The 44377-nt window shown below is 42.2% G+C and carries 41 protein-coding genes and 1 pseudogene; 14 read left to right on the top strand and 28 right to left on the bottom strand.

What is annotated here, in order from left to right:
- Positions 1-47: 47 nt before the first annotated feature.
- Together ltrA (BQ4305_RS13005) and BQ4305_RS21505 are read right to left on the bottom strand one after the other, a co-directional pair.
- Entirely contained in the window at positions 48-1307 is a 1260-nt protein-coding gene (ltrA, locus tag BQ4305_RS13005; RefSeq protein ID WP_110926134.1) for a group II intron reverse transcriptase/maturase, read from the bottom strand.
- 158 nt (positions 1308-1465) lie between these two features.
- Positions 1466-1636, bottom strand: coding sequence for a hypothetical protein (locus tag BQ4305_RS21505; protein WP_199880500.1), 171 nt, complete (start codon positions 1634-1636; stop codon positions 1466-1468).
- 435 nt (positions 1637-2071) lie between these two features.
- Between BQ4305_RS21505 and guaC the strand changes: the two genes are divergently transcribed.
- Together guaC and BQ4305_RS12990 are read left to right on the top strand one after the other, a co-directional pair.
- Positions 2072-3055, top strand: coding sequence for a GMP reductase (gene guaC, locus BQ4305_RS12995; protein ID WP_110928191.1), 984 nt, complete (start codon positions 2072-2074; stop codon positions 3053-3055).
- An 89-nt stretch (positions 3056-3144) separates the two neighbouring features.
- Positions 3145-3825: a DNA alkylation repair protein gene (locus tag BQ4305_RS12990; RefSeq protein ID WP_110928795.1), complete on the top strand. Its 681-nt coding sequence runs from the start codon at positions 3145-3147 to the stop codon at positions 3823-3825.
- A 69-nt stretch (positions 3826-3894) separates the two neighbouring features.
- On the opposite strand, the gene BQ4305_RS12985 is transcribed toward BQ4305_RS12990, so the two are convergent.
- On the bottom strand, positions 3895-4242 hold the full coding sequence (locus tag BQ4305_RS12985; protein ID WP_110928190.1) for an XRE family transcriptional regulator: 348 nt from the start codon (positions 4240-4242) through the stop codon (positions 3895-3897).
- Between the two features lie 314 nt (positions 4243-4556).
- On the opposite strand from BQ4305_RS12985, the gene BQ4305_RS12980 reads away from it, so the two are divergent.
- Both BQ4305_RS12980 and galU read left to right on the top strand, forming a co-directional pair.
- Entirely contained in the window at positions 4557-6095 is a 1539-nt protein-coding gene (locus BQ4305_RS12980) for a glycosyltransferase family 2 protein (protein ID WP_234396956.1), read from the top strand.
- A 23-nt stretch (positions 6096-6118) separates the two neighbouring features.
- Positions 6119-7003: a UTP--glucose-1-phosphate uridylyltransferase GalU gene (galU, locus tag BQ4305_RS12975; RefSeq protein WP_110928189.1), complete on the top strand. Its 885-nt coding sequence runs from the start codon at positions 6119-6121 to the stop codon at positions 7001-7003.
- 100 nt (positions 7004-7103) lie between these two features.
- Here galU and BQ4305_RS21900 read toward each other — a convergent pair whose 3' ends face one another.
- Positions 7104-7427 carry a TetR-like C-terminal domain-containing protein gene (locus BQ4305_RS21900; RefSeq protein ID WP_234396955.1) on the bottom strand — a complete coding sequence of 108 codons (324 nt, stop codon included), beginning with the start codon at positions 7425-7427 and terminating at the stop codon, positions 7104-7106.
- A 150-nt stretch (positions 7428-7577) separates the two neighbouring features.
- On the opposite strand from BQ4305_RS21900, the pseudogene BQ4305_RS22015 reads away from it, so the two are divergent.
- Positions 7578-7775: pseudogene (locus BQ4305_RS22015) on the top strand (SDR family oxidoreductase); the annotation flags it as partial.
- 154 nt (positions 7776-7929) lie between these two features.
- Positions 7930-8469 carry an ECF transporter S component gene (locus BQ4305_RS12960; RefSeq protein WP_110928187.1) on the top strand — a complete coding sequence of 180 codons (540 nt, stop codon included), beginning with the start codon at positions 7930-7932 and terminating at the stop codon, positions 8467-8469.
- Positions 8470-8553: 84 nt separating this feature from the next.
- Here the strand turns inward: BQ4305_RS12960 and BQ4305_RS12955 are convergent, their stop codons facing one another.
- Positions 8554-9057, bottom strand: a complete 504-nt coding sequence (locus tag BQ4305_RS12955; RefSeq protein WP_110928186.1) for a GrpB family protein — start codon at positions 9055-9057, stop codon at positions 8554-8556.
- A gap of 263 nt (positions 9058-9320) precedes the next feature.
- Between BQ4305_RS12955 and BQ4305_RS12950 the strand changes: the two genes are divergently transcribed.
- The 3 genes from BQ4305_RS12950 to BQ4305_RS12940 are packed head-to-tail and all read left to right on the top strand — an operon-like array spanning position 9321 to position 12793.
- The gene (locus BQ4305_RS12950; protein WP_110928185.1) at positions 9321-11066 is read left to right on the top strand and encodes an ABC transporter ATP-binding protein; all 1746 of its coding nucleotides are present in this window, start codon (positions 9321-9323) and stop codon (positions 11064-11066) included.
- Positions 11067-11087: 21 nt separating this feature from the next.
- Entirely contained in the window at positions 11088-11762 is a 675-nt protein-coding gene (locus BQ4305_RS12945; RefSeq protein ID WP_110928184.1) for a response regulator transcription factor, read from the top strand.
- Positions 11759-12793 carry a sensor histidine kinase gene (locus BQ4305_RS12940; protein ID WP_199880680.1) on the top strand — a complete coding sequence of 345 codons (1035 nt, stop codon included), beginning with the start codon at positions 11759-11761 and terminating at the stop codon, positions 12791-12793. The genes BQ4305_RS12945 and BQ4305_RS12940 overlap by 4 nt, the downstream gene beginning before the upstream one ends.
- A 73-nt stretch (positions 12794-12866) precedes the next feature.
- Here the strand turns inward: BQ4305_RS12940 and BQ4305_RS12935 are convergent, their stop codons facing one another.
- Both BQ4305_RS12935 and BQ4305_RS12930 read right to left on the bottom strand, forming a co-directional pair.
- A complete protein-coding gene (locus BQ4305_RS12935; RefSeq protein WP_110928182.1) occupies positions 12867-14309 on the bottom strand; it encodes an NCS1 family transporter in 1443 nt (480 codons plus the stop codon).
- A 426-nt stretch (positions 14310-14735) separates the two neighbouring features.
- The gene (locus tag BQ4305_RS12930) at positions 14736-14924 is read right to left on the bottom strand and encodes a hypothetical protein (RefSeq protein WP_110928181.1); all 189 of its coding nucleotides are present in this window, start codon (positions 14922-14924) and stop codon (positions 14736-14738) included.
- Between the two features lie 246 nt (positions 14925-15170).
- On the opposite strand from BQ4305_RS12930, the gene BQ4305_RS12925 reads away from it, so the two are divergent.
- Together BQ4305_RS12925 and BQ4305_RS12920 are read left to right on the top strand one after the other, a co-directional pair.
- The gene (locus BQ4305_RS12925) at positions 15171-16220 is read left to right on the top strand and encodes an NAD(P)/FAD-dependent oxidoreductase (protein ID WP_110928180.1); all 1050 of its coding nucleotides are present in this window, start codon (positions 15171-15173) and stop codon (positions 16218-16220) included.
- Between the two features lie 185 nt (positions 16221-16405).
- Positions 16406-17080 (top strand): NAD(P)H-dependent oxidoreductase, encoded by a 675-nt coding sequence (locus tag BQ4305_RS12920; RefSeq protein ID WP_110928179.1) that lies wholly within the window; start codon positions 16406-16408, stop codon positions 17078-17080.
- Between the two features lie 76 nt (positions 17081-17156).
- On the opposite strand, the gene ltrA (BQ4305_RS12915) is transcribed toward BQ4305_RS12920, so the two are convergent.
- The 3 genes from ltrA (BQ4305_RS12915) to BQ4305_RS12905 all read right to left on the bottom strand — a co-directional run bounded on the left by ltrA (BQ4305_RS12915) (position 17157) and on the right by BQ4305_RS12905 (position 19930).
- The gene (gene ltrA / locus BQ4305_RS12915) at positions 17157-18416 is read right to left on the bottom strand and encodes a group II intron reverse transcriptase/maturase (protein WP_110926047.1); all 1260 of its coding nucleotides are present in this window, start codon (positions 18414-18416) and stop codon (positions 17157-17159) included.
- Between the two features lie 158 nt (positions 18417-18574).
- Positions 18575-18745, bottom strand: coding sequence for a hypothetical protein (locus BQ4305_RS21500; protein WP_199880500.1), 171 nt, complete (start codon positions 18743-18745; stop codon positions 18575-18577).
- 273 nt (positions 18746-19018) lie between these two features.
- Positions 19019-19930, bottom strand: coding sequence for a LysR family transcriptional regulator (locus tag BQ4305_RS12905; protein WP_110928178.1), 912 nt, complete (start codon positions 19928-19930; stop codon positions 19019-19021).
- Between the two features lie 226 nt (positions 19931-20156).
- Here BQ4305_RS12905 and BQ4305_RS12900 point away from each other — a divergent pair, with 226 nt between their 5' ends.
- From BQ4305_RS12900 to BQ4305_RS12890, 3 genes are all read left to right on the top strand, one after another.
- Complete coding sequence (locus tag BQ4305_RS12900) at positions 20157-21272, top strand: 5-methyltetrahydropteroyltriglutamate--homocysteine S-methyltransferase (RefSeq protein ID WP_110928177.1); 1116 nt, start codon at positions 20157-20159, stop codon at positions 21270-21272.
- A gap of 33 nt (positions 21273-21305) precedes the next feature.
- Positions 21306-22640, top strand: coding sequence for an MFS transporter (locus BQ4305_RS12895; RefSeq protein ID WP_110928176.1), 1335 nt, complete (start codon positions 21306-21308; stop codon positions 22638-22640).
- A gap of 625 nt (positions 22641-23265) precedes the next feature.
- Positions 23266-24624: an IS1182 family transposase gene (locus tag BQ4305_RS12890; RefSeq protein ID WP_110927520.1), complete on the top strand. Its 1359-nt coding sequence runs from the start codon at positions 23266-23268 to the stop codon at positions 24622-24624.
- Positions 24625-24813: 189 nt separating this feature from the next.
- Here the strand turns inward: BQ4305_RS12890 and BQ4305_RS12885 are convergent, their stop codons facing one another.
- The 18 genes from BQ4305_RS12885 to BQ4305_RS12800 form a co-directional block, all read right to left on the bottom strand.
- Positions 24814-26052, bottom strand: coding sequence for an MFS transporter (locus BQ4305_RS12885; protein WP_110928175.1), 1239 nt, complete (start codon positions 26050-26052; stop codon positions 24814-24816).
- 801 nt (positions 26053-26853) lie between these two features.
- On the bottom strand, positions 26854-28491 hold the full coding sequence (locus BQ4305_RS12880; protein WP_110928174.1) for a gamma-glutamyltransferase family protein: 1638 nt from the start codon (positions 28489-28491) through the stop codon (positions 26854-26856).
- A 33-nt stretch (positions 28492-28524) separates the two neighbouring features.
- Positions 28525-29535 carry an ABC transporter ATP-binding protein gene (locus BQ4305_RS12875; protein ID WP_110928173.1) on the bottom strand — a complete coding sequence of 337 codons (1011 nt, stop codon included), beginning with the start codon at positions 29533-29535 and terminating at the stop codon, positions 28525-28527.
- Entirely contained in the window at positions 29504-30511 is a 1008-nt protein-coding gene (locus tag BQ4305_RS12870; RefSeq protein ID WP_110928172.1) for an ABC transporter ATP-binding protein, read from the bottom strand. The genes BQ4305_RS12875 and BQ4305_RS12870 overlap by 32 nt, the downstream gene beginning before the upstream one ends.
- A 27-nt stretch (positions 30512-30538) precedes the next feature.
- Entirely contained in the window at positions 30539-31369 is an 831-nt protein-coding gene (locus tag BQ4305_RS12865) for an ABC transporter permease (protein ID WP_110928171.1), read from the bottom strand.
- Positions 31366-32322: an ABC transporter permease gene (locus BQ4305_RS12860; RefSeq protein WP_110928170.1), complete on the bottom strand. Its 957-nt coding sequence runs from the start codon at positions 32320-32322 to the stop codon at positions 31366-31368. Before BQ4305_RS12860 ends, BQ4305_RS12865 begins: the two co-directional genes overlap by 4 nt.
- Positions 32323-32418: 96 nt before the next feature.
- Positions 32419-33951, bottom strand: a complete 1533-nt coding sequence (locus BQ4305_RS12855) for an ABC transporter substrate-binding protein (RefSeq protein WP_110928169.1) — start codon at positions 33949-33951, stop codon at positions 32419-32421.
- Between the two features lie 337 nt (positions 33952-34288).
- A complete protein-coding gene (rbsB, locus tag BQ4305_RS12850; RefSeq protein ID WP_110928168.1) occupies positions 34289-35209 on the bottom strand; it encodes a ribose ABC transporter substrate-binding protein RbsB in 921 nt (306 codons plus the stop codon).
- Between the two features lie 17 nt (positions 35210-35226).
- Entirely contained in the window at positions 35227-36156 is a 930-nt protein-coding gene (gene rbsC / locus BQ4305_RS12845) for a ribose ABC transporter permease RbsC (RefSeq protein WP_110928792.1), read from the bottom strand.
- Positions 36157-36199: 43 nt separating this feature from the next.
- On the bottom strand, positions 36200-37681 hold the full coding sequence (locus BQ4305_RS12840) for a sugar ABC transporter ATP-binding protein (protein ID WP_110928167.1): 1482 nt from the start codon (positions 37679-37681) through the stop codon (positions 36200-36202).
- 19 nt (positions 37682-37700) lie between these two features.
- Positions 37701-38096 (bottom strand): D-ribose pyranase, encoded by a 396-nt coding sequence (gene rbsD, locus BQ4305_RS12835; RefSeq protein ID WP_110928166.1) that lies wholly within the window; start codon positions 38094-38096, stop codon positions 37701-37703.
- Position 38097: 1 nt separating this feature from the next.
- On the bottom strand, positions 38098-38976 hold the full coding sequence (gene rbsK / locus BQ4305_RS12830) for a ribokinase (RefSeq protein ID WP_110928165.1): 879 nt from the start codon (positions 38974-38976) through the stop codon (positions 38098-38100).
- Positions 38969-39955, bottom strand: coding sequence for a LacI family DNA-binding transcriptional regulator (locus BQ4305_RS12825; protein WP_110928164.1), 987 nt, complete (start codon positions 39953-39955; stop codon positions 38969-38971). Before BQ4305_RS12825 ends, rbsK begins: the two co-directional genes overlap by 8 nt.
- A 292-nt stretch (positions 39956-40247) precedes the next feature.
- Positions 40248-40508, bottom strand: a complete 261-nt coding sequence (locus BQ4305_RS12820; protein WP_110928163.1) for a hypothetical protein — start codon at positions 40506-40508, stop codon at positions 40248-40250.
- Positions 40509-40815: 307 nt separating this feature from the next.
- Entirely contained in the window at positions 40816-41412 is a 597-nt protein-coding gene (locus BQ4305_RS12815) for a hypothetical protein (RefSeq protein ID WP_110928162.1), read from the bottom strand.
- Between the two features lie 361 nt (positions 41413-41773).
- Entirely contained in the window at positions 41774-42226 is a 453-nt protein-coding gene (locus BQ4305_RS12810; protein WP_110928791.1) for a helix-turn-helix domain-containing protein, read from the bottom strand.
- Between the two features lie 335 nt (positions 42227-42561).
- Positions 42562-43575, bottom strand: a complete 1014-nt coding sequence (locus BQ4305_RS12805) for an LLM class flavin-dependent oxidoreductase (RefSeq protein WP_110928161.1) — start codon at positions 43573-43575, stop codon at positions 42562-42564.
- Positions 43576-43887: 312 nt separating this feature from the next.
- Entirely contained in the window at positions 43888-44328 is a 441-nt protein-coding gene (locus BQ4305_RS12800) for a MarR family winged helix-turn-helix transcriptional regulator (protein WP_110928160.1), read from the bottom strand.
- Positions 44329-44377 lie beyond the last annotated feature (49 nt).

Genomic DNA, 44377 nt, shown 5'->3' with positions numbered 1-44377 from the left:
CGACCTCTCACACCACCGTACGTACCGTTCGGTATACGGCGGTTCCATTAAGTTTGACGCAGAAATTCATATCGATTATATAAACTTTTCAACCCTCGGTGACTCCAATACAAGTTATTGAGGGTTTTGTGTAAGATTGGACTACAGGCTATTCTCCAATATTTCTTTCTGGAGTTTCCCCATTCATATGCCTTTTGGTCAGGGACACCTAGACCTTTGAGTTTTCTTACTCTTGTCCTCGGTTTCTTCCATTGTTTCCATTCAAGCATACGGAGTCTCCGTCTAATCCACTCATCAAATTCTTTAAATTTACTTGGTGTATCAGCCAATGCAAAATATCCACACCATCCCGTTAGATATTGATTTAGTTTCTCGATTCTAACTTCCATAGGAATTTGTTTAGAACGGGAGGTTAACTCCCGTATTTTAGCCTTAAACCTTTTAATACTTTCATTGGCTATTCGAACCTTCGGTTTCTTATTGACCGTAAAGCTAAAGCCAAGAAACTTTCGTTTCCACGGGCGATCAACTGCTGACTTTTCTCTATTTACTTTGAGCTTTAATTTCTGCTCAATAAAGCATGTAATTGAGTTCATCACTCGTTCTCCAGCTTTCTTCGATTTCATGTAAATATTACAATCATCGGCGTAGCGGACAAACTTGTGACCTCTCCTTTCTAACTCTTTATCAAGTTTATCCAAAAGGATATTCGAAAGAAGGGGGCTCAGTGGACCTCCTTGTGGTGTTCCTTCTTCTGCATCATAGACTACACCATTCATCATAATTCCTGCTTGGAGATATTTCCGTATAAGTTTCAAGACCAGCCGGTCTTGGATTCTACTTGCTAATATCCCCATTAACTTATCATGATTGACTCTATCAAAGAATTTCTCCAAGTCCATGTCAATCACCCATCTATAACCTTCACTTATATATTCCCTTGCTTTACGAACCGCATCATGACCTCTTCTATTTGGTCTAAACCCATAACTATGTTCTGAGAAGGTTGGGTCAAGAAGTGGGGTTAGAACTTGGGCGATAGCCTGTTGAATGAACCGGTCTGTCACGGTAGGTATTCCTAGTAATCTTACTCCACCGTTCGGTTTCGGGATTTCGACTCGACGGACTGGGTTAGGTTGATAGGTACCTTCCCTTAATGAATCACAAAGAGTTTCCCAGTTCTCATAGAGATGTCTTCGTAGGGATTTTACGGACATTCCATCTATGCCGTGACTCCCTTTGTTCTTCTCCACACGTTTAAGTGCTTCTATTAAGTTTTCCCGTGACAGAATCAGATCCATTAACATGTGATATTTCCTTTCGACGTGAACGTAGAAATCTAATTATGTTATTCCTGCTCCACCCTCATGAAGTCCCCTGTGGAATTCACCACTTCCTCCTTCAAGTAAGTCCTTTCGGATTGTCTGCTTCTATACAGGAATTATATGCCTAGTTCTCGTTCTTCCTAATAGTTCAGTCCTTCCCATTCCATCTCGAGTTGGAATGGTACTATGACCTCGGCTGACTTCTGATTGTTCAGCTGTCCATCGCTGGATAGGTTACCAAGGGAACTTGGCGTTCCAATCAGACCTCCCCGGGTAAGAGTACAGTCTTTCCCTCCATCTATCTGCTTCATTTACTCTGTACCACCTTCGGCAGTAAGGACTTCGTTTTGTTGTGCAAACTCATCCAATGGTACCTAGCCTTATATGAAGTTCGTGTTCCTCAGACCGGAGGTTTGCCGCTCGCTTCCTTCAGATTCTGCGTCACCACAGACACCCTTGCGTTAAGCTAACCATTACTACTGCCTTCATGGTTCGGGACTCTCACCCTATAGACTGCACCCATGCCGGGCGCACACAGAAACAGGCATACGCTGAAAATTAGCGGTATGCCTGTTTTTCTTTTCATTTTTTTCCTCTTCCATTCCATTTCCCCCTTCTCCTTTCAACCGCTTACAATATAAATTACTAAATACTTTGACATCCATCTAAAAATAAGGTAAATTACCAATGGGTCGAACGTTTTTAAATAAATTATATTAAAATATTCGCTTTTAGGGGTGTAATACATGGAAAATGTGTTTGATTACGAAGATATTCAATTAATTCCGGCTAAATGTATAGTAGATAGCCGTTCAGAGTGTGATACAACTGTAGCTTTGGGAAAACATACATTCAGGCTTCCTGTCGTCCCAGCCAATATGCAAACCATTATCGATGAGAATATTGCTGCTTACTTAGCGGAAAATGGGTATTTCTACATCATGCATCGTTTTCAGCCCGAAAAGCGCCAGGCATTTATAAGAGATATGCACAAGCGCGGACTGATTGCATCCATCAGCGTAGGAGTTAAAGAAGAGGAATACAGCTTCATCCAGCAATTGGCAGATGAAAATCTCGTTCCTGAATATATCACCATTGATATTGCCCATGGACATTCCAATTCTGTCATCGAAATGATCAAACATATCAAAAGTCTCTTGCCAGACTGTTTTGTCATTGCTGGAAACGTCGGAACTCCCGAAGCAGTAAGAGACCTGGAACGAGCCGGTGCAGATGCAACAAAAGTTGGGATTGGTCCCGGGAAAGTATGCATTACAAAAATCAAAACTGGATTTGGAACAGGCGGATGGCAGCTAGCTGCATTGCGCTGGTGTGCAAAGGCTGCAAGCAAGCCAATTATCGCAGACGGCGGAATCCGCACGCATGGCGATATTGCAAAGTCAGTGAGATTCGGCGCTTCCATGGTCATGATTGGCTCCCTGTTTGCCGGGCATGAAGAATCTCCGGGAGAAACGATTGAGAAAGACGGGAAACTATATAAAGAGTATTTTGGCTCCGCTTCTGAATTTCAAAAAGGCGAAAGAAAGAATGTGGAAGGCAAAAAGATGTTTGTTGAACACAAAGGTTCCCTTCAGGATACATTAATTGAAATGGAACAGGACCTTCAGTCTTCCATCTCTTATGCAGGCGGGGACAAATTGGAAGCCATCCGGACAGTAGATTATGTGATTGTGAAGAACTCCATCTTTAATGGCGACAAAGTATTCTAATCTATATAATAGGATGATCGGGGTTACCCTAAATGGTAACCCCTTTTCTTATTGCTTCTCATGAATCCATGTTAAAGAAGGAATTACACATGCAGACAAATCCTAAAACTTATATTGAAGAACTCACAAATCGTTATTCAGCCTATACAAATGAACAGCAAGCAAAATGGTCAAAAAAATATTTACGAAATCAGTTTGAATTTTTAGGCATACGGACTCCCGTCAGAAGAAAGCTGACAAACCAGTTTCTGAAAGACTGCGGATTGCCTGCTAAAGAACAGTTGAAAGAAGTGGTCCTCGTTCTGTGGCAACTGCCGGAAAGAGAATACCAGCAGGCAGCTCTCGATATTCTCGGAAAAATGAAGAATCGTCTTGGTCCAGATGAAATGCCCTGGCTGACTGAATTGATCGTAATGAAGTCTTGGTGGGATACCATCGATGTCCTTTCTCCTCACATCATAGGATCCCTTTTTCAGAATTATCCTGAACTGATTCCAGAGTATGCAGATCATTGGATTGAAAGCGAAAACATTTGGCTGCAAAGGTCTGCAATCCTTTTTCAGCTGAAATATAAAGTAAAGGCGGATGAAGAACGTCTCACCCGCTTTATTTTAAGAAGAGCGGACAGCGATGAATTTTTCATCCAAAAAGCTATTGGCTGGATATTGCGGGAATATGCCAAAACAAACCCTGACTTTGTTATTTCATTCGTTTCCCGCCATAGCCTCAAACCCCTCACCAGGCGCGAAGCTTTAAAACACCTGTCATAAACAATGGTCCCAGCTCCCTCTCAGAAAGGAGGGAGTTTTTAATATTACAATCGACCCTTCGCATCCTCTTCATTTTCCCAATTGATCTTTCCGCCAATTTTGATACTGTAGATAATTTCGGTATTCCCGGAAATCTTCTTTTTTCATTCCTGCTTTAACAGCCTGTTCGATCAGCCTTTTCCACTCGGCATCCAGCTCTTTAGACAAACAGCCATGCTGTTTGTCCGCTGCCAGCAAGTCCTCTGCACTGATTTTTAAAGGAACGGATACCTTTTCTAAAAACTGCACAGACGGATTGTTTTTCAGTCCCCTCTCAATCTGGCTAAGATAGGACTTTGAGACATCGGCCATTTGCGCCAGCTTTGAAAGAGAATACCCTCTTTTCTCTCGTAACTCTTTAATTTTTTCTCCTATCATACCCCTTCTCCTTACACTATATTGAATACATTAATTCATTATAAAGAACAATTAATTCTTTATAAAATACAAAATGGTGCGGAAATGGAAGAGAATAAGAGAGAATGCCTCTTTTTTATTTGATATTGGTAATATTTGACTAATTTTCAGATTTTTCAATTTCCTCATTTCGCCCTATACTTTCCTTAAGTGTTCTATAAAAAGAACAAAAATACGAAAAAGGAGGGAACTTTAAGATATTAAAGAGAAAAGCAGGGTAACGCCGCTGCATGAATAGCGGTAAGAAATGGAGGATTTTTTATGGAGGGTGAGGAATGGAGAATGTAGTAGTCCGGGAGAATGAAACCTCCTTTATTTCGAATGGTTTGAATGTCTCCGCTGTCAGGCATACATATATGAAACCGAGAATTGTCGCTTTCATTCCGGCTCATAATGAAGAGAAGTCTATTCGCAATTGCTTAGCCGGGTTAGCGGACCAATCCCTGCCCAAGGATGTGGAACTTGATGTCCTTGTTGTGGCCGATAACTGTACAGACCGTACGGAGGAAGCCGCCTTGGCAGCTGGCGAAGAATTTGGGTTAAAGCTAAAGGTTTTGACAACAGAAAATAATAAACATCGGAAAGTCGGCGCCTTAAATGCTGCATGGAAAAGCATTTATGGGGACCCTTTAGATCTGTATGATAAAAAACCGACCATCTATCAGGAATACTATAAACATTCAGTTAAGGCTGTGCTTGGCATGGATGCCGACAGCAGACTTGCCCCAGATGCCCTGACCAGTCTGTGGGAAGGTCTAATGAGTTCCCGCAACATCGGCGGAGTGATGGCGAAATATACAATGAGAATGCCGAAAAAGAAGAGCCTGATTTCCAAAGACGATGTGTACTATGAAGAGAAAATTCGCAGCGGTGAATATGGGGGACCCATTTCAAGGTGGTGGACACATCAGCAAAAACAGGACATGGCCAGCTGGCTGCTGGATCTTCAATACAGAGGAGGAAGCACCTATGTACTTGGAGGACAGGCTACATTATTCCGCCCGGAAGCCCTGCAGGACATTATCGAGGTCAATAAGCTGGATGGTCCCTGGCAGGATGAAAGCGATGTAGAAGATATGCTGTTGACCTGGCAAATTCAAAAATCAAAATGGAAGACACTGATCAGCCCAACCGCCCGCTGTTTTGTGGATGCGATGCGTTCCTACCATACTTTTAGACAACAGCGGAATAAATGGCAGTCAGGGACGGTTGAATTGCTTACGAATCGGGATATCGATGTTAAATCAAACCACAGAGGAAAAATATGGCGTTCTCAAATTAAGATGTTCATCGATCTTACAGTACGCGTGCTGTTCGTCGCCTTATTATTAGCCGCGATTGCAACCGATCAGTTCCACTGGTCCTGGATATGGATCACACCAGTCGTGTTAGCCTCATTATTAAATACTATGCTTGCCCTCAAAACCCCTATGCACCGAGGAATAGATGTCGTATTGGCAGCTTTGCTTATCAGTCCGGAAATCTACTTATGGGTGAACTTGATAACCTTCGTGAATGTCTGGCTTGGAAAATTGTCAGCAACGAAGAAAGACGGATGGGCAATTCAATATAATGCAGAAAAAGGGAACACACGGAGCAAACTTCTTGAAGGAAGCATCTTCGCCATCCTTTTAATCGCTGCAGGCGTTTTCGGCTGCATCCATTACAGGGATTTCTTAACAAGTGAACCGGTTCAGCTTGCCTTCTCCCCTTACCTACAGACCGGCTGGGTCATGCTTACGTATTTAACTATTTATTCTTCAGCAGTTATGCTCTACCAAATTTGGACTTTGCGAGGCAGACACACCGCTTAACAAAGCCGCATAAGGAGGATTTTATGAAAAAAATCAGAAAAGCGATCATTCCGGCGGCAGGCTTCGGAACTAGATTTCTGCCGGCAACCAAAGCTCAGCCAAAAGAAATGCTGCCGATTATCGATAAACCAACCATTCAGTATATCGTGGAAGAAGCTGTTTCTTCAGGAATTGAAGAAATTATTATTGTCACAGGAAAAGGCAAAAGAGCGATCGAAGACCATTTTGACTTTGCCCCTGAGCTGGAACAAAATTTACTGGCAAAAGGGAAATGGGAACTGCTTGATAAGGTGCGTTATTCAACTAATTTAGCAGATATCCATTATATTCGCCAAAAAGAAGCAAAAGGTCTCGGACACGCTGTATGGTGTGCACGTAACTTTATTGGGAACGAGCCCTTTGCTGTCCTTCTTGGGGATGATATCGTTCAAAGCGATACACCTTGTTTAAAGCAGCTGATGGAAGTATATGAAGAGACAGGCTCCTCTGTCATAGGTGTTCAATCCATTCCAGATGAGGAAACACACCGGTATGGAATCATTCAGACCCATGCCCAGAACGAAAGGCGATATGCTGTAAGCAATTTGGTGGAAAAGCCTAAGGGTCCCGCTCCTTCCAATCTCGCCATTATGGGCCGCTATATTCTGACCCCTGGTATTTTTGAGTTTTTAGACACACAAGAATCAGGTGCAGGCGGAGAAATTCAACTGACAGACGCCATTCAGAAATTAAATCAGCACCAGCCGGTCTTCGCCTATGATTTTGAAGGAAAACGCTATGATGTCGGTGAGAAAATCGGGTTTGTGAAAACAACGATCGATTTTGCCCTTCAGCACGAAGAAATTCGAGATGAAATTATCGATTATCTAAAAGAAATCGTGAATCATAATAAGAATGTCTTAATCTAAACCCGGCACCCGGTATTTCACCTTTGATGTTTATATTGATCAGTCCCTATCAGCTCCCGGTAAAGGAGCTGTTCTTTCTTTTGAAGAGCACTGTTCCAAGTCAGGAATCCGATTTCAAATTCAAGAATTGGACGAGCTGGTTATTTAAATAGCCGGCACTATAAGAAAAATCATGCTGATACCAGTCAATGATCATGCCGATCATCGCATTGGCCTGGTAGGCACAAAGCAGCTCATGATTTATGGCTGTTTTTTTATTCGAAGCTTCATGATCATGAAGCAGCAGCTGTTTGATTTCTTCAAATAATAAATAGTAATACATTAAGGGCACTTGTTTGGAAAAGATTATTCGGTAGAATGGCTTGTAGTTCTCGATATGATGAAAAATCTGAATAGTAGAAGGGTCTAATTCGCTTGTTTTCAACACGGGAACATGTCGGTATGGCTCTTGATAGGAACTTGCTAAATCCGCTGTTATCTCTTTAAAATATTCCTCAAATAAGTCCTCTACCTGATTATAATGCAGATAGAATGTACCTCGATTGATCTTCGCCTTTCTGCAAATTTCCGATATGTCATCACAAACATTGGTTCCACCATGACCAATGTAAGCGAATTTGGAGCTGGACGCCAATCATTGGGACTGGCTATTAACCCAAGGGCCGGCCAGCCGGAGGAAATTGCCAAACTCGCTGTCTTCTTAGGATCTGAAGAAGCAAGCTTCATAAATGGACAAGTCATTGCCGCAGATGGTGGATGGACTGCTTATTAATAGAGATAAGTATATACTGGTACAATAACGTGAAAAGAGGCTGAATCTTCCCAAACTGACCCCTACATTTTACTCAAAAGTGATACTTTTAAAAATACCAGTCCTTTGCTAAAGTTATCAGTAAATTCAAAAATACGAAGAAAGGCTTACCACTATGCAAAAAACACAAAGTAATGCAAATTCACGCATCAAAACATTTGATTTGATCCTAACGGCCATGCTGATTGCACTGGTATTTGTCGCCACAATTTTTTTAAATATCAAACTGCCAATTACTGCAAATGGCGGCCTGGTGCACCTTGGAACAGCCATGCTCCTGATCGCCTCTATTTTATTCGGTCCTAAAAAAGGAGCGATTGCCGGCGCTGTCGGGATGGCTCTCTTTGATTTAATATCCGGCTGGACTTTATGGGCTCCCTTCACTTTCATAACCCGCGGCCTGCAAGGATATATTGTAGGAAAAATCGCTTGGTCAAACGGCCGGAATGGCAGCAGCTTCACTTTCAATCTGCTCGCGGCTATCATCTCCGTTCCAATCATGCTTGCCGGCTATTACGTCTGCGAAACTGTCATATACGGAAGCTGGATCATTCCTGCTGCTTCCATCCCAGGAAACCTCGTTCAAAACGCAGTCGGAATTATTGTAGCCATGCCTGTTTGCATGGCACTGAAAAAAATTTCATTTTTTAAATAAACAGAAGAGAGAGGAAGATTCAGGAATCGAATCTTCCTCTCTCTTTTTTTATGAATGGTAAACTCCATGTACCGCAACCACCTTTTAAAATTTGGCTTTATCCATGACTTTTTTGATAAATGGAGCCTTTGCTGAAGTATAATGTAATCTGTCCATACAGCTGTCAGCCAAGCCGCGCTTTAACCGATCATACTGATTGCGCACATCGGGATTATTCCTTAAATAGTCCCTGAACAAGAGCTGATGATTCCACTCTTCACCTTGATATTGATAGATATGAAGATGATGCGTCCCGGCTCCCCGCTGCCCTTTTCTAAAAAAGCGTCTAAAAAAGAATTCCTTATGATTGACGAATTCATATCTTATCCGTTCCAGCGGCTCAATAAAAGTATCCGTTATAACTAAATCATTCACGCCAGCCATTATGTCAATAATCGGTTTCGCCTCTAAACCTGTAACTGAAGTACTGCCTATATGTTCTATCCCCATAATGTTTTCACCTATAAGAGCTTTTATCTTTCCCGCTTCTATTTCATACTCGGCGACCCATTTTGGATCGTACTTTTCTATTATGACTGAGCTTCTCATTGCTTTCCTCCCCTTTCGTAATTATCGTAAACCCAGTTCGTATTTATGTTTTATAATTGCCGGCTTTTTCATGATATACTTTCAATACACAAGTTTATTAGCGAAAGTCAGCCGGCAGCAAAGTCTCAAAAGCTGCCGGTTATTTGTTCCTGAAAATCAACAATAGTTGAACATTTTCAAGAAATCTGGTGCCCGTTCATAATTAGTTCATATCTTCTGTCTATACTCATGTTTATAATCCAAATGTTGAAAGGATGTAACCCATGTCTATCGTAAAAAAAGAAAAAGGATGGAGGCAGTTCATTTGTTTAGTCAGAGAGACAAAGCCTTCTAAACTGCTGATCTCCCTTGCCTTATTTTTAAGTCTGAGCACAACAGGTGCCGCTTTATTAGTGCCTTTATTCACGAAAGACCTGATCAATGATTTTTCCGTAGATTCTATCAGCAAGGGCGGAATTGCCCTGCTTGTTCTGGCGATTATTGTCCAGGCGCTGGCCAGCGGCTTTTCCATTTATCTATTAAACCACATTGGCCAGAAGGTCGTTGCAGGCATACGTGATCAGCTCTGGAAAAAATTATTAGTACTGCCTGTTTCTTATTTTGATGAGCATTCGTCAGGGGAAACTGTCAGCCGGATGACAAACGATACCGGGGTCGTAAAAGGATTAATCTCCGAGCATTTATCCAATTTTGTCACGGGCGTTATCTCCATTATCGGTTCCATCATTGTTCTGTTTGTACTCGATTGGAGAATGACACTTGTCCTGTTTATTGCCATCCCGTTAGCTGCCGCTGTCTTAGTGCCGCTTGGGAAAAAGATGTATAAGATTTCTAAAGGCGTCCAGGATGAAACGGCAGGATTCACAGCCGTCCTGCAGCAAGTGCTTTCGGAAATCAGGCTTGTCAAAGCTTCTAATGCAGAAAAAATCGAATACGGAAACGGAAAAAAAGGAATCACCCAGCTCTTCCAATTTGGCTTAAAAGAAGCGAAGGTCCAGGCATTGATTGGCCCATTAATGAGTGTCGTCATGATGGCATTACTCGTCATTATCCTTGGATACGGCGGCATGCGGGTATCATCCGGGGCATTGTCTGCCGGCGCTCTTGTTGCCTTCATTATGTATCTTTTCCAAATCGTAATGCCAATGGGCCAGTTAGCTGCTTTCTTTACTCAATTTCAAAAAGCAACGGGTGCAACAGAGCGGATTATTTCGATCCTGGAATCGGATGAAGAAGCGGACGGAAAACAGCCTATACACAATATGAATCAAACCATTACAGTTGAAGGAGTAAATTACAGCTATCAAAATGGCGAAGAAATATTGAAAGATATTAATGTAACAATCGAAGAAGGCAAAGTAACCGCCATTGTCGGTCCAAGCGGAAGCGGCAAGACCACCCTGTTCTCTCTCTTTGAACGTTTTTATCGTCCGCAGCAGGGTACCATCCGTATCGGCGGAGAGGATATTCAAGATTTTTCCCTTCAATCTTGGAGAAGCCAAATTGGCTATGTATCACAGGAAAGCCCAATAGTCGCTGGAACCATTCGTGATAACATTTGCTACGGAGTCGAACAGGAGATATCTGATGCTGAGCTGGATCGGGTAGCTAAAATGGCATATGCAGACCAGTTCATTTCCGATCTCCCTAATGGCTATGATACAGAAGTTGGGGAACGAGGCGTTAAATTATCCGGCGGACAGCGACAAAGAATCGCGATTGCCCGCGCCTTTTTACGAGATCCTAAAATCCTGATGCTTGATGAGGCGACTTCAAGCCTTGACAGTAAATCAGAAAAAGTTGTGCAGCAGGCCCTGAATAATTTGATGAATGGAAGAACAACAATTGTGATCGCTCATCGTTTATCAACTGTCATTGATTCAGATCAGATTGTATTTTTGGAGAAAGGGAAAATAACAGGGATCGGCACACATGATGAGCTTTATCAAACCCATTCGCTGTACCGGGAGTTTGCCGAGCAGCAATTGCACAAGCTGAATCCTGCATAATCTCTGGAGGGGAAAAGAAAAATGACGAATATTTTAATGGCAGATGATGATACACACATTCGCGAGCTTGTTCTTCTCTTCCTAAAAAAAGAGGGTTTCACCTTATATGAAGCAGCAGATGGCCTGCAAGCAATAGAAATCATGGATAAGGTAAAAATAGATCTGGCCATTATTGATGTCATGATGCCTCATATGGACGGCTGGCAATTATGCGAGGAAATCCGCAGCTTCAGCAGCATCCCCATTTTAATGCTGACGGCAAAGGGAGAGACTTCTCAAAAGGTCAAAGGATTCAGCCTTGGTGCAGATGATTATCTCGTGAAACCCTTTGAACCTATTGAGCTGGTCATGCGTGTCAAGGCCTTGTTAAAACGATACCATATTACCGTTTCTCAAACGGTTCAAATCGGGGAATTACACATGGACCGGAATACACTCTCTGTTTCATTTAAAGATAAAAAAATAATCCCGCCCTTAAAGGAATTTGAACTGCTTTTTAAGCTCGGAAGCTACCCAAACAAAACCTTTTCAAGGGAGCAGCTGATTGAAGATATTTGGGGCTATGATTATGAAGGAGACGACCGCACAGTGGATGTTCATATCAAACGGATTAGAGAACGGTTTCCGGAAGCAGACTTCCAATTTCGTATCAAAACAGTATGGGGACTCGGATATCGCTTGGAGATAAACGCATGATAAGAAAAAGAATACTCGGCAGTCTTTTCATGATGATTTTTGCTGCCGGCTGTTTTTCAGCCGGATATGCGGTCATTCACCTGCTTCCCTTAAAGCTGCCTCCATACTCCTTATACCTGGCGGCAACCTTCATGAGCTTTTTCGTCATATTTCTAATCGGTGTCATCTTCCGGTTCTTTAACCGACCCCGACAGCGTCATTTTTATATGGAAATCATTCACGCCCTGCGAAAGATTGCCAGCGGCGATTTCAATGTCCAGCTGGATTTTGGCAGCCAAATGAAGCGGAATAATCAATTCTCTGAGCTCATCAATCATTTCAATCACATGACCAAACAATTAAAACAAATGGAAGAAATGCGCCAGGAGTTCATCTCAAACGTCTCACATGAGATTCAGTCACCGCTCACATCCATAACAGGCTTTGCCCATGCCCTCCAATCGGATCAACTGACAAAACGAGAAAGAAAACACTACCTGCAGATTATTGAAACTGAAAGCCGCCGATTATCTAAATTAAGTGATAATCTCCTTAAGCTTACGTCACTGGAATCTGATCACCATCCTTTTGAGAAACGGGCATATCGGCTGGACCAGCAAATCCGGACCATTCTCTTGGCATGCGAACCGCTCTGGGTGGAAAAAGAACTTGAATTGGATATTGGACTGGAAAATAATGTACGGATTTTTGCCGATGAAGACTTAATGAGCCAGGTCTGGACCAATCTCATTCATAACAGCATTAAATTCACGCCTATGAAAGGAAAGCTGAGCATACAGCTCCAGCTAACAGACGGACAGGCCGCTATCTCAATTTCAGATACAGGGATCGGCATTTCCGAACAGGACCAGCTGCACATCTTTGAGCGGTTTTTTAAGGCAGACCAGGCCCGCGAACGAACAAAGAGCGGCAGCGGTCTCGGCTTATCTATTGTGAAAAAAATTATCGATATGCACGATGGGACAATTCATGTCAAAAGCAAATTAGGAAAAGGCACAATCTTTACCGTTATACTTCCAACAGGAGCTTGAAGGATAGAGAACCATTTACCCTATACAGTGCAAAAAACCAGGGAATATACTTCCTGGTTTTTTGCATGGCTGGCTACATCTTAAACTTGTTCGAATGGACAGAATCTCGATTCACAGGATTCTCAAAAATCGTTCCTTTCTTGAACTTGGAATCCTTAAATGCATACTTCATAAGAAGAATATAAGCAATCCCGGCTACCGTCCCGCCAATGATCCAGGCAAGGTCCACTTCTATAAAGGCAGCCCCTGCACCGATAAGCAGGGCAAGCATAGCTGCTGGATTATATCCGGCAAACGGCCCCTCTTCATCGTACAGATCACGCACATTCACTTTTTGTTTCCTTAAAATATAGTACTCTACCAGTAGAATGGAGACGATGGGACCTAAAAAGGCCGAATAGATCAATATAAACATCCCAAGCCCTTTAGCTGAAGAATCCTGTACAAGCACCCATGGAAAGGACCCTAATGCCAGCAGGCCCGTTACTATGGCAGCAGGTTTGAATTTCAATTTTGTCAGCAAGGTAATAACATACGTCGGCGGAATAATATTGGCAACCATGTTGACCGCCACCACTCCGATTACAATAAACGCTGACACAAAGACAGTAATATACGGATTATCTACAACGACCGCAAATGCTTTGACCGGATTAGAAATGCCGGTTGCCGAAGCGAGCATCGCACCGATTGTGAGTGTCAGACCGTAAGCAATTAAAATAGGGAAAAAGTAGAGAAGACCCCGTTTAGTGTGACTAATGCCTGTTTTCAATTCTCTAGAGTAATCCGCAGCGCTTAAAAAGATGGCTGCATAATTCCCCATGAACATCATGATAAAGGCAAAGAACGGCAAGCCCCATGAACCTTCAGCATGCACCCACTTTTCAGTAATCACTGTGCTGTGAGAAGAAAGCAGGACACCAAATACGTACACTAATGCAATCATAATCACAATAGAAGTAATCGACTCTACCCATTTAACTGCATGGAAACCATACAAGGAAAGCCAAATTTGCACAGCCTGAAGCACAATAAAACAAACAGCCATGTTATCAAAAGCTCCGCCGGTAACAATTTTAGCAATTTCATTTAAGGCCGTACCGCCTGTCCAGCTTTGAAATCCGTACCAAACAATCGCAGGAATTCCGCGGCATAGAGATGAAATGACAGAACCTTTCACTCCGAAGGACATTCGGAGCTGGACAATATAAGGAATCCCTGTTTTATATCCAAGTCTGTCATTTAATGAAAAAACAATAGAGATAATCCCAATAGCAATTATCGCAGCAACAAATGTCTGAAAAATATTCAAAGTCGCCATTCCCGCCACCACTAAACTCGCCCCGAGCGTCATATTGCCTAAGTTAACTCCATCGCCTATCCACATAAACGTATAATTCCATGATCCAACTGTTCGGTTCTGATCTTTTTTTGGATTCAGTGACTCATCCATGCCCGTATCAAATTGCGGCGTTCCCGGTGTTGCTTCCACTAATGTTTCTGCATTGACAGACATATATACCCTCCCATTTTATTATTTTTTTAATAATCAGACAAATAAAGCCGCATAATGTTTATGTAAGTTTATATCACTCCATCTGTTATCTTTACTCATTACTATAATCAAAGGATTCCTCTATTTCATTGTACAAAGTAGACAAAAATGAAATATAGCGTTATTCATATTCAATAAAGATCAAGTGTACCAAGGGCTGAATGGCTTTTCGCATGTAAGAGAATGTGACATAGTTTTTCTCTATGCCTTAGCATGGTCTCAAATGAAAAGGGAAAGTAATAAACACAAACAGAGACATGGAGAATCTATCATCTCCATGTCTCGTGTCTATATTCAATCGTTTCATGTGAAACAATCCTTCATTATTCTTTGTAAGAAAGCTTTATTAATTAAACAAGTTCGGATCCATTTCTTTTGCTAAAGCCTTCATCCCGTCCAAAGAACGGTTTTCAATTTATCGGCACTTACCCCGCCGGTTATCTGCCCATCAGGGATGATTAATACGTCAGGATTCTCCTCATCAGCCTTGAGGCTTATCTCTCCGGTATCATCTTTAAATATGTTATCTAGTTTCACCAGGGCAGCATACACATTCGGTTCTTTTAGATCGCTCATATCCAGATAAGCAAATGTTTTCTAATCTCCCATTTCCTGTTTATGTCCCACTCATATTTTGAAATTTTATTTGCTGTTATTCCTCTCTCTATGGTAAAGTAGTACCGATAATGAGATTCATTATCAATTATATTATGACAAAATGAATGACTAAAACACCATTACTTTTTATACATGTTAGGGCAAAAGATTCACCATAGATAGGAAGAGCGGACGGTATTCACCAAAAGGATAGGGGGATAAATCATGAACCAAGAAGAATTATTTGATGTAACGATAATCGGCGGCGGGCCGGCGGGCCTTTACTCTGCTTTTTACAGCGGCCTTCGTACCATGAAAACGAAGCTCATTGAATTTCAGCCCCAATTAGGCGGAAAGCTTCATGTCTATCCTGAAAAAATGATTTGGGATGTCGGAGGCCTCACACCTACAACAGGCGAAAAGCTAATTGAGCAAATAGTCGCTCAAGGATTAACATTTGACCCTGAGGTTGTCTTAAATGAGAAAATCGTGAAGATCACCCAGAATAAAGACAAGATTTTTATATTACATAGTGCCTCTGGGCAGCAGCACTTCTCCAAAATGGTAATCGTATCTGTCGGCGGCGGAATCCTAAAGCCTCAGAAACTTGAAATCGACGGGGCGGAGAGATACGAAATCTCCAATTTACATTACACCGTAAAATCCTTGAAGCAGTTTAAAGACAAGACCGTTATCATTTCAGGCGGCGGAAACTCTGCTATCGATTGGGCAAATGAATTAGTGCCGTTTGCCAAACACGTGTATGTCACCTATAGAAAGGATTCCCTAAACGGGCATGAAGCACAAGTCGCCCAGCTTGAAAACAGCTCTGCCCATTGCTTCTTCAACTCGTCTATCACCAAACTGACTGCCAGCGAGAACCATGAAGCCATCCAATCGGTTGAATTGACGAACCATCTTACCAATGAAGTCACTCAGCTGCCGATTGATGAAGTCGTCATCAACCATGGCTATGAGCGCGACTCCTCCCTGCTAGATAATTGTTCGCTCGATATAAAGCGCATCAATGATTTTTATATTGACGGAACGGCCAAAAGCGAAACGTCTGTAGACGGATTATATGCAGCAGGAGATATCCTGAAATATGACGGAAAAGTTCACTTAATTGCCGGGGCCTTTCAAGATGCCGCCAACGCTGTAAACCGGGCGAAACAATACATTCAGCCTGATGCCAATCAAGGCGGAATGGTATCTTCCCATAACGAAATCTTCAAACAGCGCAACAAAGAGCTCGTCAGGCAGCTTGTAAAATAGCGATAAGTTCTTTACTAAAAAAGACAGGCTGTGGCCTGTCTTTTTTGATGTGGAACGCTCCTCTTAGCTAAAAACATTGAGACTAAACAGGCCCAATCCCCAAAACTGATAGATACACACTAATCGGCTATACTAATAGTTGAAAATAATCATTATCGATTTATATCGAAAAGGAGTGAATGATTTTGCGCAATAAAGAGGAACTAAAACAAGAAATTCTGGATGCCTTTCATTTTAGACATGCCACCAAGGAATTTGATCCAAATAAGAAGATTTCCGACGAGGATTTCCGTTTTATTTTAGAAACCGGTCGCCTGTCCCCAAGTTCCTTTGGATTTGAACCGTGGCGCTTTGTAGTTGTTCAAAGCTCAGAGCTTCGTGAAAAAATAAAAAATCATTCATGGGGCGCATTCAGTAAGCTCCCTGACGCAAGTCACTTTGTAATTTTCCTAGCCCGGACAAAACGTGACACTCAATATAATTCTGATTATTTGCAGGATCATTTAAAGAATGTAACGAAATTCCCAGAAGAACATTTAGAGAAGTTTTTACAAAGAGTCGAAGAGTTCCAAAGAGATGACTTTAAACTGCTTGACGGGGACCGTCCTTTATACGATTGGGCATGCAAGCAAACCTACGTAGCTCTCGCCAATATGATGACAGCGGCCGCACAGATCGGCATCGATTCCTGTCCGATTGAAGGATTCAACATCGATACTATGAATCAGCTGCTTGATGAAGAAGGATTATTGGAAGATGGACATTTCAGTATTTCTGTTATGGCCGCCTTTGGCTACCGTACGAAAGATCCCCGTCCAAAAACCCGCAGGCCGTTTGATGACGTAGTAAAATGGGTGTAATAATCGAGTAGGAGGGGGTGATTAACCCCCGACCTCTCACACCACCGTACGTACCGTTCGGTATACGGCGGTTCCATTAAGTTTGACGCAGAAATTCATATCGATTATATAAACTTTTCAACCCTCGGTGACTCCAATACAAGTTATTGAGGGTTTTGTGTAAGATTGGACTACAGGCTATTCTCCAATATTTCTTTCTGGAGTTTCCCCATTCATATGCCTTTTGGTCAGGGACACCTAGACCTTTGAGTTTTCTTACTCTTGTCCTCGGTTTCTTCCATTGTTTCCATTCAAGCATACGGAGTCTCCGTCTAATCCACTCATCAAATTCTTTAAATTTACTTGGTGTATCAGCCAATGCAAAATATCCACACCATCCCGTTAGATATTGATTTAGTTTCTCGATTCTAACTTCCATAGGAATTTGTTTAGAACGGGAGGTTAACTCCCGTATTTTAGCCTTAAGCCTTTTAATACTTTCATTGGCTATTCGAACCTTCGGTTTCTTATTGACCGTAAAGCTAAAGCCAAGAAACTTTCGTTTCCACGGGCGATCAACTGCTGACTTTTCTCTATTTACTTTGAGCTTTAATTTCTGCTCAATAAAGCATGTAATTGAGTTCATCACTCGTTCTCCAGCTTTCTTCGATTTCATGTAAATATTACAATCATCGGCGTAGCGGACAAACTTGTGACCTCTCCTTTCTAACTCTTTATCAAGTTTATCCAAAAGGATATTCGAAAGAAGGGGGCTCAGTGGACCTCCTTGTGGTGTTCCTTCTTCTGCATCATAGACTACACCATTCATCATAATTCCTGCTTGGAGATATTTCCGTATAAGTTTCAAGACCTGCCGGTCTTGGATTCTACTTGCTAATATCCCCATTAACTTATCATGATTGACTCTATCAAAGAATTTCTCCAAGTCCATGTCAATCACCCATCTATAACCTTCACTTATATATTCCCTTGCTTTACGAACCGCATCATGACCTCTTCTATTTGGTCTAAACCCATAACTATGTTCTGAGAAGGTTGGGTCAAGAAGTGGGGTTAGAACTTGGGCGATAGCCTGTTGAATGAACCGGTCTGTCACGGTAGGTATTCCTAGTAATCTTACTCCACCGTTCGGTTTCGGGATTTCGACTCGACGGACTGGGTTAGGTTGATAGGTACCTTCCCTTAATGAATCACAAAGAGTTTCCCAGTTCTCATAGAGATGTCTTCGTAGGGATTTTACGGACATTCCATCTATGCCGTGACTCCCTTTGTTCTTCTCCACACGTTTAAGTGCTTCTATTAAGTTTTCCCGTGACAGAATCAGATCCATTAACATGTGATATTTCCTTTCGACGTGAACGTAGAAAACTAATTATGTTATTCCTGCTCCACCCTCATGAAGTCCCCTGTGGAATTCACCACTTCCTCCTTCAAGTAAGTCCTTTCGGATTGTCTGCTTCTATACAGGAATTATATGCCTAGTTCTCGTTCTTCCTAATAGTTCAGTCCTTCCCATTCCATCTCGAGTTGGAATGGTACTATGACCTCGGCTGACTTCTGATTGTTCAGCTGTCCATCGCTGGATAGGTTACCAAGGGAACTTGGCGTTCCAATCAGACCTCCCCGGGTAAGAGTACAGTCTTTCCCTCCATCTATCTGCTTCATTTACTCTGTACCACCTTCGGCAGTAAGGACTTCGTTTTGTTGTGCAAACTCATCCAATGGTACCTAGCCTTATATGAAGTTCGTGTTCCTCAGACCGGAGGTTTGCCGCTCGCTTCCTTCAGATTCTGCGTCACCACAGACACCCTTGCGTTAAGCTAACCATTACTACTGCCTTCATGGTTCGGGACTCTCACCCTATAGACTGCACCCATGCCGGGCGCACACAAGGAAAGGGCAGGCAGAAGCCTGTCTTTTTTTCCTTCACCGCTCTTCTTATGCTAAATAGAAATCAATGATGTTCGTAAGCTCCTCCAAATACAATTTCGCCATTCGGCTTAGCTGTGTTTTTTTGTTGACCACCCAGCCTACTGTAATGATTTCCCCCTCATCAAGCGGAACGGATACAATATTGGAACCATTCAGGTCTTCACTCAATATCCCTGTAGAAATGGTATAGCCATTCAGCCCGATCAATAGGTTAAATAAGGTCGCCCGGTCACTGACCTGAATACTTCTTTTGCTTGGAATCGTACTGAAAATCTCTTCCGAATAATAAAACGAATTAAACTCTCCCTGTTCAAAATTAAGCCGCGGATATTCCTCTAAATCTTCTAAAGTGACCGATTTCTTTTTTGCGAGCGGATTCTGAGAACTTATAAAGATATGCGGTTTCGCTTTAAATAGGACGTGAAAATCTAACCCTCTCTCTTTTAACAGCTGCATCATCACTTTTTCATTAAAAGAACTGATATATAATATTCCAATTTCACTGCGTAAATCCTTCACGTCTTCAATAATTTCATAGGTTCTTGTTTCTCTGATCGTAAATTGGTACTTATCTTCTCCATATTTTTTGATCATATCAACAAAGGCATTTACGGCAAACGCATAGTGCTGAGTCGAAATAGATAACAGCTGCTGGGAAGGGGACGTATTGAAATAGCGGCGTTCCAGCAATTCTGCCTGTTCAACAACCTGTCTGGCATAACCCAGGAATTCCGCTCCGTCTTTTGACAAAGTAATTCCAGTAGATGTACGGGTAAAAATGGTAATTCCAATTTCTTTTTCAAGCTCTTTTATGGCTTTTGAAAGACTCGGCTGCGAGATATATAATCTGCGCGCCGCTTCATTAATGGAACCGCACATCACAACTTCAATAACATATTTCAATTGCTGTAATTTCATACTTAATCCCTTTCCTATTCTTTTTTTCAATGTGTATTTTTCATTTTAACCGAAAAGATCTTAATAAAATAGGAATCTATCAAATGAACATACTCACGGTAAGAACCACTGAACGTTATAACTTTTGGCTATAACAAGCAATCACTTTTATCAGTTACACTATATCCTTTTACTCATGGTAGGATACAAACAACAAAGATACAAAAAAAGAAAAGAGGGATTGTACATGCAAACACTAAATAGTTCTAAAAACACGTCAAAAATTTTTCGTGCCGATCAAGTTGGAAGCTTATTACGGCCTGAGGCTATTAAAAAAGCCCGCTCGCAGAGGGAAAACGGGGAAATTTCTTCCGAACAGCTAAGGAAAATTGAAGATCAAGAAATCGCAAGGGCAGTCGAGAAGCAAAAAGAAATTGGACTTCAAGCCGTAACGGACGGCGAATTCCGCAGATCTTGGTGGCATTTTGATTTCTTGGAAAACTTGGTTGGCGTTGATGCTTTTTGGTCAAACAGCGGCATTCAATTTCAGCAAAAGCAAACAAAATCGCGCGGGATTAAAGTAACAAGCAAGGTAGATTTTGGCAGCCACCCTATGCTGGAGGATTACAAATATCTTCACCAAACAGCAGGAGAGCAAGTGGCGAAAATCACCATCCCAAGCCCTAGCATGCTTCACTTCCGCGGAGAGATTGATCCGTCTGTTTATCCAGATGAGGAAGAGTTCTTTCACGATTTAGGTAACGCCTATAAAAAAGGTATAAAAGCTTTCTATGATGCAGGCTGCCGCTATCTGCAGCTGGACGACACTTCCTGGGCTTACTTATGTTCAGAAGAGCAAAAAGAACAGCTGCGGGCAAAAGGACAGGATCCGGATTATTTAATCGACAGATACTTGCGTACACTGAACCAAGCTGTAGCGGACCGTCCGGATGATTTGAAAGTGACGATGCATATTTGCCGCGGGAATTTCCGCTCAACGTGGATCGCTTCCGGAGGATATGAACCCGTTGCCGAGCAATTATTTGGGCATTTAGATATTGATGGATTTTTCTTGGAGTATGACAACGAACGTGCCGGCGGGTTTGAGCCGCTTCGCTTTGTAAACCGACCGGATTTAGAGATCGTCCTGGGCCTAATCACTTCAAAATTCGGTGAATTAGAAAGCAAAGACACGATTAAAAAGCGCATTGAAGAAGCATCGAAATTTGTGCCGCTGGATCAGCTTTGTCTGAGTCCCCAATGCGGATTTGCCTCTACGGAAGAAGGCAACCTATTAACAGAAGAACAGCAATGGGCCAAACTGCGTCATGTTGTTGAAATTTCTCAGGAAGTTTGGAAATAAGAACGTGATCTAAAAAGACAGGAGGAGAATAAAATGCGCACTGTTTCAACATCTCGGATTATTGCTGAAAGCAAATTTAATAAATTCCATTTAATTGTGTTCCTTTGGTGTTTTTTCGCCATTGCCTTTGACGGATACGATATCGCCCTTTTCGGGATTGGGCTGCCGATGATGATGGAGGACTATCAATTATCTCTTGTTGAAGCAGGCGCAATTGGCAGCTATACGCTTATCGGCATGATGATTGGTTCCTTCTTGCTCGGTTCGCTGGCAGACATTATCGGCCGTAAGAAAATATTAGCGATTTGTATGCTCATTTTCAGCGTTTTTTCCCTTTTAGCCGGTTTAGCGCCGAATGCCCTCATCTTTACGATTATGCGCTTTATTGCATCTCTTGGGATGGGCGGGTTAATGCCTGCTGTCATTGCCCTTATGACAGAGTACTCCCCTAAAAGAAACAGGGCATTAATTGTGGCGGCCATGTATTGCGGCTATTCCATCGGCTCTATTATCGCTTCCCTTACCGGCATGTATTTGATGGAAAGCATGGGCTGGAGATTCTTATATTGGCTCGGGATCATCCCGCTGCTGACCTTGCCTTTCTTTCTAAAACAATTTCCCGAATCGCTGTCCTTTCATATCCTGCGCAATCAGGGTGAGAAAATCGCACGGATTCTGAACAAAATTGATCCGAAGGGAACATATCAAGCAACGGACGATTTTGAATATACGCGTATCAAAGAACGATCCAAAGGATTGCCGGCCAAAAAACTTTTTTCCGATAATCGGGCCGTCAGCACCATCGCTTTTTGGATGATCGTCTTCAGCTGCCTTCTCATGATTTACGGTTTAAATACATGGCTTCCCAAAATCATGCAGGGAGCGGGTTATGGCATTAGTTCAAGCTTATCTTTCAGCCTTGTATTGGGACTTGGACAAATTGGAGGTTCCTTACTCGGCGGCTACTTAGTCGAACGGCTGGGCCACCGAAAAGTACTTTTGTTTATGTTTGCACTCGGAGCGATTTGCTTTGTTTCTTTAAGTGCAACATCCCATCTGATTTTACTGTATATCTTAATCGCTATCGGCGGAGCTTGCACAGGAGGAACACAAAATTTAGTCAATCCCTATATTTCCGAGTTTTACCCTCAAGAAGTTCGCACAACCGGACTGAGTATGACCGTTGGGATTGGACGGATAGGTGCAATTCTGGCTCCCCTTATCATCGGACTTCTGCTTACTGCTGACTTGGCACCGCAGCATGCATTTATGGCGTTTGCCATTCCAAGCTTTATCGGGGGAATTGCCCTCTTGCTGGTTCAAGAGAAATACGGCAGCTTTGACAAAATATCGAAAGCAGCCTCTTAAGGGACACTCATTCTCTAAAAAGTACTCTCTTTTAGAAGAGAGTACTTCAGATTGTCGACAAAAGGCCTTCAGAAGGGTCTCATTCTGAAGGCCTTTTGTCTTTTTGAGATTTTCTTAGGTATTTTATGGTCTGATTTTAAGCAAAATGCTCTTCGAGTATTCTATTTTAGACCATAGCCGAAGCTTGCCATGTCCAATTGGCAAGCTTCTTTAAATTCATAGCAGCAAAAGTAAGCATCGCCTGCATGGACAATTTTTTAATGATCCTGTGGTACAAGTTGCTCTATTGTAATCATTTTAATTTGTTCACGTTCACTTATTTGATTTTTCGGCACCCTATCCATTCACCTCAGACATTTATTTAGAAAGGAGTTGATTGTAGTGCAGGCGGCGACTCCTGCGGGAAAAGCGTGAAGGCCGATACCCCGCAGGAGAAAAGCGACGAGGAGGATTGGGCCACGCCCGCGGAAAGCGACCGCCGAAACGAAAATCAACTAACACTATTTCAAAAACTATTACTATTATTTTAAAAGAAAAAAGACTGTAGGCAAACTCGAATTTCGAGTTTGTCTACAGCCTTTTTTATATTAAAATGGAGGTAACAAATTTACTTGAGGTGACCAATATGCTTTCCAAATATTCTTCTACTCAAAGAAATCAAATTGAAATGATTGCGCTGGATGAACTTGTTCCTGCGAACCATTTGGTTCGCAAACTAGAAAAAGCGATCGATTTTTCATTTATTTATTCGTTAGTAGAGGATATGTATTCAGATGTAGGTCGTCCAAGTATTGACCCGGTAATTCTTATTAAAATGACATTTATTCAGTACATATTTGGTATCCGCTCCATGCGCAAAACGATTGAAGAAATCCAGACCAATATGGCTTATCGATGGTTTTTAGGATTCGGATTTCATGATAAAATCCCCCATTTTTCTACCTTCGGTAAAAACTACGAACGCAGATTCAAAGATACGGATTTGTTTGAACAGATTTTCTATCATATTATAAGCGAAGCTGCTAAGAAGAAGTTAATCAGTGCCGAACATATTTTTATTGACTCTACACACGTTAAAGCTAGTGCGAATAAACGAAAGTTTCAAAAGAAAGTTGTCCGTAAAGAAACAAAAGCATATGAACAACGTCTTCAAGAAGAAATCAATCAGGACCGAGAGGACCATGATAAGAATCCCTTCCCTCCAGATAAATTCGAAAAAAATGAAACGAAAGAAATCAAAGAAAGTACGACAGATCCTGAGAGTGGATATTATGTAAAAGATGAAAGAACGAAGCAGTTTGCTTATTCTTTTCACGCTGCTTCAGATAGGAATGGATTTGTATTAGGGACCATCGTAACTCCTGGTAATACGCATGATAGTCAGATACTTGAGCCTTTGGTTGAGAAAGTAATGGAAGAAGTTGGGAAGCCTGAAGCTGTTGCTGCTGATGCAGCCTATAAGACACCAGTAATTACAAATTATCTAATAGAAAATGACATCACGCCCGTTTTACCTTATACACGTCCGCGTACAAAAGAGGGATATTTTCGGAAACATGACTATGTTTACGATGAGTACCATGATTGCTATTTATGCCCGCAGGGCAATGTGTTGAACTACTCAACGACTACTAAGGAGGGGTATCGTCAGTATAAGTCTGATCCTAAAATATGTAAAGATTGTCCAGTGATCATGAATTGTACCCAAAGTAAGAACCACCAAAAGCTCATTCAGAGACACATATGGGAAGGGTACGTAGAAGAAGCAGATCATCTCCGACACCATCAAACCATAAAAGATATCTATGCCAAACGTAAAGAAACCATTGAGCGAGTCTTTGCGGATGCAAAAGAAAAGCATGGCATGCGTTGGACAACGTTAAGAGGTCTAAAAAAATTGTCCATGCAGGCGTTGCTTACTTTTGGTGCCATGAATTTAAAGAAGATGGCAAATTGGACTTGGGTCAATCCTCAAACCGGCTAATTATGGGGCTCGATGAGCCCTCAAAATTAAAAATACAACGATTAAATAGGAAAAATAACAGAAAGGCCTTCGGAAGGGATTCCTTCCGAAGGCCTTTTGTCGACAATCTGAAGTACTCTCTTTTAGAAGAGAGTACTTTTTCTGTATATTTTTGTTTCAGTCCCCAAGGCTTCCCGCTCAAATGCCCGGTCAGACAGCCTCCCCCTCTCGGCTGATCGGCGGTGTCATTCCTCTTAAATCCTCTGCTGCTGAAGTTTTTCGGTCTGTAAACAGGAACAGTAAGGCCCCGATAATTAATAAGCCGCCTGAAAGATAAAATCCTAATTCTAAGCTTCCTGTACGATCTGCAAAGTACCCTGTAATATATGGTGCAAAAATCGAGGACAGCATCCCGCTGAAGTTAAAGAAGCCATACACCCTTGAATACATCGAAGCCGGTGTAATATCAGCCATATAAGCAATTAAGACTGGATCCAGCGCTAGTTTTCCAAGCAGTCCGTACAGAACAAGCCCTACTAGCAAATACGAATAATTTTCTGTATAAGGAATCGCAAATTGACAGATGGCCCCGGCAATCGCCAGGCCGACGATAATTGGCTTTTTGTTTTTCACTTTGTCTGATAAGTACCCGAATAGCAGTGCACCCGGAATGGATGCCCATGGCACTAAAGAAGAAATAATCCCTGTTTGGGAAGCTTCTACCCCTCTGGCTGTTTCCAGGTAATACGGCAGCCATGTCAGCATTCCGAAAAAGCCGTAAAGGGAACAGAAAATCAAGACATAAACCAAAATATGATTCTTCGTAAAAAGCTTTTTCATCTCTACCTTTTCTTTCTTTACTTCGCTCTTCTTCTTTTTATGACTGTCATCACGGACAAAGACAGCAATTAATATGGCGATGAGGATCGTTGGAATAGCAAAGACATAGAACGGGAATTGCCAGCCCTTATCTAACGTATACGAAAAATAACTGGAGGATATAAAGCCGAGTGATATTCCAAATGCCATCCCGCTGTTAATAATAGCCGCTACAAGACCCCGATATTTTTTCGGAGTGATCGTTGAAGAGATTCCATATTGTGACCCATAATACGTTCCTTCGCCAAGCCCTGTTAAAGCCCGGGCCGCTAAGAAGATTAAGAATGCCGGCGCCATGCCCGTTAACAATGTGGCTACGCCGAATATTAAATAGCCGATGACCAGTACTTTAACCCGTCCATATTTATCTGCCAAAAAGCCTGTAGGAATTTGCATTAGAGCATATGCAGCAAAAAAGACGGTCGACATTAAGCCCAATTGTGTTTTACTTAAATCCCAATCCTCTCCAATACTGCCCATGACAGGGGAAAGAATATTCCGATCTGCATACATAAAGACCCAACCTAGAAAAAAAAGAAAAATGACGAGTGCCGGATGTGTTTTTTTCATAATAACTTCTCCTATTTTCTGAATTTTAAGGTTATTCTATCACCTAATTGTTCGGAAATAAGCAATCGTGTTAGATTATCTAACATTGTTTTTATACACATCGCAACCGTTCTTAATTTTCATCAATCAAATAGATCGCAATCTTGCATTTTTCATTACTAAATGCAAGGTAATTCTTATCCTCTTTGAAGAACCTTACATTTTTCGATTTATTTTCTCACATAAAAAATCATTCTTTCCTTTTGAAAAGAATGATTGAGACTACACGAGTTCTGGGAGTTTGTTTTCAGAGGATATTCTTGCTCCTTCTCCTCTGACAAATGATCCAGCTGCAGACCTTTCATCTCATTTTAAACCTCGATAGTTTGAAACTATGAGATAGTCAATATGAGTGTCAATAAGGTGCCTGCAGATAATAGTACGATTTTCCTTCCATCCTGCTCTTTCGAAGATTTCATAAGTTCTTGAGAGGCCACAATCCATACTACTATTGCTATAATTACCATAATGCCCACAAAATAATTAGTCATATCATACATTAATCCCCATTATTAGCGTGATATCACCAAAATTCGCCCTGAAAAAAACATTGGCAGAAGGACATGAAGCTTCTGGCTATTCTACGATATTCTATAAGTCTTACACATATAAATCATTGATATAAACATAAGGCTATCCATCATAATTTATTTTCTTTTCTTCATCCTACTCAGGTTATTACAATCTATTTTAAAATTACTAAAGGCAAGAAAATAAAAAGCCATTCTTCTCTTTAAAGAATGGCCCTTCATTTCTATTGTCTTACCATGCTGCAACACATCCATCTGTTCTAGGCTCTGTACCGCCTGCCAGAACCTCATTTTCCCCGCGGATGATAATCTGCCCTCTTCCAAACGAGCCGGAATCAAGCGCCCTTATAACCTGATGGCCTTTTCTCGCTAACGCCTGGGCAATGTGATCAGGAACGGAGGGCTCAATTTGAACACTCTTGCCGCTCACCCATTGCCAGCGCGGTGCATCCAATGCCGCTTGCGGATTTAATGAAAAATCAATCATATTCATGGCGACCTGAAGATGGCCTTGAGGCTGCATGAATCCTCCCATCACCCCAAACGGGCCGACTGGCTGTCCGTTTTTCGTGATAAATCCCGGAATGATCGTATGGTAGGTCTTTTTATTAGGTTCCAATGCATTTTCATGCTCAGGATCCAATTTGAATCCATGCCCTCTGTTTTGCAGAGAAATCCCTGTTCCTGGAACCACAACCCCTGAACCGAAGCCCATATAGTTGCTTTGGATAAAAGAAATCATATTCCCTTCCTCATCGGCAGCTGCCAAATAGACAGTTCCACCTTTCGGCGGGTCACCCGGCGCTGGCTCAAGCGCTTCTGATCCGATTAGATCCCGTCTTGCCCGCGCATAATCATCGGACAATAATTCTTCCACTGTCTTGCTCATTTTATCTTCTTGGGTAATGTATTGAAGGCCATCCGTAAAAGCAAGTTTCATTGCCTCAATTTGCATATGATAGGTTTCAGGGCTGTCCTTTTCGGAAAAATAATCTTCTTTTAAGATATTTAGGGCCATTAAAGCAACTAATCCTTGACCATTCGGCGGAATCTCCCAAATATCATGTCCTTTATAGTTCACAGAAATCGGTTTAACCCACTCCGGGGAAAAGGCAGACAAATCTTCCTTTCGTAAATACCCGCCATATTTTCTCGAAAAAGCATCAATTTGTTCTGCTATATCTCCATTATAAAAGGATTCTGCATTGGTCTCCGCGATGGATTGAAAGGTTTTGGCATGTCCCTCAGATTTCCAAACTTCCCCGATTTGCGGCGCCCTTCCTTCCGGAGCAAATGTTTCAAACCATCCTTGAAACACATCCCCCTGTAGCGTTTCCTTATATGTTTGGTAAGCCTTTCCCCAAAAATATCCGGTAGTTGGGGATATCGGGAACCCCTCCCTTGCATATTGAATGGCAGGCTTTAACACGTCAGTTAAAGGCAGACGACCATACCGCCTGGAAAGCTCCGCCCACGCTGCCGGCGCCCCCGGAACTGTTACCGGTGTTAAACCATGCACAGGCATCTCCTTATGTCCCGAGCCTTTTACAGCCTCAATAGAGATACCTTCAGGAGAAGGGCCGCTTGCATTTAATCCATGCAGCTCTCCGTTTGCCCAAACAATTGCAAATGCATCTCCGCCGATTCCATTAGAGGTCGGTTCTACCACAGTAAGGCAGGCTGCAGTCGCAATAGCTGCATCTATCGCATTTCCTCCTATTTTTAATATATCCAGTCCTGCTTGAGCGGCTAATGGCTGTGAAGTGGCCACCATTCCTTTTTGGGCATAAACCGTATTCCTCCTAGACGAATAAGGGTAATAAAGTGCATCGTATACCTGTTCAGCCTTACTCTTTTCTGAGACAATCATCCGTTTTTCCTCCTATTTTCACATAGTAAACTCTTAGTTTGCCTGCATGGATAAAGCCGTAGTAAGTTCATGAATCCGAAGGCAGGAAACCGCATGGCCCTGTTCAACTTCCGAAAGGGCAGGTGCTACGCTGCGGCACTCATCTGCAGCATACGGACATCTTGTCTGGAAAGAACATCCAGGCGGCGGATCAGCAGGACTTGGCAAATTTCCTTTAAGGACAATCCTTTCTTTTTTCCGATTTTTGTGAATCGTTGGCACAGCCGACAGAAGCGCTTGAGTATACGGATGCTTAGGATATTCAAAGAGCGTTTGTTTGTCCGCCATTTCGACAGTTTTGCCTAAATACATGACACAGACCTTATTGCATAGATGCTTAACGACGGATAAATCATGGGAAATAAAAATTAAGGTCAGATTAAATTCCTTTTTTAAATCCTTTAATAGATTTAAAATTTGGGATTGGATGGATACATCAAGGGCTGATACCGGTTCATCGGCAATAATGATTTTTGGTTTGACGATTAACGCGCGGGCGATGCCGATTCTTTGCCTTTGTCCGCCCGAGAAATCATGGGGATGTCGGTCAAGATGCTCTTTTCTTAGCCCAACCTTTTCAATGATATGATGGATCATTATATTCCTTTCCTGCTTGGATTCCCCAATCTTATGGACTTTAAGGGGTTCCATTAAAATTTGGCGGATTGTCTTACGGGGATTTAACGACGCGTATGGATCTTGGAAGACCATTTGGATATCCTTCCGCTTTCTGCGCATTTGTTCGGCAGAGAGTTTGGCAAGGTCCTCCCCCTCAAAAAGGATCTGCCCGTCAGTTGGCTCTAAGAGTCTTAGAATAGTTTTACCGGTGGTTGATTTTCCGCATCCAGATTCTCCAACGATCCCAACTGTTTCTCCTTCATAAACGGTTAACGTCACGCCATCCACAGCTTTCACATCACCCGTCTTTTTATTAAAAACACCGCTGCGAATCGGAAAATATTTCGTCAGTCCTTTAATTTCGAGAAGAGGCTTGGAGCTGCTCATTGGAATCCTCCTTTACATCTTGATAAATCCAGCATCGACACTTATGTTTTTTACCAACAGCTACAAGATCAGGCTGCTGCTGTTCACAGATAGACATCGCATCCGGGCACCTGGGCGCAAAACGACACCCTTCTGGCATTTGATTAGGCAAAGGCACAGAACCGGCAATTGTATATAGATATTCTTTTTCTTCCTCGATATCGGGAATGGATTCAATCAGCCCCATAGTGTAAGGATGCTTAGAATGTTCAAAAAGCTCTTCTACCATCATTTCTTCCACTACTTGTCCAGCATACATTACAATCACACGGTCACACATTTCGGAAACCACTCCTAAATCATGCGTAATCAGCATGATACTTGTTCCTGTTCGTTCTTTAACATCCCTCATCAGTTCAAGTATTTGGGCCTGAATCGTCACATCCAAAGCAGTGGTCGGCTCATCAGCAATAATCAATTTTGGGTTGCATGCCATGGCAATCGCAATCATCACCCGCTGCCTCATTCCACCCGACAGGTTATGGGGATACTCACGATAAATTTCTTCAGCTCTCGGCATGCCAACTGCCTTCAATAATTGAATGGCCCTTTCTTTTAATTCATGTTTTGATGATTTCGTATGCTTTTTAATCGGCTCCTCAATTTGTTTGCCAATTGTATGCAAAGGGTTCAGAGAGGTCATCGGCTCTTGAAAAATCATTCCGATCTCATTCCCTCTTACCTTTTGCATTTCTTTATCGGAAAGGGAAAGAAGGTCTTTCCCTTTAAACCTGATCGTTCCATCATTCTGGCTATTTCCCGGCAAAAGTCTCATGATTGACAGGCTAGTTACACTTTTACCGCACCCCGATTCTCCAACAATCCCCAGTGTCTCTCCTGCCTTAACATGAAAATCAACACCGTCTACAACTGCAATAATGCCATTTTCCGTTTTGAATTTTGTTTTCAAATTTTCTACTTCTAAAATAGTTTCCAAAGCCGTTCCCCCTCTCCCTGCCATTCATTATTTTTTAATTCGAGGATCCAACGCCTGCTGCAGCCCGTCTCCGAATAAATTAAATCCTAAGACCACTATGAAAATAGCAATTCCCGGGAACAACGCTACATACGGAGCGCTTGTTAATAAAGTTTGGGCTTGATTAAGCATACTGCCCCATGAAGGCGTCGGAGGCTGGACACCAATGCCCAAATAAGATAAAGTTGCTTCTGCCAGCACGCTTGAAGCCATTGCCAGCGTTGTTTGGATTAAAATTGGATTTAAGGCATTCGGCAGAATATGGCTAAAAATAATATAAAGATCCTTTACTCCAGTCGCCTTTGCGGCAAGGACATAATCCATATTTTTCAACTGAATAACCTGTCCGCGGGTAATTCGAATAAACGAAGGAATAAATCCGATTCCAATCGCGATCATCGCATTTCCAAAACCAGACCCCATTACCGCCGCAATCGCAAGCGCCAAGATCAAAAAAGGGAAAGCCTGAATTGCATCAACCGCTCTCATCACGATCCATTCATCCCAAAACCCACCAAAATATCCGGCTAAAAGACCAATTGGCACCCCAATTGCAACTGCGATTCCAACAGCAACAAAGGCTGCCTTAATTGATATTTGGGCTCCATAAATAACTCGAGAAAAAATGTCCCTTCCTAAATCATCTGTCCCAAAAAGATGTACAGAGCTGGGAGGGAGCAGTATACTGTCGTAATTCTGCAAATTTTGATTAAACGGGGCAATTTCTTTGGCAAAAACCGCTACAATAATCAGTGCCAAAATGACCATTCCGCCTGCAGGGCCGAAGCCGGTTCTCATAAACTTTTTAAATGCCTTCATTTAGCCGCCACCTGCCCTGCTTTTATTCTAGGATCCACTATGGCATACAGTAGATCAACTGCGAGATTGACCAATACTACCAGAAGAGCTGTAAATAAAATGGCTCCTTGGACTGTGACGTAGTCTCTTTTAAATACCGACTCAATAATCAGGCGCCCAAAACCCGGAATGGAAAAAACTGATTCCGTCACAACAAGCCCGCCGAGCAAGCCAGCAATCATAATCCCGGACGTAGTGATGACAGGAATCATAGCATTCCTCAGCACATGGCCCAAAATTGTCGCCGTCTCATTTAACCCCTTCGCCCGGGCAGTACGCACAAAGTCCATATTCACAACTTCCAGCAAGGTTGAACGTAGCATTCTCATAATGACCCCAGCCTCACGCAAACCGGTTGTGAGGCATGGCAGTACCATTGCTAATAGATTCTGTGCCGGATTTTCGAAAAAAGAGACATACCCGGAGGAAGGAAACCATCCCAACTGTACAGAAAAGAAGATAATAGCCATCATGGCAAACCAAAAGTTCGGAAGGCTCATTCCGCCCAAAGCTGTAAAAGTACTCGTATAGTCAAGCACTGTTCCTCTCTTAACAGCTGACAGAATACCCGCCGGAAAAGCGATCAGCAAAGCCACTATAAATGTGCCGATTGTCAATTCAATCGTTGGCCCTAACCGTTGAAAAATTAAGTCTATCACTGGCACTTGATCTGTAATGGACATTCCCAAGTCTCCCTGCAGAACATTTCCCATCCACGTAAAATACTGCACAATAATTGGCTGATCCAATCCAAGTTCATGTCTTAGCTGCTGGTAAGCCTCTGCAGTAGCATCCTCCCCCAAGATCATTCGGGCAGGATCACCCGGAATTAAATGAATGAGAGAGAATGTCATAATTGATACAAGAAAGAGAATTGGAATCGTTAATAATAATCTTCTTACAAAAAATTTCATGACAGGCCCCTCTCTTTTATTGACTGTTTTTTTAAACCGGCTGCTGCCGCGCCTCGTCTTTTTCCAGAAACACCGCAGCCCATTTTCATTCCTTTATTACTGCTTGCTTAAATCAGCAGTTCGAATAATGCCATCTGAATTATAAACGAATCCTTTAATTTTTTTCGATAAGCCGAAGCGATTGAAATCACTGTAAAGATACACATAACCAGCTTCATCATGTACGATTTCCATTGCCTGATCGTAAAGCTGTTTTCGTTTTTCAGGATCAATTTCTGTCCTTGCATCCTCCGCCAGCTGATCTAATTCTTTATTGGAAATCCTTGAATAGTTATTGCTCTGACCTGTTACTACGAAGGCATAAAAGCTTTGGTCGGGATCTGGTCTTCCTGACCATCCATTCATCAAGCCCTCAAAGTTCCCTTTATCAGCATTATCAAGCAATGTTCCAAACTCAACTTTTTCAAGGTTCACTTTAATTCCCTGCTTCTCAAGCATACTTTGAACGACAGAGCCGACTGTTTCGGAAGCAGGTGATGTATCAATTTGCATTGTGAAAGAGAAGCCGTTTGGTTTTCCTCCCTTTTTAAGCAGTTCTTTCACTTTTTTTGTATCAGGCTGATTAAATTCACCAGAATCGCCATACGCTAAATTCCCAGGATAAAAAGGAGAATTATTTGGCTCAGCATAATTATCGAATGCCACCTTCGCAATAGCCTTTCGGTCTACCGCCTCAGCCACAGCCTCACGCAAATATTTATTATCCAAAGGCGCTTTTGTCGTATTTAGATAAAAGCCCCTGTAGGCCATACTCGACTTGGCAATCAACGAAAAGTTTGGATCATTCTCCAAAGCTTTTGCTTCCTTAATTGGAACAGCATCAATAAAGTCAAGCTTTCCTGTTTTCAAGTTTTGTACTGCAGAAGTACCGTTTGTAAATATTTTGAAAGTGACCTTATCCAGTTTCGGCTCGCCATTCCAATACTCTTTGTTTTTCACCAATGAGACATGATCCCCCTTTACATGCTCTTCAAAAACGAATGGACCCGTCCCGACAGGATTGTTGCCAAATTGATCTCCTTCTTTTTCAATCGCTGCCGGCGACCCCATCATACCGGAACGATCAGTAAGGATGGATAAGAACGGGGAAAACGTTTTACTCAGTTTTACTTTGACCGTTAGTGGGTCCACCGCTTCAACATCTTGAACAAATTGTAATTCGCTTGTTCGGTTAGTCCCTTCTGCACGATAACGGTCCAGATTAAACTTCACCGCCTCGGCATTAAAATCTGTCCCGTCTTGGAATTTAATATCTTTTTTTAAATGGAAGGTATACTCTTTTCCATCTTCAGTCACTTCATATTTATCAACCAGCAGGGGAACGATGTTGCCTTTAGGGTCCAAATCAAAAAGCTTGTCGAAAATGCTGTTTTGAACCTGCCTGTCAACCAGTGCACTCGACCGTGCTGGGTCAAGGTTGGGAGGATCCGCACTCAAGGATATGTTAATCTCCCCGCTTCCCGTTCCTGATGAACTTGCAGTACTGCTTTTGCTTCCTCCATTGCAAGCCGATAAGAGCAGGGCAACCACTACAACCATCAAACCAATACCTTTTCTCATTTTTGTCATCCCATTTCCCCCCAAATATTTTTTCTACCGATATTAAAAATGTAGAAATTGGTTGAATTTTCAAACTTTATAAAAGTATATCAGCCTCTTCTTTATAACAAACAAATCATGTAAGAAAATCTTACATGATTTTTTCGTTTCGTATATAAAAAGTATATTTTTCTTTCTCAATCGTTCCTTTTGTTTTCTTTTATTTACTAAAAGTAAAGAGATTAATAGATTTAATTGCACAGTGGATTTATTTTCTGGTACTTAGTCAGGTCTCGATATTTTATATGTTTCCCTGCAAACTAAAAAGAGGTTCAGAATGATGAATCATTCCGAACCTCTATTCCTCTTACTCTTCCTTAGTCACCAGCTTTAGCGGTGCAGCGATATTTTTTTCAACTTTCTTTCCTTGTATTACATCCCGGCCTGCATCCACGGCAAGTTTGCCGATTAATTGCGGCTGCTGGGCGACCGTTGCATCCAGATTTCCCGCCTCGATGGCTTTCAAGGCATCATCGTTGCCGTCAAAACCGATAACCATGATGTCTTTCCCTGAACTATTGATCGCCTCAATGGCTCCCAGGGCCATTTCATCATTATGCGCAAATACAGCTTGAATATCAGGCTTTGCCTGGATGATATTCTCCATAACTGTTAACCCTTTTGTCCGGTCAAAGTCTGCTGATTGCTTGGCGGTTACCTTTAGCTTTGAATCCGCGATATTATGGAATCCTTTTCCTCTTTCACGAGTTGCCGAAGCACCCGGAACCCCTTCCAGTTCCGCCACCTGGGCATTTTCGCCGATCTGTTTCACTATATATTCCGCAGCCATTTCTCCGCCTTTTACATTATCGGAGGCCACCAGTGCTTCTACTTTTCCTTTATCTGCTGAACGATCCAGCGTAATAACCGGAATTCCAATGCTGTTCGCTGATTGAACAGCTGATGAAATCGCTGAAGAATCCGTTGGGTTGATCAGCAAGAGATCGACTCCCTGCTGAATTAAGTCTTCCACATCGTTAATTTGTTTAGCCGAGTCGTTTTGGGCATCGACTACTTTCACTGACATGCCCTGTTTCTTGGCCTCTTGAACCACTCCATCCTTTAAAGAAACGAAAAATGGGTTATTCAGCGTAGAAACAGATAATCCAATTTTGATATCTTTTACAGTCTCTTTTTTATCTGGCTTTGCCCATCCCGGGGGTTCCATGGAGCAGGCACTTAAAAGTAAAAGTGTTAGTGATATAAGGATTGCGGTTAGTTTTTTCATATAAGATCCCTCCTGACTTACGCCGATTTCTTACGGTCCAGCAATACAGCAATGATAATGACAATCCCTTTGACCACCATTTGATAAAAGGAAGAAACCCCAAGGAGATTCAGTCCGTTATTTAAGGTTCCGATAATCAAGGCGCCTATCAAGGTTCCAACAATTAAGCCCTTTCCTCCTGACAGACTTGTTCCGCCTAATACAACGGCTGCGATGGCATCCAGCTCATAAGATGTTCCGGCTGTCGGCTGCGCTGAATTCAAACGTGAAGTCAGGATTGCCCCAGCCAGGGCAGCCAGCAATCCAGAGAGACCGTAAATCATAATTTTCACTTTCGGGACTTTAATTCCTGAAATCAATGCGGCCTTCTCATTCCCGCCGATTGCATAAGTCTTTCGTCCAAATGGTGTTTTTTGAAGAATGATATATAAAATGACAAACGTGATCAGCATCGTAATAGCCGGTACAGGAATTCCAAGGAAATATCCTCTGCCGAACAGCTGGAATAACCGATTATCCCCTAGACCGGTGATTGGGTTCCCGTCTGTGTAGACAAGGGTGAGCCCCCTGAACAAGGTCATGGTAGCCAATGTTGCAATAAATGGAGCCATTTTTCCTTTCGTGATCAGCAGTCCATTGATCACTCCCATTACTCCGCCAAGAAGGCAGCCAATAATAATGGCAAGGATCGGATCCATCCCAGAAACAATCATGCCGGCAGTCAAGGCACTCGATAAGGCAAGAATAGCGCCAACCGATAAGTCAATTCCGCCTGTTAAGATAACAAATGTCATGCCAAAAGCAATGAGGGCATTGATTGATACCTGCCTCAGCAGATTTAGAATATTCAATGGTTCTAAAAAGCTTGGATTCAAGATAGAAACGATAATAAATAAGATAATTAACCCAAGTAACGGGCCCATTTTCTGCGTTACGGAACTAAACATCGCAGACTTGCCAGCCGATACCCCTTCATTTGCTGCTTTCATCTCACATACCTCCTGTTGCTAATGTCATTATTTTTTCCTGGGTTGCTTCTTCTTTTATTAATTCGCCCGTGATTTTCCCTTCATGCACCACAAGGATTCGGTCGCTCATCCCTAGTACTTCCGGCAGCTCTGAAGACACCATAATGATCGCCACCCCGCGATCTGTCAATTCATTCATCAGTTGATAAATCTCTCTTTTCGCACCGACATCCACCCCTCTTGTCGGTTCATCTAAAATCAGTACCTTGGGACCGATGCCCACCCATTTGGCAATGACCACTTTCTGCTGGTTCCCGCCAGAAAGATTTCCGACGGCTGTCTCTGCTGATTCGGTTTTAACTGTTAAACGCCTAATTAGCATCTCAACGAAATCCAACTCCGTTTTTTCATTAATAATACCTTTCGGTGCAAAGCTGAAGAGAGTCGGCAGGACCATATTGTCTTTTATCGAAAAGTCCAGGATCAACCCCTCTTCCTTACGATTTTCCGTAATAAACCCGATGCCTGACTCCACAGCCCGAGCAGGAGAGGAAATGGAGACTTTTTTGCCATCCAGCCAAATTTCTCCGCTGTCAGTGGAATCCAGACCAAAAATGGCGCGCATGATTTCCGTCCGTCCGGCTCCCATTAATCCGGATATGCCGACAATTTCTCCGGCTCTGACAGAGAAGCTGACCTCCCGAAAGACCCCATTCTTTGTGAGATCCTTTACTTGGAGCATGGTCTCACCCAGCTTTGGTTCCCGCTGCGGAAAACGATCGGTTAACTCTCTTCCGACCATTTTCTTTACGACTTCATCAAAAGTAGTTTCTTTAATCTCCTTCGTATCTACCGTTTTTCCATCCCGCATGACCGTAATGCGGTCGCATATCGTAAAAATCTCTTCCATCCGGTGAGAAATATAGACAATGGATACACCCTCTTTTTTCAGAGAAGAAATCACCTCAAAGAGCTTGCCGATTTCTCTTTCCGTCAAAGCAGCTGTCGGTTCATCCATGATGATCACTTTGGCTTCTGTCATCAGAGCTTTAGCAATCTCGATCATTTGCTGTTCACCGACCGAACAGCTTCCCGCCTCTTTATCTAAGGGAATTGAAACTCCCAATCGGGCAAACTGCTTTTTTGCTAGCGCTTTCATTTCTTTCGTATTGACTAAACCAAAAGCCGTTTTTAATTCCTTCCCGATAAATAGATTATCCAAGACAGTCATATCCGGCCAAATATTCAGTTCTTGATGAATGAAGGTAATTCCATGTTGCTCCGCTTCCTTCGGATTGTTAAAAGAGGTTTCCGTGCCATTAATCAGAATGGAGCCTTTATCTTTTGGATGGAGACCTGTCAGCACATTCATCATCGTCGACTTGCCTGCTCCATTTTCCCCCATAAGGGCGTGAACTTCCCCCTCTTCCAGTTCAAAGTCCACACCTGTCAAAACTTGATTGGTTCCAAACGCTTTGAAGATGTTTTTCATCGTAATTCGCATATGTTTTCCACCTCACTGTTTAGAAAAATACGCCCGATTGCAAGATACAATTCGCATACGGTTTGATTTCTCCGGTTCGAATGATTGCTTTTACCTGCCTGGTCAGTTCCTTAAACTCTTCATGCGGCATGGTTTCCTGACTGATTCCGGAAAATTTCTGCTGCAAATAACGGCAGGTTTCCGGATTAGCCGCTTCTATTTCTGTGGCCATGATCACTTTTTCAATAACCATATCTTCAGCTATGGCATCGACCACTTCCTTAAAAGACGGGGTCCCAGCTTTGATTGCTACATCTATTTTCAGGACACCGTCAGGTACAGGCAAACCCGCATCCGCAACGGCGATATAATCCGTGTGTCCCAAATCCGCTAAAACTTTGGAAATATGGCTGTTCAAGACTCCATGTTTTTTCATGCTACAGAAGCTCCTCCACTTCGTTTCGCAATGGCATGCCGCCCTGAGCCCCGAATTTCGTTACAGACAGGGATGCAGCCAGGTTGGCAAAACGCAGGCTCTCTTTCATGCTCTTTCCCTCTGCAAGCGCGACGGCAAAGGCTGCATTAAACGTATCTCCCGCCCCTGTTGTATCCACAGCCGTTACTGGATTGCCAGGAACCAACACCTCTTGCCCGCCGTCGAAATATCGGACGCCGTTCTTCCCTTCTGTGATAAATACCTTGTTAGGATATCGCTTCAGCGCATCATGAAAGTCTTCCCCTTCAAAAAGAATCGAAGCTTCCAATTCATTAGGTGTAAGATAGGCTGTATTTTCTATTACTTTTTTTCTGATCGGCCTTGCCGGCGCAGGATTCAACAGCAGCGGCACACCGTACATTTTACATATTTCACTGACATGCTCAACGGTATCTTCCGGAATTTCTTGCTGAATCAGGACGATATCAGATGCCTGGATTGTATTCAGTGCCTTGTCTATATAATCCGGAGTAACATATTGATTAGCAGCCTGGACTACGATAATGCTGTTATCGCCTTCCGCAAGCGTGATATGAGCCGTGCCGCTCTCCACACCTGTAACCGGTTCCACATAGTCGGTGTGGACATTGTTTTTGCGGAAATTATCCAGGATTTCCTTGCCGAAAACATCATCGCCGATACAGCCAACCATATACACTTCAGCTCCTAAGCGGGCTGCGGCCACGGCTTGGTTGGCCCCTTTTCCGCCAGGTACTGTTTTAAATGATTCTCCAATAATCGTTTCCCCTTTTTCAGGTCTTCTTGAAGCTGTAACAACTAAATCAATGGAAGAACTTCCGATTACCGTGATTTTAGCCATTTTCCTCCGCCTTTCTTGTCGTCTGCCTTTCAATAAAAGCAACAGGCAATTGAATATTTTTATGTGACACTTTTTCATTATGAATCAATTGAATTAATAATTTTGCGGCTGTCCTCCCCATATCATAAGCAGGCTGCCTAATCGTGGATAAAGGAGGATACAGCCATTTGCTTAGCGGTATATCATCATACCCGATGATTTGGAGCTCTTCCGGAATCGATTTACCGATTCGGTGCGCTTCACGCAATACCGCCGCAGCTGCTATATCATTGCTTGCGATGACTCCATCTGTATCCGGAAAACGTTCGAACAGCTCCTTTGCACTTTCTTCCGCCTCTTCATAAGCAAAAGAGGTCTTCATGACATTGAATTCAACGTCCTTTGAAGAAATCTCTTCCATCGCCCCCCTGAATCGATCCTGAGCAGTCTTAAGTTCCATAGGACCTCTAAGCAGCGTTATTCGCTTGCTTCCCCGTCTCACTATTTCTCTTACAGCCTTTTTTCCGCCATCGAGTCCGTCTGCATACACAGAGGGATGCTGATCAGAAATGCGATCAAGAAAGACAACCGGAAAAGACAGATTCTGATAAAAGCTATTATCCTGATTGCTTGTCGCTGACAAAATCCCGATGACATGATGCTGTTCAAAAGTATGAATATACTCGGATTCTTTTTCAGGCTTTTCATCCGCATTGCCGATCATCACTCTGTAATCATGCGCCTGCATCTCATCCTCTGCACCGCGGGCCAGTTCAGGAAAAAAGGGATTGCGTATATCAGGAAGCAGCAATCCGATCAACCTGGATTTTTTATTATAGAGCGACCGGGCCACTTCGTTCGGCCGGTAATTCAATTGCTGAATCGCTTCATTGATAAGCTTCCTTGTATCATCGTGAACATATCCTTTATCATTCAATGCCCTTGATACCGTTGCTACTGACACGCCAGCCCTTTTCGCCACATCCCGTATCGTCGCCAATTCTGCCACCTCTTTTTGTGTAACCGTTTACATTTAAGTTTAGAATAACACAGGAGATATAAGCTGACAAGGAAAAAATAGATAAACAGCATCAATCCCTGATTAACCATCTTTTATATTAAATTAACAAGCAAGTGAAGAAAATATCACTTCACTTGCTTCATGAATCATCATATTCGATTTCACTTCAATTTATTGTAAGTTAAAGAAAACATGTCCCTCCAAGCATTTTTAATAACGAAGCTGAGCTTTTTCATTCAGTTTAACCAATCCTGACATGTATCCCTCTTTCTCATTTCCTACATACGTTTCCAAAACTAAAATCAGGCTCAGTAGTACCATATAAGTCTCCGCTATAAACGTCACCGTTTTCGCTTACCATTATAAAATTCATGATTCCATCAATGTTAAATGCTATATCTTTTGTTTCTGACTCTGTGAATTTAACCTTTGTCTTTGCTAACACCCATTTATACCCTTGCGGTGCAGGTTCATTAAATTCATTCATTGCTTTTAATTGCTGATATGCTGCTTTACCTTGAGTAACTTCCAACACTGTTAAATCAAACTTGACTGGATAAGACTTACCATTATCATCATATATTTCATCATTTACCGCAGCTGTCTGTTTAAATGGAACTGGATTTGTTCGTCACCTATTACCGATTTTTTATTTCCTGTTTAGGTTTAGTTTCTCCCTGATCAGTATCATTTTGTTTAATAGAAGTGCTTGTATCATCCGAAGAATCTTGTCCGCAAACCGTCAACAAAGTAAGTGTTAAAAGTCTAATAGGGACTATACCTTTAATTTTCTAAACTTAATCATATTCATTTAGAACCTCTTCTCTCCTAAATAGTCATCATTTTGATTCTTCTTCTAAATCATCAGGGTAGAGCATTTCATCAAAAGTTTCCTGAGTTGCTTTATCTTTAATATATATTTTTACTTTCGCCTTTTCTTCATCTGCACCATTATAAATTTGATACATCATTCCTGATATACCAAAACCAATTGCTGCAAAAGCGTCCATGCTATTTTCATAAGAAGCCTTTTCTACTAAAAGGGTAAATTCAGAGAATGATTTATTATGAGTTACATCTTTAATAGATACATAATCCTTACTTGTTTTAGCATCATCAATAGACTCTTGAATGGACGACTCTACTTCTTTTAACATTTCTCTGTGTTTAGCTTTTGACATCTTATAGGTAAGCGATCCATCTTCATTCTTTGTTACTTCTTTTACGCCATCCTTTTTGGCATCAGCAATTACAGTATCTATATCTTCATCTTCAAACATAGAAGCTGGCAAGGTTATCTCAACATTCAGCAGACCCTTATCTACTGAAACACCTTCCTCTTTATCATTTGGTTTTTTTTCGGCTGATTCACTTGCTGAGCACGCAGATAGAAGAGCCGTGGCTAGTACTAAAATAATCCAGCTAATTTTACGCATAAAAAAATCCCCTCACAATTATCATTTAGTCGGGAAGCACACCTTACCTTTATAAATTTATCCTTTTTTCTAAAATAGAGATGTAACTTTCGCACCATGAAAATTATATCAATATTTTACTTTGTTAAACAGTAGGTTTTATAAAAATAAAAATTCTTTATGTCCTCTTCATAACCAACGCATCTAATCACCCTAATAAAACTCTTTATTATATTAAAGATTTAGTGATTTCAATATAAGTAAAAATAACTCAAATTAGACAAACACCTGTAAAAAGAATAATATCCCAGCAAAATGATTTAGTTATACTGCTGGGACATTTGCTTTATTGAAAATATAAAATATTTTTATTCCAGTAAAATCAGAGATATTTATTTTTCAATTGATCGCCGCCAATTCCTCCGGTTACCATGAGAATCAGCGGCAAAAAATTGGTGACTGCTTTTGGCAGGCCGTCGAGTATCATAATATTCGTACCTGCAAAATGATTAGAAGCCATGATCCCTAATTTTGACACCAATAAAAAGGCTCCTATCAAAAAGACACTGTCAAAAAAAAGTTTCCACTTTGGATACTTCAATTGCTTGCTGTCCTGGATCACTTTTTCCTTCAATTCTTTATCACTCCTTAACAGTTCGTCTATCGTAATGCCGAATAAATCACTTAAATCAATGATGACCTCAATACTCGGGTAATTTTTTCCGGTTTCCCATTTGGATACGGACTGGCGGCTGACATGTATCTGTTCAGCAAGCTCTGCTTGGGACCAGCCTTTTTTCTCTCTTTCTTTTTTTAATCGTTCACTAAAGATCATTGTTTTCATCGCCTTTCCTTACAACATTCAGTATGTAGGGTACTTGGAGCGAAAGTAAAGCTAGTTCCAGGCGCATCATGGGGCAACCATACGTTGCACCCCTGAAACTGCCGTTTTTTTGCACTTCTTCAACCAAAATAAAAAAGCATCGATTGGATGATTTTTTCATTTATACGAAAAAATTTCATAAAAATCCGCCGACCTTAAGCTTCTTTTTAAATCGGACCGGCAGCATTTCAAGCAGATAAAAATAGCTATAGAAAAGCCCGGCTGGCGTTGAGTTCCGCAAACTGGGCTTCTTTCATTAAAATGCTTATTCAGTTCAATGCCTCACATTACCCTTTCGAAACATCTGCCAAAATTTCATAAGAACGGAGACGCGCTTTATGGTCATACACTTGCGCAATAGCCATAATTTCATCAGCCTGGCTTTCGTTTAAAAAGGCCTCCAGCTTTTCTTTTACTGTTTGCGGACTGCCGATTATAGATCTGCCTAATTGCTCCTGCAAGGCCTCTAATTCATAACTGCTTGCCAGCTGGCGGATATCATCCACCGGCGGCAGAAGCTTCGTCTCCTGACCGCGGATTAAATGTAAGAACTGCTGCTGCAGCGTAGTCGCAAGATGCTGTGCTTCTTCGTCCGTTTCTGCTGCAATGACATTTAATCCGACCATCGCATACGGCTTATCCAGAACGTCTGACGGCTTGAAGGACCCGCGATAGATATGAAGGGCTCCCATTGTATGACGCGGTGAAAAATGACCGGCAAAAGCGAATGGCAAGCCAAGTTCACCGGCCAAACGGGCGCTGAAGCCGCTTGAACCAAGCAGCCATATCGGAATATTCAAGCCTTCGCCCGGAACAGCCTTCACATGGCTGCTCGTTGCTAAAGAAGGATCAAAGTAGCCGCGAAGCTCGGCCAGCTGCTCTGGGAAGTCTTCACCATTGCTTCTTAGATCACGCCTCAACGCATAGGCGGTTCGCTGGTCTGTGCCCGGAGCCCGGCCTAAACCAAGATCAATTCGGCCAGGATATAATGATTCCAGCGTGCCAAATTGTTCAGCAATAACAAGAGGGGCATGATTCGGCAGCATAATTCCGCCGGAGCCAACCCGGATTTTTGAAGTCCCGGCTGCTACATGGGAAATTACAATGGATGTTGCGGAACTGGCGATGAACGGCATATTATGATGCTCAGCAAGCCAATAGCGCTTATAATTCAACTTTTCAGCCAGCTGGGCCAGCTCTAATGTATGACGAAACGAATCCGCAGCCGTCATGCCGGATGCGATTGGGGAAAGATCCAGCACAGAAAACGGAACTTCTGTTAATGCTTTTGTATTAGACATAAATTCATCTTCTTTCTATAGGACTGTTGTTTTTCCATGTTAGCTGTCTGTTCCATGCATTTCAAATGATCTGTTTACCGGAACTTCTTCAAAAGGAATCGCTCAAAATTGATTTCAATGAGCTTGAAATCTAAAACCTGCTGTTTCCCCAAAGATTGATCCCTATCCCTGCCTTCCCTTTTTGGCGTCTAATGCCCATTTAATAGAGTTCATCATCCTAAAATTACTGAAGGATAAGAAAAACGCTGTTTTAGATTCAACAGCGTTTTTCTTTATGTGATACATTAAGCTCAAAGAATGCCTAAAAATCTCCTACTTCTGATTCACTATGTTTGATAGTTTTTTTACAGCCTGATTAAAGGCATTCATTTCTTCTGATGTCATGCCTGCAGCACTGATCAGGGACTGCGGGATGCATTGCGCCTTATCACGCAATGCCAGCCCTTCCTCTTTAATACGAACGATAACCACTCTTTCATCGGCGGGGTCTCTGAAACGCTCCACCAGCTGAGCTGTTTCCATTCGTTTTAGCATAGGTGTCAGTGTGCCTGAATCAAGATCCAGCAATTGACCAAGTTCTTTCACAGATGCTTCCTGGCGTTCCCATAGTACCACCAACACTAAATATTGGGGATACGTCAGCTTCAGGTCATCTAGATAAGGTCTATATAAACGAAGAATTGCCCGGGAACAAGCGTATAGAGAAAAACAAAGATGGTCTTCAAGTGTTATAAATTCATTCTCTTTTCCCATTTAAAAATTCCTTTCCAATCTAATTGTAAACAATTATCTTTTTAAAAAT

The organism is Bacillus massiliglaciei, assembly GCF_900098925.1.
Lineage (GTDB): Bacteria > Bacillota > Bacilli > Bacillales > DSM-1321 > Peribacillus > Peribacillus massiliglaciei.
This window is presented reverse-complemented; position numbering and strand designations above follow the sequence as displayed.

Bases quoted from the DNA above. Each gene is read 5' to 3' on its own strand.
- BQ4305_RS12905 (WP_110928178.1), bottom strand. From the start codon at position 19,930: ATGAAATTACAGCAATTGAAATATGTTATTGAAGTTGTGATGTGCGGT.
- BQ4305_RS12865 (WP_110928171.1), bottom strand. From the start codon at position 31,369: ATGAAGGCATTTAAAAAGTTTATGAGAACCGGCTTCGGCCCTGCAGGC.
- BQ4305_RS12980 (WP_234396956.1), top strand. From the start codon at position 4,557: ATGGAGAATGTAGTAGTCCGGGAGAATGAAACCTCCTTTATTTCGAAT.
- BQ4305_RS12950 (WP_110928185.1), top strand. From the start codon at position 9,321: ATGTCTATCGTAAAAAAAGAAAAAGGATGGAGGCAGTTCATTTGTTTA.
- BQ4305_RS21505 (WP_199880500.1), bottom strand. From the start codon at position 1,636: ATGAAGCAGATAGATGGAGGGAAAGACTGTACTCTTACCCGGGGAGGT.
- BQ4305_RS12885 (WP_110928175.1), bottom strand. From the start codon at position 26,052: ATGAAAAAAACACATCCGGCACTCGTCATTTTTCTTTTTTTTCTAGGT.
- BQ4305_RS12955 (WP_110928186.1), bottom strand. From the start codon at position 9,057: ATGAGAAGCTCAGTCATAATAGAAAAGTACGATCCAAAATGGGTCGCC.
- rbsB (WP_110928168.1), bottom strand. From the start codon at position 35,209: ATGAAAAAACTAACCGCAATCCTTATATCACTAACACTTTTACTTTTA.
- BQ4305_RS12940 (WP_199880680.1), top strand. From the start codon at position 11,759: ATGATAAGAAAAAGAATACTCGGCAGTCTTTTCATGATGATTTTTGCT.
- BQ4305_RS12800 (WP_110928160.1), bottom strand. From the start codon at position 44,328: ATGGGAAAAGAGAATGAATTTATAACACTTGAAGACCATCTTTGTTTT.
- BQ4305_RS12960 (WP_110928187.1), top strand. From the start codon at position 7,930: ATGCAAAAAACACAAAGTAATGCAAATTCACGCATCAAAACATTTGAT.
- BQ4305_RS12900 (WP_110928177.1), top strand. From the start codon at position 20,157: ATGCAAACACTAAATAGTTCTAAAAACACGTCAAAAATTTTTCGTGCC.
- BQ4305_RS12805 (WP_110928161.1), bottom strand. From the start codon at position 43,575: ATGTCTAATACAAAAGCATTAACAGAAGTTCCGTTTTCTGTGCTGGAT.
- BQ4305_RS12895 (WP_110928176.1), top strand. From the start codon at position 21,306: ATGCGCACTGTTTCAACATCTCGGATTATTGCTGAAAGCAAATTTAAT.
- rbsD (WP_110928166.1), bottom strand. From the start codon at position 38,096: ATGAAAAAACATGGAGTCTTGAACAGCCATATTTCCAAAGTTTTAGCG.
- BQ4305_RS12990 (WP_110928795.1), top strand. From the start codon at position 3,145: ATGCAGACAAATCCTAAAACTTATATTGAAGAACTCACAAATCGTTAT.
- BQ4305_RS12855 (WP_110928169.1), bottom strand. From the start codon at position 33,951: ATGACAAAAATGAGAAAAGGTATTGGTTTGATGGTTGTAGTGGTTGCC.
- ltrA (WP_110926134.1), bottom strand. From the start codon at position 1,307: ATGTTAATGGATCTGATTCTGTCACGGGAAAACTTAATAGAAGCACTT.
- guaC (WP_110928191.1), top strand. From the start codon at position 2,072: ATGGAAAATGTGTTTGATTACGAAGATATTCAATTAATTCCGGCTAAA.
- BQ4305_RS12860 (WP_110928170.1), bottom strand. From the start codon at position 32,322: ATGAAATTTTTTGTAAGAAGATTATTATTAACGATTCCAATTCTCTTT.
- rbsK (WP_110928165.1), bottom strand. From the start codon at position 38,976: ATGGCTAAAATCACGGTAATCGGAAGTTCTTCCATTGATTTAGTTGTT.
- ltrA (WP_110926047.1), bottom strand. From the start codon at position 18,416: ATGTTAATGGATCTGATTCTGTCACGGGAAAACTTAATAGAAGCACTT.
- BQ4305_RS12875 (WP_110928173.1), bottom strand. From the start codon at position 29,535: ATGAGCAGCTCCAAGCCTCTTCTCGAAATTAAAGGACTGACGAAATAT.
- BQ4305_RS12985 (WP_110928190.1), bottom strand. From the start codon at position 4,242: ATGATAGGAGAAAAAATTAAAGAGTTACGAGAGAAAAGAGGGTATTCT.
- BQ4305_RS12925 (WP_110928180.1), top strand. From the start codon at position 15,171: ATGAACCAAGAAGAATTATTTGATGTAACGATAATCGGCGGCGGGCCG.
- galU (WP_110928189.1), top strand. From the start codon at position 6,119: ATGAAAAAAATCAGAAAAGCGATCATTCCGGCGGCAGGCTTCGGAACT.
- BQ4305_RS12880 (WP_110928174.1), bottom strand. From the start codon at position 28,491: ATGATTGTCTCAGAAAAGAGTAAGGCTGAACAGGTATACGATGCACTT.
- BQ4305_RS12935 (WP_110928182.1), bottom strand. From the start codon at position 14,309: ATGTCTGTCAATGCAGAAACATTAGTGGAAGCAACACCGGGAACGCCG.
- BQ4305_RS12930 (WP_110928181.1), bottom strand. From the start codon at position 14,924: ATGAGCGATCTAAAAGAACCGAATGTGTATGCTGCCCTGGTGAAACTA.
- rbsC (WP_110928792.1), bottom strand. From the start codon at position 36,156: ATGTTTAGTTCCGTAACGCAGAAAATGGGCCCGTTACTTGGGTTAATT.
- BQ4305_RS12815 (WP_110928162.1), bottom strand. From the start codon at position 41,412: ATGCGTAAAATTAGCTGGATTATTTTAGTACTAGCCACGGCTCTTCTA.
- BQ4305_RS12945 (WP_110928184.1), top strand. From the start codon at position 11,088: ATGACGAATATTTTAATGGCAGATGATGATACACACATTCGCGAGCTT.
- BQ4305_RS12810 (WP_110928791.1), bottom strand. From the start codon at position 42,226: ATGATCTTTAGTGAACGATTAAAAAAAGAAAGAGAGAAAAAAGGCTGG.
- BQ4305_RS12840 (WP_110928167.1), bottom strand. From the start codon at position 37,681: ATGCGAATTACGATGAAAAACATCTTCAAAGCGTTTGGAACCAATCAA.
- BQ4305_RS12890 (WP_110927520.1), top strand. From the start codon at position 23,266: ATGCTTTCCAAATATTCTTCTACTCAAAGAAATCAAATTGAAATGATT.
- BQ4305_RS21500 (WP_199880500.1), bottom strand. From the start codon at position 18,745: ATGAAGCAGATAGATGGAGGGAAAGACTGTACTCTTACCCGGGGAGGT.